The organism is Streptomyces sp. NPDC111516, assembly GCF_055635345.1.
This window is the reverse complement of sequence record NZ_JBVKBV010000013.1, coordinates 1-57671: the sequence shown is the minus strand read 5'-3', so window position 1 is coordinate 57671 and position 57671 is coordinate 1. Positions and strand designations below refer to the sequence as shown.

General features: G+C 69.7%; 45 protein-coding genes, 1 tRNA gene and 2 rRNA genes (1 of these 48 running past the window's edge). 19 read left to right on the top strand and 29 right to left on the bottom strand.

Features of this window, described 5'->3' with window-relative positions:
• Positions 1–279, top strand: the 3' portion of a protein-coding gene (locus tag ACZ7L9_RS23520) for a trypsin-like serine peptidase (RefSeq protein ID WP_471417771.1). Its footprint begins 942 nt before the window's first position; 279 of the gene's 1221 nt are visible here — the last part of the coding sequence; the start codon falls outside the window, past its left edge; the stop codon is at positions 277–279.
• Between the two features lie 307 nt (positions 280–586).
• Here the strand turns inward: ACZ7L9_RS23520 and hflX are convergent, their stop codons facing one another.
• The 6 genes from hflX to miaA form a co-directional block, all read right to left on the bottom strand.
• Positions 587–2107 (bottom strand): GTPase HflX, encoded by a 1521-nt coding sequence (gene hflX, locus ACZ7L9_RS23515; protein WP_471417769.1) that lies wholly within the window; start codon positions 2105–2107, stop codon positions 587–589.
• Positions 2108–2253: 146 nt separating this feature from the next.
• Positions 2254–3705: a M1 family metallopeptidase gene (locus tag ACZ7L9_RS23510; protein ID WP_471417767.1), complete on the bottom strand. Its 1452-nt coding sequence runs from the start codon at positions 3703–3705 to the stop codon at positions 2254–2256.
• Positions 3706–3812: 107 nt separating this feature from the next.
• Positions 3813–5972, bottom strand: a complete 2160-nt coding sequence (locus ACZ7L9_RS23505) for a RelA/SpoT family protein (protein ID WP_471417765.1) — start codon at positions 5970–5972, stop codon at positions 3813–3815.
• Positions 5973–6371: 399 nt separating this feature from the next.
• The gene (gene dapF / locus ACZ7L9_RS23500) at positions 6372–7244 is read right to left on the bottom strand and encodes a diaminopimelate epimerase (RefSeq protein ID WP_471417763.1); all 873 of its coding nucleotides are present in this window, start codon (positions 7242–7244) and stop codon (positions 6372–6374) included.
• A gap of 139 nt (positions 7245–7383) precedes the next feature.
• Complete coding sequence (locus ACZ7L9_RS23495; protein ID WP_471418001.1) at positions 7384–7821, bottom strand: hypothetical protein; 438 nt, start codon at positions 7819–7821, stop codon at positions 7384–7386.
• Between the two features lie 107 nt (positions 7822–7928).
• Positions 7929–8867 carry a tRNA (adenosine(37)-N6)-dimethylallyltransferase MiaA gene (gene miaA / locus ACZ7L9_RS23490; RefSeq protein WP_471417761.1) on the bottom strand — a complete coding sequence of 313 codons (939 nt, stop codon included), beginning with the start codon at positions 8865–8867 and terminating at the stop codon, positions 7929–7931.
• Between the two features lie 271 nt (positions 8868–9138).
• Here miaA and ACZ7L9_RS23485 point away from each other — a divergent pair, with 271 nt between their 5' ends.
• A complete protein-coding gene (locus ACZ7L9_RS23485) occupies positions 9139–9411 on the top strand; it encodes an antitoxin (RefSeq protein ID WP_471417759.1) in 273 nt (90 codons plus the stop codon).
• A gap of 94 nt (positions 9412–9505) precedes the next feature.
• On the opposite strand, the gene ACZ7L9_RS23480 is transcribed toward ACZ7L9_RS23485, so the two are convergent.
• Positions 9506–10219 carry a class III extradiol dioxygenase subunit B-like domain-containing protein gene (locus tag ACZ7L9_RS23480; protein WP_471417757.1) on the bottom strand — a complete coding sequence of 238 codons (714 nt, stop codon included), beginning with the start codon at positions 10217–10219 and terminating at the stop codon, positions 9506–9508.
• Between the two features lie 83 nt (positions 10220–10302).
• Complete coding sequence (gene miaB / locus ACZ7L9_RS23475; protein ID WP_471417999.1) at positions 10303–11796, bottom strand: tRNA (N6-isopentenyl adenosine(37)-C2)-methylthiotransferase MiaB; 1494 nt, start codon at positions 11794–11796, stop codon at positions 10303–10305.
• A 167-nt stretch (positions 11797–11963) separates the two neighbouring features.
• Between miaB and ACZ7L9_RS23470 the strand changes: the two genes are divergently transcribed.
• On the top strand, positions 11964–12962 hold the full coding sequence (locus ACZ7L9_RS23470; RefSeq protein ID WP_471417755.1) for a TAXI family TRAP transporter solute-binding subunit: 999 nt from the start codon (positions 11964–11966) through the stop codon (positions 12960–12962).
• An 86-nt stretch (positions 12963–13048) separates the two neighbouring features.
• On the opposite strand, the gene ACZ7L9_RS23465 is transcribed toward ACZ7L9_RS23470, so the two are convergent.
• Together ACZ7L9_RS23465 and ACZ7L9_RS23460 are read right to left on the bottom strand one after the other, a co-directional pair.
• A complete protein-coding gene (locus tag ACZ7L9_RS23465; protein ID WP_471417753.1) occupies positions 13049–14443 on the bottom strand; it encodes a sensor histidine kinase in 1395 nt (464 codons plus the stop codon).
• Positions 14444–14458: 15 nt separating this feature from the next.
• Positions 14459–15151 (bottom strand): response regulator transcription factor, encoded by a 693-nt coding sequence (locus ACZ7L9_RS23460; RefSeq protein ID WP_471417751.1) that lies wholly within the window; start codon positions 15149–15151, stop codon positions 14459–14461.
• Between the two features lie 319 nt (positions 15152–15470).
• On the opposite strand from ACZ7L9_RS23460, the gene ACZ7L9_RS23455 reads away from it, so the two are divergent.
• From ACZ7L9_RS23455 to ACZ7L9_RS23415, 9 genes are all read left to right on the top strand, one after another.
• Entirely contained in the window at positions 15471–16256 is a 786-nt protein-coding gene (locus tag ACZ7L9_RS23455) for an amino acid ABC transporter ATP-binding protein (protein WP_471417749.1), read from the top strand.
• Between the two features lie 69 nt (positions 16257–16325).
• Positions 16326–17171, top strand: coding sequence for a glutamate ABC transporter substrate-binding protein (locus tag ACZ7L9_RS23450; protein ID WP_471417747.1), 846 nt, complete (start codon positions 16326–16328; stop codon positions 17169–17171).
• Between the two features lie 75 nt (positions 17172–17246).
• Positions 17247–17912: an amino acid ABC transporter permease gene (locus tag ACZ7L9_RS23445; protein ID WP_471417745.1), complete on the top strand. Its 666-nt coding sequence runs from the start codon at positions 17247–17249 to the stop codon at positions 17910–17912.
• Positions 17909–18808, top strand: a complete 900-nt coding sequence (locus ACZ7L9_RS23440; protein WP_471417743.1) for an amino acid ABC transporter permease — start codon at positions 17909–17911, stop codon at positions 18806–18808. The genes ACZ7L9_RS23445 and ACZ7L9_RS23440 overlap by 4 nt, the downstream gene beginning before the upstream one ends.
• A gap of 227 nt (positions 18809–19035) precedes the next feature.
• Positions 19036–20649: an FAD-dependent monooxygenase gene (locus ACZ7L9_RS23435; RefSeq protein WP_471417741.1), complete on the top strand. Its 1614-nt coding sequence runs from the start codon at positions 19036–19038 to the stop codon at positions 20647–20649.
• Between the two features lie 11 nt (positions 20650–20660).
• A complete protein-coding gene (locus tag ACZ7L9_RS23430; RefSeq protein ID WP_353962448.1) occupies positions 20661–20768 on the top strand; it encodes a putative leader peptide in 108 nt (35 codons plus the stop codon).
• Positions 20769–20871: 103 nt separating this feature from the next.
• Positions 20872–21393: a cupin domain-containing protein gene (locus ACZ7L9_RS23425; RefSeq protein WP_471417739.1), complete on the top strand. Its 522-nt coding sequence runs from the start codon at positions 20872–20874 to the stop codon at positions 21391–21393.
• A complete protein-coding gene (locus ACZ7L9_RS23420; protein ID WP_471417737.1) occupies positions 21390–21797 on the top strand; it encodes a rhodanese-like domain-containing protein in 408 nt (135 codons plus the stop codon). The genes ACZ7L9_RS23425 and ACZ7L9_RS23420 overlap by 4 nt, the downstream gene beginning before the upstream one ends.
• Before the next feature lie 168 nt (positions 21798–21965).
• Positions 21966–22604, top strand: coding sequence for a DUF6197 family protein (locus ACZ7L9_RS23415; RefSeq protein ID WP_471417735.1), 639 nt, complete (start codon positions 21966–21968; stop codon positions 22602–22604).
• Between the two features lie 89 nt (positions 22605–22693).
• On the opposite strand, the gene ACZ7L9_RS23410 is transcribed toward ACZ7L9_RS23415, so the two are convergent.
• Positions 22694–23341, bottom strand: coding sequence for a TetR/AcrR family transcriptional regulator (locus ACZ7L9_RS23410; protein ID WP_471417733.1), 648 nt, complete (start codon positions 23339–23341; stop codon positions 22694–22696).
• Positions 23342–23501: 160 nt separating this feature from the next.
• Between ACZ7L9_RS23410 and ACZ7L9_RS23405 the strand changes: the two genes are divergently transcribed.
• Together ACZ7L9_RS23405 and ACZ7L9_RS23400 are read left to right on the top strand one after the other, a co-directional pair.
• Positions 23502–24956 carry an MFS transporter gene (locus tag ACZ7L9_RS23405; RefSeq protein ID WP_471417731.1) on the top strand — a complete coding sequence of 485 codons (1455 nt, stop codon included), beginning with the start codon at positions 23502–23504 and terminating at the stop codon, positions 24954–24956.
• A 175-nt stretch (positions 24957–25131) separates the two neighbouring features.
• Positions 25132–25611, top strand: a complete 480-nt coding sequence (locus tag ACZ7L9_RS23400; protein ID WP_384456560.1) for a MarR family winged helix-turn-helix transcriptional regulator — start codon at positions 25132–25134, stop codon at positions 25609–25611.
• Positions 25612–25810: 199 nt separating this feature from the next.
• Here ACZ7L9_RS23400 and recX read toward each other — a convergent pair whose 3' ends face one another.
• The 4 genes from recX to ACZ7L9_RS23380 form a co-directional block, all read right to left on the bottom strand.
• Positions 25811–26536 (bottom strand): recombination regulator RecX, encoded by a 726-nt coding sequence (recX, locus tag ACZ7L9_RS23395; protein WP_471417728.1) that lies wholly within the window; start codon positions 26534–26536, stop codon positions 25811–25813.
• A 3-nt stretch (positions 26537–26539) separates the two neighbouring features.
• Positions 26540–27667, bottom strand: a complete 1128-nt coding sequence (recA, locus tag ACZ7L9_RS23390; RefSeq protein ID WP_471417725.1) for a recombinase RecA — start codon at positions 27665–27667, stop codon at positions 26540–26542.
• Positions 27668–27967: 300 nt separating this feature from the next.
• Positions 27968–29137, bottom strand: coding sequence for an AI-2E family transporter (locus ACZ7L9_RS23385; protein ID WP_471417997.1), 1170 nt, complete (start codon positions 29135–29137; stop codon positions 27968–27970).
• Positions 29138–29305: 168 nt separating this feature from the next.
• On the bottom strand, positions 29306–29500 hold the full coding sequence (locus ACZ7L9_RS23380) for a DUF3046 domain-containing protein (RefSeq protein WP_266749082.1): 195 nt from the start codon (positions 29498–29500) through the stop codon (positions 29306–29308).
• Positions 29501–29579: 79 nt separating this feature from the next.
• On the opposite strand from ACZ7L9_RS23380, the gene ACZ7L9_RS23375 reads away from it, so the two are divergent.
• Positions 29580–30494, top strand: coding sequence for a hypothetical protein (locus tag ACZ7L9_RS23375; RefSeq protein WP_471417723.1), 915 nt, complete (start codon positions 29580–29582; stop codon positions 30492–30494).
• Between the two features lie 131 nt (positions 30495–30625).
• Here ACZ7L9_RS23375 and ACZ7L9_RS23370 read toward each other — a convergent pair whose 3' ends face one another.
• The 3 genes from ACZ7L9_RS23370 to ACZ7L9_RS23360 all read right to left on the bottom strand — a co-directional run bounded on the left by ACZ7L9_RS23370 (position 30626) and on the right by ACZ7L9_RS23360 (position 32761).
• Positions 30626–30931: an AzlD domain-containing protein gene (locus ACZ7L9_RS23370; RefSeq protein WP_471417721.1), complete on the bottom strand. Its 306-nt coding sequence runs from the start codon at positions 30929–30931 to the stop codon at positions 30626–30628.
• Complete coding sequence (locus ACZ7L9_RS23365; RefSeq protein ID WP_471417995.1) at positions 30928–31779, bottom strand: AzlC family ABC transporter permease; 852 nt, start codon at positions 31777–31779, stop codon at positions 30928–30930. The genes ACZ7L9_RS23370 and ACZ7L9_RS23365 overlap by 4 nt, the downstream gene beginning before the upstream one ends.
• 112 nt (positions 31780–31891) lie before the next feature.
• Positions 31892–32761, bottom strand: coding sequence for an AraC family transcriptional regulator (locus ACZ7L9_RS23360; protein ID WP_471417719.1), 870 nt, complete (start codon positions 32759–32761; stop codon positions 31892–31894).
• An 82-nt stretch (positions 32762–32843) separates the two neighbouring features.
• Between ACZ7L9_RS23360 and ACZ7L9_RS23355 the strand changes: the two genes are divergently transcribed.
• From ACZ7L9_RS23355 to ACZ7L9_RS23345, 3 genes are all read left to right on the top strand, one after another.
• Positions 32844–37526: an Lhr family helicase gene (locus ACZ7L9_RS23355; RefSeq protein WP_471417716.1), complete on the top strand. Its 4683-nt coding sequence runs from the start codon at positions 32844–32846 to the stop codon at positions 37524–37526.
• A 93-nt stretch (positions 37527–37619) separates the two neighbouring features.
• A complete protein-coding gene (locus ACZ7L9_RS23350; protein WP_471417714.1) occupies positions 37620–38420 on the top strand; it encodes a DNA-formamidopyrimidine glycosylase family protein in 801 nt (266 codons plus the stop codon).
• Between the two features lie 36 nt (positions 38421–38456).
• The gene (locus ACZ7L9_RS23345) at positions 38457–39221 is read left to right on the top strand and encodes an SDR family NAD(P)-dependent oxidoreductase (protein WP_471417712.1); all 765 of its coding nucleotides are present in this window, start codon (positions 38457–38459) and stop codon (positions 39219–39221) included.
• Between the two features lie 829 nt (positions 39222–40050).
• Here the strand turns inward: ACZ7L9_RS23345 and ACZ7L9_RS23340 are convergent.
• The 8 genes from ACZ7L9_RS23340 to ACZ7L9_RS23305 all read right to left on the bottom strand — a co-directional run bounded on the left by ACZ7L9_RS23340 (position 40051) and on the right by ACZ7L9_RS23305 (position 53995).
• On the bottom strand, positions 40051–40434 hold the full coding sequence (locus ACZ7L9_RS23340) for a helix-turn-helix domain-containing protein (protein WP_018105285.1): 384 nt from the start codon (positions 40432–40434) through the stop codon (positions 40051–40053).
• 109 nt (positions 40435–40543) lie between these two features.
• Positions 40544–41053: a CinA family protein gene (locus ACZ7L9_RS23335; protein WP_471417710.1), complete on the bottom strand. Its 510-nt coding sequence runs from the start codon at positions 41051–41053 to the stop codon at positions 40544–40546.
• Positions 41050–41880 carry a CDP-diacylglycerol--glycerol-3-phosphate 3-phosphatidyltransferase gene (gene pgsA / locus ACZ7L9_RS23330; protein ID WP_471417708.1) on the bottom strand — a complete coding sequence of 277 codons (831 nt, stop codon included), beginning with the start codon at positions 41878–41880 and terminating at the stop codon, positions 41050–41052. The genes ACZ7L9_RS23335 and pgsA overlap by 4 nt, the downstream gene beginning before the upstream one ends.
• Positions 41877–43361, bottom strand: coding sequence for a 30S ribosomal protein S12 methylthiotransferase RimO (rimO, locus tag ACZ7L9_RS23325; RefSeq protein WP_471417706.1), 1485 nt, complete (start codon positions 43359–43361; stop codon positions 41877–41879). The genes pgsA and rimO overlap by 4 nt, the downstream gene beginning before the upstream one ends.
• Before the next feature lie 156 nt (positions 43362–43517).
• Entirely contained in the window at positions 43518–44318 is an 801-nt protein-coding gene (locus ACZ7L9_RS23320) for a helix-turn-helix domain-containing protein (RefSeq protein ID WP_471417704.1), read from the bottom strand.
• Between the two features lie 203 nt (positions 44319–44521).
• A complete protein-coding gene (locus ACZ7L9_RS23315) occupies positions 44522–47290 on the bottom strand; it encodes a DNA translocase FtsK (protein WP_471417702.1) in 2769 nt (922 codons plus the stop codon).
• Positions 47291–47607: 317 nt separating this feature from the next.
• Positions 47608–48285, bottom strand: coding sequence for a response regulator (locus ACZ7L9_RS23310; RefSeq protein WP_471417700.1), 678 nt, complete (start codon positions 48283–48285; stop codon positions 47608–47610).
• 244 nt (positions 48286–48529) lie between these two features.
• Positions 48530–53995 (bottom strand): HAMP domain-containing protein, encoded by a 5466-nt coding sequence (locus ACZ7L9_RS23305; protein ID WP_471417698.1) that lies wholly within the window; start codon positions 53993–53995, stop codon positions 48530–48532.
• Between the two features lie 413 nt (positions 53996–54408).
• Between ACZ7L9_RS23305 and ACZ7L9_RS23300 the strand changes: the two genes are divergently transcribed.
• On the top strand, positions 54409–57024 hold the full coding sequence (locus ACZ7L9_RS23300) for a SpoIIE family protein phosphatase (RefSeq protein ID WP_471417696.1): 2616 nt from the start codon (positions 54409–54411) through the stop codon (positions 57022–57024).
• A gap of 81 nt (positions 57025–57105) precedes the next feature.
• Here ACZ7L9_RS23300 and ACZ7L9_RS23295 read toward each other — a convergent pair.
• The 3 genes from ACZ7L9_RS23295 to ACZ7L9_RS23285 all read right to left on the bottom strand — a co-directional run.
• Positions 57106–57178: transfer RNA gene (locus tag ACZ7L9_RS23295), tRNA-Thr, on the bottom strand.
• 226 nt (positions 57179–57404) lie between these two features.
• Positions 57405–57521: ribosomal RNA gene (gene rrf / locus ACZ7L9_RS23290) — 5S ribosomal RNA — on the bottom strand.
• Positions 57522–57598: 77 nt separating this feature from the next.
• Positions 57599–57671: ribosomal RNA gene (locus ACZ7L9_RS23285) — 23S ribosomal RNA — on the bottom strand; the annotation flags it as partial.

Sequence of the window (57671 nt, the reverse complement as noted above, 5' to 3'; positions counted from 1 at the left end):
GCTCCACCGTACGACGGTCAGAAGGCGTTCCAGTGCGCGGACAAGCCGGGCCGGCTCTCGCTGACCGCGCAGGACCCCACGATGTACCGCATCGGCTGCACCATGACCGGCGGTGCCTCCGGTGGCGGCTGGGTCGCGGCGGGCCAGGACGGCAAGCCCGCGCTGGTCTCGAACACCTCCATCGGCCCGGTGACGGCCGGCTGGCTGGCCGGGCCGCGGTTCGGCAAGGAAGCCAAGGGCGTCTACGAATCGGTCAGCAAGAAGTACGCAGGACAGTGACGACGGACCGTCACCCGGACCGGTCCGGGTGACGGTGTCGGTCCATCGGGGCCCCTTGCGCGGCAGTTGCCCGCCGGGGGCCCTTCCGGTGCTCCGGATGGGCGGTGTCCGCGTGGCACGGAGCAGGGACCGCACCGTCATAGGTCTGCATCCGCGGCGGCCGTGGTCCGGTCCGTATCTCGCATGACACGTTCATGGCAATTTCGGAGATTTCAGGGGAATCTTTCGTCCGAAGCCCGAACGCCCGATGGCCCGCTCCCGACGAGGGGAACGGGCCATCGGTCCGTACTGAGCCGTACCGCTGCCGTCAGTGCGCCACGGGGACGAACGAGGAGAGCTCGGCCGCCAGTTCCTCATGGACCCGGGCGTTGAGCAGGGTGCCCTCCGACGTGTGTTCCTCGGAGATCACCTCGCCCTCGGCATGCACCCGGGAGACGAGTCCACCCTGGGTGTACGGCACGAGCGCCTCGATCTCGACCGAGGGCCGGGGCAGTTCCGTATCGATGAGGGCGAGCAGCTCGTCGATACCGGCGCCGGTACGCGCCGAGACGGCGATCGCGTGCTTCTCGATGCGCAGCAGCCGCTGCAGCACCAGCGGATCGGCCGCGTCCGCCTTGTTGATCACCACGACCTCGGGCACGTCCACCGCGCCCACCTCACGGATCACCTCGCGCACCGCGGCGAGCTGCTCCTCCGGCACCGGGTGCGAGCCGTCCACCACATGCAGGATCAGGTCGGATTCGCCGACCTCCTCCATGGTGGAGCGGAACGCCTCGACAAGGTGGTGCGGCAGATGCCGTACGAACCCGACGGTGTCGGCCAGGGTGTAGGTCCGGCCGCTCGGCGTCTCGGCACGGCGCACGGTCGGGTCCAGGGTGGCGAACAGGGCGTTCTCCACGAGGACACCCGCACCGGTCAGCCGGTTGAGCAGCGAGGACTTGCCCGCGTTGGTGTAGCCGGCGATGGCGACCGACGGCACCCGGTTGCGCTTGCGCTCCTGGCGCTTGATGTCGCGGCCGGTCTTCATCTCCGCGATCTCCCGGCGCATCTTCGCCATCTTCTCGCGGATCCGACGCCGGTCCGTTTCAATCTTGGTCTCACCGGGACCACGGGTGGCCATACCGCCACCACCGCTGGAACCGCCGCCGCCCATCTGACGGGAGAGCGACTGACCCCAGCCGCGCAGCCGCGGCAGCATGTACTGCATCTGTGCCAGCGAGACCTGAGCCTTGCCCTCCCGGGACTTGGCGTGCTGGGCGAAGATGTCGAGGATCAGGGCGGTCCGATCGACCACCTTGACCTTGACGACGTCTTCAAGGTGGATCAGCTGGCCGGGGCTGAGCTCACCGTCGCACACAACGGTGTCGGCCCCTGATTCGAGGACGATGTCGCGCAGCTCCAGTGCCTTGCCCGAGCCGATGTAGGTGGCCGGGTCGGGCTTGTCGCGACGCTGGAAGACGGCGTCGAGCACCAGAGCGCCTGCCGTCTCCGCCAGTGCGGCCAGCTCCGCGAGTGAATTCTCCGCGTCCTGCGCGGTCCCCGAGGTCCAGACGCCGACCAGCACCACACGCTCCAGGCGCAGCTGCCGGTACTCGACCTCGGTGACGTCCTCGAGCTCGGTGGAGAGTCCTGCCACACGCCGCAGCGCGGCGCGCTCCGAACGGTCGAACTGCTCGCCGTCCCGTTCTCCGTCGATCTCGTGGCTCCAGGCGACGTCCTCTTCCATCAGGGCGTCGGCCCGAAGGCTCTCGGTGAGGCTCTCGGTGACATTCTCCGTGGCGCTCTGCGCTTCCTGCGCATCCTGGGGAAGGGAAGAAGAGGAGGTCATTGGATCCTTACGTCGATTGAAGTCCGTTACATCAGTCACAACGCGTGACCTCTCCGGATGATTCCCGCTGTCGGAAATCCACGGTCGGGCCGCCGCGGCGACCTGACGATAGTGGCATGGTCCGTGGGCCCCGTCACTCGGGTTTATCACTGTCCGGCGGGCTTGGCGCTGTGCCAGTCCGGGTGCCCCGGCATCGGCGGGGTCTTCGCGCCGTACAGCCAGCCGTCGAAGAACGGGGTCAGGTCACGGCCCGCGGTCTGTGACGCCAGCCGGACGAAGTCCGCGGTGGCGGCGTTCGAGTCGCGGTGCTTCGTCACCCACGTCCGCTCCAGGCGGTCGAACGCGCTCTCGCCGATCTCCTGGCGCAGCGCGTAAAGGACCAGTGCGCTGCCGTCGTACACCACCGGCCGGAACAGGCTGAGCTTCTGTCCGGGCGCCGGAATGTCGGGGCGGGCCGGCGGGCCGCCCGCGGCGCGCCAGCCGTCGGACTTGATGTACGCCTCGCGCATGCGGCCTTCCAGTGTCTTGCCGGCGTGGTCCTCGGCGTAGCGGGCCTCGTACCAGGTGGCGTGTCCCTCGTTGAGCCACAGATCGGACCAGGTGCGCGGGGAGACGCTGTCGCCGAACCACTGGTGGGTGAGCTCGTGCACCATGATCGAGTCGACGTACCACTCGGGGTAGGCGGTTTGCGTGAACAGGGACCGCTCGAAGAGCGAGAGCGTCTGGGTCTCCAGCTCGAAGCCCGTGTCGGTGGCGGCGACCAGCAGTCCGTACGTCTCGAAGGGGTAGCGGCCGACCTGCTGTTCCATCCATTCCAACTGAGCGGGTGTCTTGGCCAGCCAGGGTTCCAGCCGCTTGCGGTCGGCGCTCGGCACCACGTCGCGCACCGGCAGTCCGTGCGGCCCGGTGCGTCGCAGGACGGTGGAACGGCCGATGGTGACCTGGGCCAGTTCGGTGGCCATGGGGTGTTCGGTCCGGTAGGTCCAGGTGGTCTCGGCACCGTGCCGGACCGTGCCCGCAGGCAGGCCGTTGGCGACCACAGTGAGGTCCTTGGGCGCGGTGATCCGGAAGGTGAAGAGGGCCTTGTCGGCGGGGTGGTCATTGCTCGGGAAGACCCGGTGTGCGGCGTCGGCCTGATTGGCCATGGCCAGTCCGTCGGCGGTGCGCAGCCAGCCGCCGGTGTCCCGGTCGCCGCGCGGGTCGCTGGTGTGCCGGACGGTGATGTGCAGTGGTGCTCCGGCCGGGAGCCGGCCGGGCGGCTGGATGACCAGGTCCTCGTCCGCCACGGCGAAGTCGGCGCGCTGACCGTTGATTTCGACCGTACGGACCGTGCCCCGGGTGAAGTCGAGGTTGATCCGGTCCAGCGGTTCGGTGGTCCGCGCGTCGATCGTGGTGACGGCGTCCAGCGGCTTGCTGTTGCTGCCGTGGTAGGTCAGTCCGATGTCGTACGAGAGGACGTCGTACCCGGGATTGCCGAGGTGCGGGAAGAGTGGATCGCCGATGCCGAGCGGCACGGGTGAGGGGAGGGCGGCGGCAACGAGGGTGGCCGATGCGATGGCCAGCAGAGCGGCCCGCAGACGGCGGGAGATGAACGGCATGACCTACCGCTACCAGCGACTCCCACCCGGGCAGGTGCGGCGCGCGCCGCACCACTCGAACGAGATCACGGCGGCAGATGGCGCTGCGTGCGGAGCCGGACGGTGAGTCAGACCGTGGCTGTCGGGTGCTGGGCGCGGCTCACGTCGTACACCCCGGGTACCTCACGCATCGCGCGCATCAGCGCCGGCAGTCCGGCGGCGTCGGGGAGCTGCAATGTGTAGGTGTGCCGGACTCGCTGTTCGCTGGGTGGTTCGACGGTGGCGGAGATGATCGCCGCGTCCGCTGTCGCGATCGCCTCGGTGAGGTCGGCGAGCAGCCCGGGCCGTCCGAAGGACTCGGCAATCAGAGTGACCCGACATCCGGCCTCGTCGCCCCAGGTCACCCGGACCGGCACCCGGCCGACGGACTGCATCCGGGAGACCGCGGGGCAATTCAGCCGGTGCACGGTGACGGCGCCGCCGCGCACGACGAAACCGGTGACGGCGTCGGGGGGTACGGGGGTGCAGCAGCCCGCGAGTCGTACGGCGGCATCCGGCCGGTCCACCACGGCGTTCGCCGTGCGGGCCTCGGCCCGGTCGTCGCCGGGATCGGCGGTTGCCTGGGGCTGTGGTCCGGGCGGCCTGGGCGCCGCGGGCCTGCTGCCGTGCGGGTTCGGGGCATCGTCGGGATGGGCGTCGAACCAGCCGGTGATGGCGATGCGGGCGGCGGGGGTGCGGGCGTGGTCGAGCCAGTCGGGCGAGGGGCCGGACCCGACGTCCTCGGTGAGCAGCAGCTGCACGGTGTCGCCGTCGCTCAGGACGGTGCCGAGGGTGGCGAGCCGGCCGTTGACCCGGGCGCCGATGCAGCTGTGTGCCTTGTCCCCGTACTGCGCGTAGGCGGCGTCGACACAGCTGGCTCCGGCGGGTAGGCCGAGCGTGCCGCCGTCGGTGTGGAAGACCGTGATCTCCCGGTCCTGGGCGAGATCGGCGCGGAGCGTGGTCCAGAAAGTGTCGGAGTCCGGGGCGGACTGCTGCCACGAGAGGAGCCTGGAGAGCCAGCCTGGGCGGGTCGGGTCGGCGCGCTCTCCGTCCACGGGTTCGGCGGTCTGGGGCCCGGAGCCGCTGCCCGCGGCGTACGGATTGCCGAGGGCGATGACGCCGGCCTCGGCGACCTTGTGCATCCGGTGCGTACGGATGAGGACTTCGGCGACCGCCCCGTCGGGGCCCACGACCGCGGTGTGCAGTGACTGGTACAGGTTGAATTTGGGGGCGGCGATGAAGTCCTTGAACTCGGAGATCACCGGGGTGAAGCAGGTGTGCAGTTCGCCGAGCACGGCGTAGCAGTCGGCGTCCTCGCCGACGAGGACCAGCAGCCGGCCGAAGTCGGTGCCGCGCAGTTCGCCGCGTTTGATCCTGACCCGGTGCACGGAGACGTAGTGGCGCGGCCTGATGAGGACTTCTGCCGGAATGCCGGCCTCCCGCAGCACCGCCTCGACGTTCTCGGCGACAGCCGCGAGCGGGTCCTGGGCCGCCGCGGCGCCGGAGGCGTCCGGCTGCGCCGACGCGGCGGCGATCAGCGCCCGGGTGTGCGCGTACTCCGCGGGGTGGAGGATCGCGAAGACCAGGTCCTCCAGCTCGGTCTTGAGCGCCTGCACACCGAGCCGTTCGGCCAGCGGGATCAGCACGTCCCTGGTGACCTTGGCGATCCTGACCTGTTTCTCGGGGCGCATCACGCCGAGGGTGCGCATGTTGTGCAGCCGGTCGGCGAGCTTGATCGACATCACCCGGACGTCGTCCCCGGTGGCGACCAGCATCTTGCGGAAGGTCTCGGGTTCGGCCGCTGCTCCGTAGTCGACCTTTTCGAGTTTGGTGACGCCGTCGACGAGGTAGCAGACCTCTTTGCCGAACTCGTTCCTCACCTGATCGAGAGTCACCTCGGTGTCCTCGACGGTGTCGTGGAGCAGCGAGGCGGTGAGTGTCGTGGTCTCGGCGCCGAGCTCGGCGAGGATCAGCGTGACGGCGAGCGGGTGCGTGATGTACGGCTCGCCGCTCTTGCGCATCTGTCCGCGGTGCGAGGACTCCGCGAGTACGTAGGCCCGGTGCAGGACGGACAGGTCGGCATCCGGGTGGTGGGCCCGGTGGGCCTCGGCGACATGGCCGATCGCGTCGGGCAGCCGGTCGCGGGAGACGGGGCCGAGCAGCGCGACGCGGCCGAGCCTGCGGAAATCGATCCGGGGTCGGCCCCGTCTGCGGATGGGAGCACCTGGGTTGGTGGCCTCTGCACTCATGGGGCACCTCCGGCGACGTCGACCGGCGGTGGGAAGGTGCGGTCGCGCCTCCGGGCCGGTGCTTGATGCTACCGAGCCCACCACGTGGCGGAGTCCGGCTCTCGCTCAGCGTGAAACGGATCACCCATTCGAGCGAAGCTCCAGGGCCTTTCGTTTGGATCATGCCGGGCTCGCGTGCCTCGGCGCCACTCCCTGATCCGGCCTGAACCAAACGAAAGGGCCCACGGCCCTGTCCTGGGTCCTGTCCTGTCGATCTTCGTGGATCAGCCCGGGGCGTCCGGTGCGGTGCATCGCAAGGCGGAGGATCGTCCTCGTGCTGGACGTACTCGGGCGACTCCGGCAACGCGGCGAGGTGCCGTGCCAGGCGTTCCGGGCCCGCGAAGATCGGCAGGACAGGGCCTAACCGATCAACGATTCGAGCCAGGCCGGGTCGATCGTGCCTTCGGCGACGATCACGGCGGCGCCGGTCATCTCGATCTCGCCGTCGGGCCGCTCGGTGATCACGAGGGTGCCTCCGAGCAGATCGACCGTGTACGTGACCGGAGTGCCGGTCTTCGCGGGGTCGGCGCCGTCCCTGCGGGCCGCGGCTACGGCCACGGCACAGGCACCCGTACCGCAGGAGCGGGTCTCGCCCGAGCCGCGCTCATGGACCCGCATGGCGACGTGGCGTGGTCCGCGGTCCACGACGAATTCGATGTTGACGCCTTCGGGGTAGACGGCCGCGGGGCCGAACGGCGGCACGGAGAGCAGATCGCCGGCGTGCGCCAGATCGTCGACGAAGGCGACCGCGTGCGGATTGCCCATGTTCACATTGCGGGCTTCCCAGCTGCGGCCGTCCAGGCTGACGGTGACACCGTCCTCGGGGAGAAGCGCGCGCCCCATGGCGACCGTCACGTCGCCGCCCTTGGCAATGTGCACCTTCTTCACGCCGCCCCGGGTCGCGACGGCGAGGTCGCCCTGCTCGACGTGTCCAGCATGCTGCAGATAGCGGGCGAAGACCCGCACGCCGTTGCCGCACATCTCGGCGATCGAACCGTCGGCGTTGCGATAGTCCATGAACCACTCGGCCTCGCCCGCCATGGCCCGCGCCTCCGGGTGCGCGGCGGACCGCACGACGTGCAGGATCCCGTCACCACCGATACCGGCCCGGCGGTCGCACAGGCGGGCGACGACGGAGGCGGGCAGGTCGACGGCGTTGTCCGGGTCGGGGACGATCACGAAGTCGTTCTCGGTGCCGTGGCCCTTGAGGAAGGCGATCTGCGAGGTGCTCACAGGGCAACTGTACGAGGCAGCACCAACAGCCGACGAAACCGGGCCGTGCGACGGGGCAAGGAAAAGGCCGGGCAACGGAACGCCGAACAGCGGCCGGGCGTCACACCGCCAGCGTCGGTCGGCGGAGCCGCAGCGTCCGTCAGCGAAGCCGGGCCACGCGCCAGATGGCCAGTGCGACCAGAACGGCGCACACAGCGACGTACAGGGCGATCACGCGCCAGTCGGCTCTCTCGCCCGAACCCCGCTGCGGCAGCCCGGGCCAGGTGTATCCCACGCGGCGGGCGGCCATCATGCCCCAGCCCGCGGCGCAGCAGCTGATCAGCAGGCCCAGCATGGCGACGACTGCGCCGCCGTCGCCGAACTCGAACGCCAGCGGGAACGCGAACATCAGCGATCCCACGGCGGCGAGCATGACGATCGGCGCGAGCTGCCAGATACGCAGACGCCGCGCGGGCCGCAGCTCGACCTCGACCTCGGGGGTCGTTTCGAGCTCGTCGGGCCCGTCGGGGCTCAAGCTTCCTGCGTCGTGCAACTTGTCCGGTGCGTCTTGTTCTGTGTCGCGAGGGCCGGCCTCCATCGCCACGCGCCCTCCCAACTCGGACTCCACTGGTCGATCGATGCTCGATGATGGCACGCTCCCGGTCGCCGAAATGACGGGCAGGGCTTCCCGATGCCATCACGTGATCAGGCTGTAACCGCTCGTTCGACCAACGCCAGCGCCCGGTGCGTGAGTTCCCCGCGGTGCTCCGCGGCGCCATTGAGCCAGTGGACCCGCGGGTCGCGGCGAAACCACGAGTCCTGACGGCGCGCGAATCGCTTGGTGGCGCGAATGGTCTCGGCACGCGCCTCGTCCTCGGTGCACTCCTGGGCCAGCGCGGCCAGCACCTGCTGGTAACCGAGCGCCCTGGACGCGGTTCGTCCCTCGCGCAGGCCGTGCGCCTCCAGGGCCCGCACCTCGTCCACGAGCCCGGCCGCCCACATCCGATCGACCCTCAGGGCGATGCGTTCGTCGAGTTCGGGGCGGGCCACGTCGACGCCGATCTGGACGGTGTCGTACACCGCATCGTCACCGGGGAGGTTGGCGGTGAAGGGCTTGCCGGTGATCTCGATGACTTCGAGGGCCCTGACGATGCGGCGACCGTTGCTCGGCAGGATGGCCCGGCCCGCCTCGGGGTCGGCGGCGGCGAGCCGGGCGTGCAGGGCTCCGGAGCCGCGCTCGACCAGTTCCTCCTCCAGCCTGGCCCTGACACCGGGGTCCGTGCCGGGGAACTCCAGGGCGTCGATGGTGCCCTTCACATAGAGCCCGGAACCGCCGACCAGGACAGGAGTGCGGCCCGCGGCGAGCAGCCGGTCGATCTCCGCTCGGGCCAGCCGCTGGTACTCGGCGACGCTGGCCGTCTCGGTGACGTCCCAGATGTCCAGCAGTTGATGCGGCACGTTTCCGCGCTCGGAGGGCGTCAGCTTCGCGGTGCCGATATCCATCCCCCGGTAGAGCTGCATCGAGTCGGCGTTGACCACTTCGCCGTCGAGCTGCTGAGCAAGAAACACCCCCAGATCGGACTTTCCGGCTGCAGTGGGACCGACGACGGTGATGACCCGCGGTGCGGGAGCTGAACTTCTCACCGCCCCAGTCTCGCAAACCTCCGGCCCTCTTCCCGAATGAGTGACCTGACCGGCTGCGAACGGGGGTGTCCGGCCTTCCCGCTTCTGCTCCGCCGCTGCCCCGCCTCCGCTCCGAACGGCGCGGATCTTCGGCGGTGCCAGTAGAATTCATAAGTGAATACGGGCGTTTTTTTACGGTTTGCCGTTCGCCCCCAGGGCTGCCCCGCGAGGCGGTCGGCAGCGAGGCCGCAGGAGGACGCCCGACCGAGTCCCCCAGCAGGGAAGGTGCCCGATGGGCTTCCTGGACAATTTGAAGGCCAAGCTGAGCCCCGCCAAGGAAAAGGTCGGCGACCTCGCGCATCAGCACGGGGGCAAGATCGACCACGGGCTCGACAAGGCCGCACGGACGGTCGACCAAAAGACCAAGGGCAAGTACAGCGACAAGATCGAGTCCGGCACGAAGAAGGCCAAGGACGTGGTCGAGCGCCTGTCCCACAAGCACGACGAGGGTGGTGTCAAGCACGACGAAGGCGGTACGCCGCCTGGTACGCCGCCCACCTCGTGAACACCAACCGAATCGAGTCGGACGCACGGCCGTGGAGCGGCGACGCTGCACGGCCGTCGTCCGTATCCGCCCGGGTGCCAGTCCGAGCGTGCGGTCAGGACCAGGTGGCGACCAGGTAGCCCACGCCGTACGGAGCGTCCTCGTACAGCATCTGTCCGCGCAGGCCCGCCCCTTCGCCCGCGCCCGCGAGCACCTGCCAGGGTGCCCGGCCCGCCGCTTTCAGCTCGTACGCCAGCGACTCGTCCAGCGCGATCAGCGCGCCGGGGTCGGCGGAACCCAGCGCGTGGGCGGCCGCCGCGTCGAACGCCCCGGCGCGGTCGTCCAGATAGCCGGGGGCCTTGACCGTGCGGCAGGCACTGCCGTCGCCCATCACCAGCAGCGCCACCCGTTCCGCTCTGGCTGCCAGGTCTTGCCCCGTACTCGTACAGCGGTCGGTTTCGAGCGGCTCCCCCACACCGAGCCCTTCGACCGGTGCCTCGGCCCACTGCGCACGGGCGAGCAGCCAGGCGCCGACGGCCAGGGACGGCGGGAGGGGGCGGTCCGCCACGGTTCCGCGATCGCACCCGAGCCGTACGTCGAGATCGACTCCGAAGCTCTTGAATGAGCCGGTGGCCCCCTCGGGGTGCGGTCCTCGGCCCGCGAGGTCCGCGGGCCCGATCACGAGCAGCAGGTCGGGCCGGGCCGCGGCAAGCACACCGAGGGCGTCGGCGCAGGCGTCCCGCAGCGTGTCGAGCTCGGGCGCGGCACCGGCGGCGACCTCGGGTACCAGCAGGGGCGGACAGGGGCAGACAGCGGCGGCGACAAGCATGGTGGGCAGCGTACTGGTTGAGCGCGACGCGCCCATCTCCCGCCGTCGCCCGTCCCCGCCGCGGCCCGGTCCCCTCGCCGGTGTCAGTCGCAGCCGCAGCCGGGCGCCGCCGCGGCGGGCAGGGGCGCCGGGGCGCCGATACCGGGCAGCCCCAGCATCACTCCAGCCGGCTTGGCGGCCTCGGTTGCGGTGCGCTTCTCCCAGGCGTCCCCGGCCCGGGTCCGCCGTACGCCCAGCGGGGTGCCCTCGGCGAGCAGGTGGTGCGGGGCGGCGTAGCTGATCTCGACGGTGACCACATCGCCGGGACGCACGTCCTCGTCCGGCTTGGTGAAGTGGACCAGGCGGTTGTCGGGGGCGCGGCCCGAGAGGCGGTGGGTGGCGCCGTCCTTGCGGCCCTCGCCCTCCGCGACCATGATCTCCAGCGTCCGGCCGACCTGCTTCTTGTTCTCCTCCCAGGAGATCTCCTCCTGGAGGACGGACAGGCGCATGTACCGCTCCTGGACGACCTCCTTGGGGATCTGCCCCGCCATCTCGGCGGCCGGGGTTCCGGGTCGCTTGGAGTACTGGAAGGTGAAGGCGTTGGCGAAGCGCGCCTCGCGGACCGCGTGCATCGTCTGCTCGAAGTCCTCCTCGGTCTCGCCGGGGAAGCCCACGATGATGTCGGTGGAGATGGCGGCGTCCGGCATCGCGGCGCGGACCTTCTCGATGATGCCGAGGAAGCGCTCCTGCCGGTACGAACGCCGCATCGCCTTGAGGATGGTGTCCGAGCCGGACTGCATCGGCATGTGCAGCTGAGGCATCACATTGGGCGTCTCGGCCATGGCCGCGATCACGTCGTCCGTGAAGTCGCGGGGGTGCGGCGACGTGAAGCGGACCCGCTCCAGGCCCTCGATCTTCCCGCAGGCGCGCAGCAGCTTGGAGAAAGCCTCACGGTCGCCGATGTCGGCCCCGTACGCGTTCACGTTCTGACCGAGCAGGGTGATCTCCGAGACGCCCTCGGCGACCAGCGCCTCGATCTCGGCGAGGATGTCGCCGGTGCGGCGGTCCTTCTCCTTGCCGCGGAGCGCCGGGACGATGCAGAAGGTGCAGGTGTTGTTGCAGCCGACGGAGATGGAGACCCACGCCGCGTAGGCGGACTCGCGACGGGTGGGGAGCGTGGAGGGGAATGCCTCCAGGGATTCGGCGATCTCGATCTGCGCCTCTTCCTGGATGCGGGCGCGCTCCAGCAGCACGGGCAGCTTGCCGATGTTGTGCGTACCGAAGACGACATCCACCCAGGGGGCCCGCTGGACGATGGTGTCGCGGTCCTTCTGTGCCAGGCAGCCGCCGACGGCGATCTGCATGCCGGGCCGCTTGGTCTTCATCGGGGCGAGCCGGCCGAGGTTGCCGTAGAGCTTGTTGTCGGCATTCTCCCGGACCGCGCAGGTGTTGAAGACGACGACGTCGGCGTCGCCGTCGGAGCCCTCCGCGGCACGTACGTAACCCGCGTCCTCCAGCAGCCCGGACAACCGCTCCGAGTCGTGGACGTTCATCTGGCACCCGTAGGTGCGCACCTCGTACGTTTTCAAACCGTCCACTACTCCACCAGCCACGTCGTTGCCGCTCACCCGTCCAGGGTAAGGGCTCCGGTCGGACGGCAATGATGAATACATCTCCGGCCGGGCTCACGGCCCCGGCGCCCGGGGTGCGGGCCGCAAAAGCCCTGCCCTGGTCATCACCGGGACGGCCTGGCAGGATCGCCGCCATGCTCCAGGCACTGTCCCGCATCGGCCGGCGACGCACCCTTCAGGCGTGCGCCGCCCTCGTCGTCGTGCTCGGGCTGCTGCTGTGGTGGCTGCTTCCGCTCGGGGAAGTGGCGCCGAGCGGCTCGCTGACCTTCAGCACCGGTGTGCGCAGCGGGGTCTACCAGCGCTACGGCGAGCGGCTCAAGGGGGACCTGGCCAAGGACCTGCCCCGGGTGTCCATACAGCTGCAGACCAGTGAGGGCTCGCAGCAGAACATCGAGCGGGTGGCGACCGGGAAGGCCGACTTCACCATCGCCACCACCGACGCACTGGCCACCTATCTGCTCGGCGCCAAGCCGGGAGCCGACCGGCTACGGGGCTGTGTGCGGCTGTACGACGACTACATACAGCTGGTCGTGCCCCGGGACTCGAAGGTGCGGAAGGTCTCGGACCTGATCGGCAAGCGCGTCGGGGTGGGGCAGCCGGGTTCGGGGGTGCGTCTGGTCGCCGACCGGGTGATGACGGCCGCCGGTCTCGATCCTTCGAACGATGTGACACCGGTTCCCGTCGGTATCGACACCATGCCGCAGCAGTTGGAGAACGGCCTGCTCGACGCCTTCTTCTGGTCCGGCGGACTGCCCACCTCCGCCGTGCAGGAGTTGTCGGACCGGTTCGCGATCCGGCTGGTGCCGCTGGAGGCCGCGCTGATCAAGGAGCTTCAGGCCGTGGGCGGGCCCGCCCGCTATTACCGGTCGGCCATGATGCCCGCCGACGCGTACCACGGGGCACAGCAGGGACAGGCGGTTCCGACGGTGGCGGTCGCCAATGTGCTGGTGACCACGGACCGTACGGATCCGGCGATGACCGAGGCGTTCACCCGGACCGTGATCGACAGCCGGGACCGGATCGGGCGCGAGGTGCATGCGGCCCAGCTGGTGGATCTGCGCACGGCGATCTACACCGACCCGTTGCCGCTGCACGAGGGGGCCAAGCGCTACTACCGCTCGGTCAAGCCCTGATCCCCGCGCCGCCGGCCGCTTTCGCGCCCGTTCAGAGCCTGTCGGGCGACCTTCGTCCGCACGATAGGAGGTCACCCGACAGGCTCTCAGCCCTGTGGGCCCTGGCGCGGCACCGACACCGTCACCCGCAGCCCGTGCGGCTCGTGTGCGGCATAGCCGATGGAGCCACCGCCCGCGGCCAGGAGGGCCTGGGAGATGGAGAGCCCGAGGCCGGAACCCTGCACGTTCTGGTGCTGGGCGCTGCGCCAGAACCGGTCGCCGACGCGCTCCATCTCCTGCGCGGTGAGGCCCGGTCCCCGGTCGGCGACGACGACCGTGACGTCATCACGACCGGCGGCGACCGTGACGAGGACCTCTTCGCCGGCCGGGGTGAATTTCAGGGCGTTGTCGATGATGGCGTCGAGGGCGCTCGACAGCGCGATGGGGTCCGCCCAGGCCGTCACGGCTGACGAGCCGTCCGCCCTGAGCCGTACCCCTTTCTCCTCGGCGACCGGCCGCCAGGACGCGATGCGTTCCGCAGTGAGCGCGCCTATGTCCGTGAGCTGCAGGTCGGCCGCGGCGTGTTCGGCCAGCGCCAGGTCGAGCAGGTCGTCCAGGACCTGACCGAGGCGCTTGCCCTCCGTACGCACGGAGGCGATCTCCTCGTTGCCCTCGGGAAGTTCGAGCGCGAGGAGTTCGATCCGCAGCAGCAGCGCGGCAAGGGGGTTGCGCAGCTGATGCGAGGCGTCGGCGACGAAGGCGCGCTGCTGCTCCAGCACATCCTCGACGTTGTCGGCCATCTCGTTGAACGAACGGGCCAGGCGCCTGAGTTCCGGCGGTCCCCCGGAAGCCACCACTCGGGATCTCATCCGGCCACTGGCTATGTCATGGGTGGCCGCGTCGAGGGTCCGTACGGGCAGCAGCACCCAGCCGGTGAGCCGGATCGCCGCGCCGAGCGCCACCAGCATCGCGACCACCTCGCCGACCGCGATGAGCAACCAGCCGCGCAGCGTGCGCGCGCGCATCTCGGTGGTGGGCGAGTCGATGACCACGACGGCGACCACATCGCCGTCCCGTACGACGGGCGAGGCGACGACGACCCTGCCCCGCTGCCAGGGCCAGACCTGCGGCGGATCGTGACTGCGACGCCCGAGGAGCGCCTCCTTGAAGGCCTCCCTCCCCTCCCCCTCGATCGGCAACTGCCAGGTGACCGGGGCCTTCGCCATGGCGCTGTCGTCCCGGTAGAAGACACCGGCGCGGATGCCGTACACCGAGGCGTAGGTGTCCAGTTCGCTCCGCAGGGTGCGGCGGCGCTCGTCGTAACCGGGGGTCCGTTCGGCGATGAACTGGGCGAGCGCGGCGAAGCGTGCCGTGTCGTCGATGCGGTCGATGACGACGCGCTGCTGCTGGGCACCGGCCACGCTGACGGCCAGCGGGAAGCCGAGGGCGAGCAGCACGCTCGCCATGAGAATGATGAGCAGGGGAAGCAGCCGGGTGCGCACCTTGGACGTACGCCTCTACGCGGAAGGGGCGACGAGACGGTAGCCGACCCCGCGCACCGTCTCGATCAGTGCGGGCAGCCGCAGTTTGGAACGCAGGGACGCGACGTGCACTTCGAGCGTGCGCCCCGTCCCCTCCCAGCTCGTGCGCCACACCTCGCTGATGATCTGCTCCCGGCGGAAGACCACACCGGGACGCTGGGCGAGCAGCGCGAGCAGGTCGAACTCCTTGCGGGTGAGCTGGACTTCCGACCCGTCGACGCTGACCCGGCGGGTGGGCAGCTCGATGTGGACGTACCCGAGGCGCAGAGCGGCGGCGGGCGTGGGCACGGTGTCCTCGCCGGCCGACTTGCGGCGGCTGACGGCATGGATCCGGGCGAGGAGCTCGCCGGTGTCGTACGGCTTGACCACGTAGTCGTCGGCCCCGAGGTTGAGGCCGTGGATCCGCGAGCGGACATCGGCGCGCGCGGTCACCATGATCACCGGGGTCGAGGTGCGCTTGCGGATCTTCCCGCACACCTCGTAGCCGTCCTGGTCGGGCAGCCCGAGGTCGAGGAGCACGACACCGAAGGGCTCCGTGTCCGCGGGCAGCAGGGCCTGCAGCGCTTCCTCGCCGCTGCGCGCGTGCACCACCTGGAAGCCGTGCCGGGCGAGGATCGCGGACAGGGCGGCCGCGACGTGGTTGTCGTCCTCGACGAGCAGCAGTCTCATGACCCCCCTTTCCGAAGGTGCGATGTCGGTGCGGTTTCTCGTATGCCCTTCGTCACTTCCCCGTTCCGAGGTGTTTCACGTCGTGGCGTACCAGGGCATCCACTCCGATGACGGGTACGTCAGTCAAGGGCCCGTGCATTGCATCGGGCCATCTGTTATCCACCCGGTACGCCCCGGGTATCGCACCCGCCGCCCCGTTCACGCGGAGTGTCCGGTTGCCGCCGGATCGTTATCCTCAATTTCCGCTCAGATGTAATGACGCTGGTCGCACCGCGTCACTAGGGTCCTTCCCAACCGAGGAGGACGGAGCATGAAGCCGATGAGCGGAGTTTCAGTGACCAAGGGCGCCGAGGACGCCGCACCCGCGGCGAACGACCTTGTCGTACTGAGCAACGTCAACAAGCACTTCGGCGCGCTGCATGTGCTCCAGGACATCGACCTGACGATCGCCAGTGGCGAGGTCGTGGTCGTCATCGGGCCCTCCGGGTCCGGGAAGTCCACGCTGTGCCGCACGATCAACCGCTTGGAGACGATCGACTCGGGCGCCATATCGATCGACGGCAAGCCGCTGCCCCAGGAGGGCAGGGAGCTGGCCAGGCTGCGTGCCGATGTCGGCATGGTCTTCCAGTCGTTCAATCTCTTCGCGCACAAGACGGTGCTCGAAAACGTGATGCTGGGCCAGCTCAAGGTCCGCAAGACGGACAAGAAGGCCGCGGAGGACAAGGCCCGTTCGCTGCTGGACCGGGTGGGCGTGGCGACGCAGGCCGACAAGTACCCCGCCCAGCTCTCCGGTGGTCAGCAGCAACGCGTGGCCATCGCCCGCGCGTTGGCGATGGACCCCAAGGTGATCCTCTTCGACGAGCCGACCTCCGCGCTCGACCCGGAGATGATCAACGAGGTGCTGGAGGTCATGCAGCAGCTCGCCCGGGACGGCATGACGATGGTCGTCGTCACCCATGAGATGGGCTTCGCGCGCTCGGCGGCGAACCGCGTCGTCTTCATGGCGGACGGAAAGATCGTCGAAGAGGCCACGCCCGACCAGTTCTTCAGCAACCCGCGCAGTGACCGGGCCAAGGACTTCCTGTCGAAGATCCTTCACCACTGACTGATCCTTCACCGCCGGTTCCCGGACCGGTCGATCACTCACATCGCGTCAATTCTAGGGAATTTCACCATGCAGCTTCGTAAGGTCACCGCCGCCTCGGCCGCCGTGCTCGCCCTCGCCCTGACCGCCACCGCCTGTGGTTCCGACAAGAAGGACGGCGACTCGGCCGGTTCGGGCGGCGGCAAGAAGATCACGATCGGCATCAAGATCGACCAGCCCGGTCTCGGCCTGAAGACGCCCGACGGCAAGTACACCGGTTTCGACGTCGACGTCGCCACGTACGTCGCCAAGGAGCTCGGCTACGACGCCAAGGACATCGTCTTCAAGGAGACCAAGAGCGCCGACCGCGAGACGGCGATCGAGCGCGGTGACGTGAAGTTCATCGCCGCCACCTACTCGATCAACGACGAGCGGCTGCAGAAGGTCGACTTCGCGGGCCCGTACCTGTTGGCGCACCAGGACATCCTCGTCCGTGCCGACGACGACTCGATCAAGTCCCCGGCGGACCTGAACAAGAAGAAGCTGTGTTCGGTCACCGGCTCGACCTCGGCGAAGAACGTCAAGGACAAGCTGGCCCCGAAGGCCGACCTCCAGGAGTTCGGCGGGTACTCGGAGTGCCTGACCGGTCTGGAGAACAAGGTCGTCGACGCGCTGACCACCGACGACAGCATCCTGGCCGGTTTTGCCTCGCAGCAGAGCTTCCAGGGCAAGTTCAAGCTGGCCGGCTTCAAGATGACCAACGAGAACTACGGCATCGGCCTGAAGAAGGGCGACGCCGATCTGAAGAAGAAGATCGACGACGCACTCGCCAAGATGGTCTCGGACGGTTCCTGGGACAAGGCCGTGAAGGACAACTTCGGCCCGGCGAACTACAAGAACGAGCCCGCCCCGAAGATCGGCAACATCGTCAAGTGAAGCAGGGCTGACCGGGCGCGCCGTCCGTGAACGGCGGCGCGCCGTGCCCTCCGACACGCGGAAGCGCGGGAGATCGTGTTCGACTTTCTTGAAGGTTACGACCTGCTGGGGGCCTTCTGGGTGACGGTGCAACTCACCGTCTACTCCGCCCTTGGCGCCCTCATATGGGGAACACTGCTGGCCGGCATGAAGGTCAGCCCGGTCCCCCTGATGCGCGGCTTCGCCACCGTCTATGTGAACGTGGTGCGGAACATTCCGCTGACCGTAATCATGGTGTTCTCGTCGCTGGGTCTCTACCAGACCCTGACGATCACCCTCGGCGCCAGCGATTCCAAGGGCATCGGCTTCCGGCTGGCGGTGCTCGCCCTGATCGCCTACACCGCCGCCTTCGTGTGCGAGGCGTTGCGCTCCGGCATCAACACGGTCCCGGTCGGCCAGGCCGAGGCAGCACGTGCCCTCGGGCTGAGCTTCACCCAGGTACTGCGGCTGATCGTCCTCCCGCAGGCGTTCCGCGCGGTCGTCAACCCGCTGTCCAATGTGCTGATCGCGCTGACGAAGAACACCACGGTCGCCTCCGCGATCGGGGTCGCCGAAGCCTCGTACCTGATGAAGGGCATGATCGAGGCCGAGGCCCAGCTGATCCTGATCGCCGCGGTCTTCGCATTGGGCTTCATCGTTCTGACCCTCCCGACCGGCCTGATCCTCGGCTGGGTGAGCAAGAAGGTGGCGGTGAAGCGATGACTTCCGTCCTCTACGACGCCCAGGGACCGCGCGCCAAGCAGCGCAACATCCTGTACACGGTGCTGTTCGTCCTGTGCGCCGCAGCGGTCGTGTGGTGGGTGTACGCCGGCCTCGCCGAGAAGCACCAGCTCGACTGGATCAAGTGGAAGCCCTTCTTCACCAGCTCCCAGCCCTGGGAGACGTACATCTGGCCGGGCCTCCAGAACACGCTCAAGGCGGCGTTCTTCGCCCTGATCATCGCGCTGCCGCTCGGAGCGCTGTTCGGCATCGGGCGGCTCTCCGACCACCGGTGGGTACGGGTGCCGGCCGGCGTGGTGGTGGAGTTCTTCCGCGCCATCCCCGTGCTGATCCTGATGATCATCGCGAACGCGGTGTACTCCGACTACACGAACATCAGCGCCGAATCGCGGCCGCTGTACGCCGTGATCACGGGCCTGGTCCTCTACAACGCCTCGGTGCTCGCCGAGATCGTGCGGGCCGGCATCCACTCCCTTCCGCAGGGCCAGACGGACGCGGCCAAGGCGATTGGCATGCGCAAGGGCCAGACCATGGTGTTCGTGCTGCTGCCGCAGGCGGTAACGGCCATGCTGCCGGCAATCGTCAGCCAGCTGGTCGTCATCGTGAAGGACACCGCACTCGGTGGGGCCATGATGACCTTCCCCGAGCTGCTGGCCTCGATCCGCCCGATGAGCGCGAACTACGGCGCGAACACCATCGCGTGCTTCACCATCGTCGCCCTGATCTACATGGCCGTGAACTTCGCACTCACGTCGTTCGCGAGCTGGCTGGAGCGGCGGCTCCGGCGCAACAAGAAGAACAAGGGCACCGCGCCCGGGGGCGCACCGGAGACCATCGGTACGCCGGCGCTCGTCATCGATGACGGACGCGCCGTCTGACGGCTCGTCGATCTGCGTCCCCGAGGGGCGGTGGCACATCCGCCACCGCCCCTCTTCGGCTTCCGGTGTCGCTTGACGCAAGCACCGGCAGTAGGTTGCATACGTTCTGTGATCGCGCCCCCAGCCCCCGCCGCCACACTTCCTCCGCCGCCTACCCCCCTTTCGAGCCGTGCGCTCCTTTCGTCCGCGTCCTCGGCGTCGTTCGCACGGATTCGAGGAGCCGCCCCGTGGACCCGGTGATCGTCGTCGGCGCCGGGCCCGTCGGCCTGACGCTGCCGCTCGCCCTCGCCGCACAGGGTGTTCCCTCCGTCCTTCTCGACGAGGACCCGGCCAGGGACGAGACACGTCCGGCCCGCACGGTGGTGCTGCGCGAGGACACCGCGGCCCTGGTGGAGCGGCTCGGCTGCAAGGCGCTCCACCACGAGGGCATCCGGTGGTCCGGCTGGCGGTCCATGCGACGCAGGCAACTGGTCCGTGAACTGGCACTCGGCGTGGACTCCCCCGACGGCGATCCGTTGCCGGCCCCGATTCACCTGCCGCAGCACGTCCTGACACGCGGGCTGCGGGACGCGGTGGCCGCTCAGGAGCTGGTGCAGGTAGCCCCGCCCAGCCGGATCGACACACTGGAGCAGGATCCGGCCGGGGTCACGGTGCACACCAGGGAGCCGAACCCGACCTGGTGGCGCGGGAGTTACCTGGTGGGCTGCGACGGCGCCAGGTCCACCGTACGCAAGCTCCTCGACATTCGTTTCCCCGGGCGTACGGCAGTGGAGCGCCATGCCGTCGCGGCGCTGCGCACCGAGCTCCCCTGGCCGGGGCAGGCCGTGCTGCACCGGCTGCCGCCGTGGCGGACCGGTGGCGCCGAGGTGACCGCACGGCCGCTGCCGGACGGCGCCTGGCGACTGGACTGGCTGTTGCCGCCGCGCGGGGAGCTCGTCACGCCGGACGCCCTGATCGCCCGGATCCGGGACACCCTGGCGGGCTGGTGCGGCGAGACACCGCCGTACGAACTGCTGGACACGGGTGTGTACACGCTGCACCACCGGCTCGCCCTGCGCTGGCGGGCCGACCGGGCCTTCCTGGCCGGGGACGCCGCCCATCTGCTGGGCGCGCTCGGCACCCAGGGACTCGACGAGGGGCTGCGGGACGCCGAGAACCTGGCCTGGAAGCTCGCCCAGGCATGGCACCACGGCGCCTCCGACGTACTGCTCGACAGCTACCAGGCGGAGCGCCGGGCCGCGGTCGCCGCACGGCTGCGCGCCGCGGACCAGTCGCTGCCGATACTGCGTGGCGGCGGAGGTCTGCGGACCCTGGTCCCGGGGAGCGCACGGGGGCACGACTCGCTGCTCACCGACGGACATCTGGGCTGTGGCCCCCTCGGCGCGCCCCCCTCGTACTCGCACTCGCCCCTTGCGCCCCCACGCGCCGAGGCGCACACCTCCGTGGGTACGCCCCCCGGCGCACCGGTCACCGATGTGCGGGTGACGGCTCCGGACGGCACGACCGTGCGGCTGCGCGAGCGGCTGGGGCAGGGGCATCTGCTGGTGGTCCTGGTGGCGCCCGGTACGGGGGTGTGGGACCGGCGTCACTGGATGAGCGCCGGCGTCATGCCGCGGCTGGTCGCGGCTGTCGACGCGTTGCCGGTGAAGGGCGAGTTGCTGGTGACCGAGAGCTATCCGGGGGCGTCTGCCCATACCGTGCTGCTGATCAGGCCGGACGGTCATCTCGTGGCGTCCTTCGGCGGGGTACGGCCCCGGGAGCTCTTCGCGGCGGCGGACGCGGTGCGTGGCGGGGAGGCGCGCGCCTCCGTACGCTCCGACCGGACTGCGGGCATCAATTGACCGATGCGGGCGTGCATGGTGTACTCCGGAACGTGATCGACACCGATGTACGCCTGTGGCGGAGGGTCCATATGGACCTCGTCCGCTATGCGGGCTGCGTGTGTCGCCCGTCCTGCTGAATCGCCTCTTACCGCCACGCCGTGCGCTCTGCCGCACGGTCGTGCGTCCGCGCGAACCCTCAGGACGGTCTCTGTGTCTGCCCCCTCGTCACCCTCTGTACGCATGTCCTCCTCTGCCGCCGTTGGTGCTTCCGGTCCGACGGCCGTGGAGCTGCTCGATTTCGTCCGCCGTGTCGCCGGGGACGCCGAGATCATCGCCTCGCTCCCTCTCGATCCCGAAGGCCGCACCTGGGTCCAGCTCGAAGGGCCGGGCGGCAGCGAGGCCTGGCTGATCGGCTGGCCGCCGGGTACCGGCACCGGCTGGCACGACCACGCCGACTCCATCGGCGCCTTCACCACCGCGGCCGGCACCCTCAAGGAGCTGTCGCTCGCCGCCCGGCTGCCCACCGACGGCTGGAAGACGCTCGAACTCACCGAAGGCATCGACCGTTCCCGGCAGTTGGCCACCGGCCAGGGCAGGGCGTTCGGCCGCCACCACGTCCACGAGGTGCTGAACGAATCGGGCACCGAACACGCCGTCTCCGTCCATGCGTACTACCCGCCGCTGCCGCAGATCCGGCGCTACAGCCGCACCGGTGCGCTTCTCCGTCTCGAACAGGTCGAACGGCCGGAGCACTGGCAGTGAGCGACGGCCCTCGGCGTGGTACGGCACCGGTCGGGATCGACGAACTGCTGGAACGGGTCCGCACCGGGTTCGTGCGGGTCGGCCCGCGGGAGGCGCTCGCCGCCACGGCGGACGGGGCGCTTCTCGTCGACATCCGCTATGCGGAGCTGCGGGAACGGGACGGACTGATTCCGGGGGCGCTGGTCGTCGAACGCAATGAGCTGGAGTGGCGGCTCGACCCGCGGGGCAGCCACCGGGCCCCGGAGGCGGTGAGCCACGACCTCCAGGTCGTGGTGGTCTGCAACGAGGGCTACGCGTCGAGCCTCGCCGTCGCGTCCCTGCGGCAGCTGGGGCTGCACCGGGCGACCGATGTGATCGGCGGGTTCCAGGCGTGGCGTGCGGCGGGGCTTCCGGTGGAGGCCTGACGGACGGGGCCGACGGCGGGGCTGCTGGGGCGGGGCCCCGCAGCCCGCTCGCCGGTGCCCCGAATCAGCCCCGACACACCCGAACGCCACGCTCCGGTGGAGCAATCTCCGTACCCGACGGACATTCGGTTCAACGCCGAGGACCGACGTGACGGAGACTTCGCACCCATGCCGACGCCCACCTTCACCCCTGACCAGCTCGATGCCCAGGCGGCTCGCCTCCACGACACCGAGGCCTGGCAGCAGATCGTCACCGGCTGGGACCTCACCGCCGCCGAACCCGTACCCCCTTCCTCTGCCGGCGCCGCGGATAGGCCGACGGGCCGTCAGCCGGCCGACTGGCGCGACCTGCTGTCCGTACCGGTCGATCAGCTCATCGCCGAGTCCGTGCGCGCCCAGCCGGCCACCGCGCCGCGCGAGCGGCCCCTCCCCGGGCGGCTCGGCGCGATCCTGCCCGACCGGCTCCACTCCTGGCGGCGCATCGGGCAGCCCGAGGTACGGCCCTCCACCCATCTCGCCTACGCACGGCAGATCCTGAGCGAGTGGGGCTGGCAGAACACCCCGTACCGGCTCCGCAACGCCCGCGGCGCCCGGTGCGTCTGCGGTGCTCTGCTCACCGCCCACCGCCTGGGCTACGGCTCCCTCGACACCGTGGACCGGGCGGGCGCCTGGCTCGTCGCCGAACTCCGGTCCCGGGGCTGGGCCGGTCTGATCGGACCGTGGAACCGCTGCCCCGACCGCACCGCCGAGGATGCGCTCGCGCTGCTCGACGCCACCATCGCCCGCGCCGCCCGCGCCGGGCAGTGAGGCAAACCGGCGAAGGCCCCGGGCGTGGCATGCGACGAGGGTGTGAGGGGGCGGCGGTCCGGCCCGTGGCCGGACCGCGGCGCCGCGCCTCAGTGACGGGTGAGCAACGCGTCGACCAGATTGCGCAGTGGCCCCGTGAGGTCCTGCGACGTGGCGGACGCGAGCGGCTCCAGACCGGGAGAGGCGCGCAGCACCGTGATGCCGAAGGCCACGGACAGAACGAGTTGGGCCCGCAGGAGGAGCCCGTCACCGTCGGGGTCCTCGGGCCGCCAGCCGGCCGCCGAGGCGAGCCGCTCGCTGAACGTGCGCAGCAGGCCGGTGCGCATCTGCTCGGTGCGCTCGTCGCCGGAGGAACGCAGCAGCAGCAGGAGGGCGTCCCTGGGGCCGTCCGTGGCGAGCACGCCCGCGGTGTGACTGACGATGATCTCCGGAATCTGTTCCAGGTCGGCCACCGTGCCCGCCGCGTGGACGAGTTCGTCGATGACCGCCTTCAGGCAGGCTTCGAAGAGGCCTTCCTTGGACTGGAAGTAACGGTTGATGAGCGCGACGTTCACACCGGCGTCATCGGCGATGTCGCGGACGGTCGTGGCCGCGTATCCGTCGTACGCGAAGCGTCGGCGGGCCGAGTCGAGCAGGAGCCCACGGGTCCTGGCGCCGGCACCTCGCCGGGAGGGCGGCGGGCTGTTGTCCGTCGGCGCCAGGGGCGCGGGAACTGCCTGGGAACTGATGGCTTTCATGGCTGTCCTCTCTCTGCTCGAACGGTACCGCCAGCGCCGCCGTGTAAACAGATGTTGACCTCACTCCCCCGACTGCCCTAGCGTCCATGTAAGCAGATGTTTACTTTTGGCTCCGGGCGAACGAACGATGCCCGGCAGCCCCTCACTTATGGAGTCCCGAATGGACGCCCCCCAGCCCACGGCCCGCACCGGTGGTGTGGTCGCCACGCTGGCCCTCGCCGGCATCACCGCCGCGATCATGCAGACACTGGTCACGCCGCTCATCGCGGAACTGCCCCAGATCCTGCACACCTCGCCGTCGAACGCGGCATGGGTGATCACCGTCACCCTGTTGGCGGGGGCGATCTGCGTACCGATCTCCGGGCGCCTCGGCGACCTGATCGGCAAGCGCCGCATGCTCCTGGCATGCTCCGTGCCGCTCGTGGCCGGCTCACTGGTCTGTGCCCTCGCCTCCTCCGTCGTCCCGATGATCATCGGGCGTGGACTGCAGGGCATGGGCATGGGCATGGTGCCGCTGGGCATCGCCCTGCTGCGCGACGTGGTCCCGGCGGAGAAGCTCAGCTCCTCCATCGCGCTGGTGAGCGCCTCCATGGGCATCGGCGGCGGGCTCGGCCTGCCGATCGCCGCGGCAGTCGCCCAGTACGCCAACTGGCGGGTGCTGTTCTGGGGCTCCACCGTTCTGGCCGTGGTGATCGCCGTCGCGATCTGGTTCGTCATCCCCGATGTCCCGGCCGGCGCCAAGGGTCAGCGCTTCGACGCCCTCGGCGCGGTCGGACTCGGCGCCGGACTGGTCTGCCTGCTGCTCGCCGTGTCGAAGGGTGCCAACTGGGGCTGGGCCTCGGCGACGACCCTCGGGCTGTTCGCCGCCGCCGTCGTGATCCTGCTGGCCTGGGGTGCCTGGGAACTGCGCACGCGGGAGCCGCTGATCGACCTGCGCACCACAGCCCGCCCCCGGGTGCTGCTCACCAACGTCGCCTCGATCTTCGTCGGCTTCGGCATGTACGCGAGCATGCTGGTCGTACCGCAGTTGCTCCAGTTCCCGGAGGCCACCGGCTACGGCCTGGGCCAGTCGATGCTCGCCGCCGGTCTGTGGATGGCGCCCGGCGGCATCATGATGATGATCGTCTCGCCGTTCGGCGGAAAGCTCACCGACGCCCGCGGACCGAAGTTCACCCTGATCTGCGGTGTCCTGGTGCTGGCCGCCGGGTACGGCCTGTCGCTCGTCCTCATGGGCTCCGCGTGGGGTCTCATGCTGGCCCTCATGGTCATCAACAGCGGTGTGGGACTCGCCTACGGATCGATGCCCGCGCTGATCATGAGCTCGGTACCGCTCTCCGAGACCGCCGCCGCCAACGGGTTCAACACCCTCATGCGTTCACTGGGCACCTCGGTCGGCGCCGCCGTGATGGGTGTGGTCCTCTCCCAGATGACGGTCACCATGGGCGGACACAGCTTCTCCTCCGAGAGCGGCTTCCGGACCGGCCTGATGATCGGCTGCGGCATCGCACTGGTCGCCGCGGTCATCGCGAGCGTCATCCCGGCCGCACGCGCCTCCTCGAACGTCGACGGCAGGAGCAAGGCCGCCACGCCCGAGCAGGCCGCGGCCGAGGTCTGATCCGGCGGCCGGCCCGTTCGGCGGCCGGCCCGTTCGGGGGCCGACGCCGCCGGGGCGGCGTCGGCCGCTGAGCACCTCACCCGCCACACCGGGGACAGGAATCCGTTCGTCGCCACACGGGGCCTGCAGAAACATCCTTTGACATACCTATGTTTTCAGATCTACCATTCCGGCCATGTCCGATTCCCGCGCGTCCGCCCAGGACCTCGACCGTGTGGCCGCTGCGCTCACGGCGTGCCTGCCCGCGCTGAACCGGGCTCTCGACCGGCGGGTCGCCCAGGACTTCGCGCGGCCCAAGCCGCCCGAGGGGCAGCTCGCACTGCTGCGCTTCGTATCGCAGCAGGAGGGCGCCACCGTGCGCCAGGCCGCCGACGCCCTGTTGATGCGGCCGAACAACGTCAGCGCCCTCGTCTCCCAGCTCACCGAGCAGGGACTGCTGGAGCGTCGGCAGGACGCCGGGGACAAGCGGATCGCGCATCTGTATCCGACCTCAAGGGCACGGCGGGAGCTTGCCGAGGTCCGGCGCCTCGAGGGCGCCCACATGTCCCAGGCTCTCCAGTCCCTCACCGACGGTGAGATGGACGCACTCGGTTCCGCCCTCGGCGCGCTGACGTCGCTCACGCGTCATCTGCGCCCCGTGCCCGCCGCCGAGTAACCCCGCGAACCTCCCTGACAAGGGACGTGACCGAGCGCGCGCACGGCTGTCTCCGCGCCCGTCGGGATCTCCCGTGCCCGGAGACGGACCCGCTCCCTCCGTCCCGGCGGGCCGGGCGTGGCGTGTTTCGCCCTTCCCTGTTTCCCGTAGCCCTCCGGGTTTCCCGTAGCACTCCGGTTACCACCGCACTCCCGACAGACTAGGACTCGTCCAGGCCTTCCGCGTCCTCGCCCTCCTCTTCCAGCGCCTGCCGCACCACGCGCAGGGCCATTCCCTCCCCGTACCCCTTGCGGGCGAGCATGCCCGCAAGGCGGCGCAGCCGCTTGTCGCGGTCCAGGCCGCGAGTGGACCGCAGCTTGCGCGCGACCAGCTCACGGGCGGTCGTCTCCTCCTGATCGGAGTCGAGCTGCCCGACGGCCTCGTCGATCACTGCGGAGTCCACCCCCTTGGTGCGCAGCTCACGGACGAGAGCGCGGCGGGCCAGCCCTCGGCCGTGATGCCGGGACTCCACCCAGGCGTCCGCGAAAGCGGCGTCGTCGATCAGCCCGACGTCCTCGAAGCGCGACAGCACTTCTTCGGCCGCCTCATCCGGGATCTCCCGCTTGCGCAGGGCGTCCGCAAGCTGCTTTCTGGTGCGCGGGGTCCCGGTGAGCAACCGCAGACAGATGTTGCGCGCCTGCTCGACCGGGTCTCGCGGCTCCCCCTTCTCGGCCCTCGACGAGGAAGGGGAGCCGCTGCTCCTGGAGCGGGAGCGGCCACGACGACCCGCCCCCTCGCCGAGTCCGGCGCCCGAGCCGCCGTGACCGGGACCGGCCTCCGGCTCGTACGCACCCTCGGACCCGGCCGTGTGTCCGGCGGCGAATTCGGGACCGAAACGAGCGCCTTGATCGTCGGCGCTGACCGGCCACTCCGTACGACGCGTCACGGTCTAGCTCTTGGCCGCCGCGGCCTTGGCCGGCTTGCTCTTGCCGGCCGGAGCGGGCACCGACTTCGCGCTGTCGGCCGGAGCCGTGGCGCCGCCCGCCGCGTCCGCACCGGGCTCGGCGGCATCGGCATCCGGCCTGACTCCGACGCCCAGCTTCTCAAGGATCTTCTTCTCGATCTCATTGGCGAGATCGGGGTTGTCCTTGAGGAAGTTGCGGGCGTTCTCCTTGCCCTGGCCGAGCTGGTCGCCCTCGTACGTGTACCAGGCGCCCGCCTTGCGGACGAAGCCGTGCTCCACGCCCATGTCGATCAGACCGCCCTCGCGGCTGATGCCCTGGCCGTAGAGGATGTCGAACTCGGCCTGCTTGAAGGGCGGCGCGACCTTGTTCTTCACGACCTTGACGCGGGTGCGGTTTCCGACGGCGTCGGTGCCGTCCTTCAGCGTCTCGATCCGGCGGATGTCGAGGCGCACCGAGGCGTAGAACTTGAGCGCCCGGCCACCGGTCGTGGTCTCCGGCGAGCCGAACATCACACCGATCTTCTCGCGGAGCTGGTTGATGAAGATCGCGGTGGTCTTGGACTGGTTGAGCGCGCTGGTGATCTTGCGGAGCGCCTGGCTCATCAGGCGGGCCTGCAGACCCACGTGCGAGTCACCCATCTCGCCCTCGATCTCCGCGCGCGGCACGAGCGCCGCGACGGAGTCGATGACGATCAGGTCGAGGGCGCCGGAGCGGACCAGCATGTCCACGATTTCGAGCGCCTGCTCACCGTTGTCCGGCTGGGACAGGATGAGGCTGTCGATGTCGACGCCGAGCTTCTTCGCGTACTCGGGATCGAGGGCGTGCTCCGCGTCGATGAAGGCCACCGAGCCGCCGAGCTTCTGCGCGTTCGCCACGGCGTGCAGCGTCAGCGTCGTCTTACCGGAGGACTCCGGTCCGTAGACCTCCACCACACGGCCGCGCGGCAGACCGCCGACGCCGAGGGCCACGTCGAGGGCAGTCGACCCGGTGGGGATCACCTCAATGGGCTCGTTCGGCCGCTCACCGAGGCGCATCACCGCGCCTTTGCCGAATTGCCGTTCAATCTGTGCGAGTGCGGCGTCCAACGCCTTCTCGCGGTCGGTTCCTGCCATGGGTTCCACCCGATTTGCTTGAGTCGATCGCTTCACGTCAAAGACGCTAACCCCTGCCACTGACAATGGGCCTCGACGTCCTCCCGGCCTGTGGACAACTCCACGGTCGGGCCCGGGAAAACCCGGCCAGATTCCCATCAGAATGGATGTTCGATTTTGCTGTCAAGCGCACCGCACCGGGCCGGTCAGCCATGAAGGATTCCGAATCAGCAGACCCCTGAGAGGGGCCAGGGCCGTCCGCAGATCCAGGGCCGGCCGGCGTGACGGGCCGTCCCCGAAGCGGCCCCACCCGTGAGCCGGTCAGACGCGTTCCGGATTCTCCGGCTCCGGAGTGCCCTGTCCGCCGCGGGTCTCACTGCTCTCGGCGCTCCGCCAGGACCGGCGCAGCCGAGTGAGCGCCGACTCACCACGCTGCTGGTGGCGACCGTGCACCCGCGGGTCGTCCGTCACGTCGTACCGCTTCACGTAGGCGCCGAGGAACGCCTGGAGCGTGGCAACGGCCGGGATCGCGATCAGCGCACCCACGGCGCCCATCAAAGCCGTACCCGCGATGACCGATCCGAAGGCGACCGCCGGATGGATGTCGACGGTCTTGGCGGTGAGCTTGGGCTGCAGCGCATAGTTCTCGAACTGCTGGTAGACCACGACGAAGCCGAGCACCCACAGCGCGTACCAGGGGTCTACGGTGAACGCGATCAGCATCGGCAGGGCGCCCGCCAGATACGTACCGATCGTGGGAATGAACTGGGAGACCAAGCCGACCCAGATGGCGAGCGCGGGCGCGTACGGCACGCCGAGGATCACCAGCAGGACGTAGTGCGCGATGCCGGAGATGAGTGCCATCAGGGTGCGCGAGTAGAGGTAGCCACCGGTCTTGTCGACCGCGATCTCCCAGGCCCGCAGCACCTCGGCCTGCCTGGCGGGCGGCAGTACGGAGCACAGGGCCCGCCGCAGCCGGGGGCCGTCGGCGGCGAAGTAGAACGAGAACAGCGAGATCGTCAGAAGACGGAACAGCCCGCCGAGCACAGTGGTGGAGATGTCGAGCACTCCGGTCGCACTGTTCTGGACGTACTTCTGCAGCCAGTCGGAGTGCAGCACACTGTCCTGGACCTCGAGCCGGGAGAGTTCGGTGTGGAAGCTCTGGTTGACCCAGTTGATCACCGAGTCCAGATACTTCGGGAACCCCTCGACCATGTCGACGATCTGGCCCGCGAGCATCGAGCCGAGCAGCACGACGAAACCGGCTGCGGCTATCAGCACCACGAGGAAGACCAGGAAGGTGGCGAGGCCGCGGCGCATGCCCCGCGCCGACATCCGGCTCACCGCGGGCTCGATGGCAAGCGCCATGAAGAACGCGATCAGCACATTGATCAGCAGCCCGATGAGCTGGTCGAAGGCCCAGCTGCCGAGCCTGAAACAGGCATAGAGAGCCAGCGCGAGCACCATCGCGCGCGGCAGCCACGCCGGCATGCGGGCAGGCCCGGTGCCGGCGGGCGCGGCCGGGGTGGGCTGGGTGAGAGGCGTCTGGGTCTGGGCTGTCTCGTCTGTCGGTGACACCGCTCCAGTCTCGCCTACGGCTGTGCCAAGCAGCCGCCCGCCCCGGACAACAGCCCAGGTCCGGCCGCTGACGAGCCGGGGTCAGCGCTTGTCTGCGGGGATGTCGACTGCCGTGCAGACTGCTCGCCAGACGTCCTTGGCGTCCCAGCCGGTGGCCAGCGCCTGGTGCACCGTCTGCCCGCCGAGCTCGGCCATCACATGATCGCGCGCAAAGGAATCGGCGTACCCCGCGCCGAAGTGGTCCGCCATCCGTTCCCAGAAAATCGTCAACCGCATGACCTCAGTATCCCGCTCCTGAGAGTGCAGCCGGGCCGCTATGTCCTGCCGAGAGCGCTCGCCGCCCTACGGTCGGTCCATGGCTGGAACTGGAGCAAGTCCCCTCAACCGTGCCGAGCAGTTCATCTGGCTCACGGCCCGTGTCCTGGAACAGCGGCGGTTCGCGCATCACTTCCTGAAAGGAAGTGCGGACGCCGTGGAGACCGCACTCGCCGCCTATCTGAACGAGGACGGCGGATACGGGCACGCTCTAGAACCCGATCTGCGTGGCCCCGTCAGTCAGCCACTGCACACCGCTCACGCTCTCAATGTCCTCGACTCCATCGGCCGCTGCGGCGGGCCGCGGGTGGAGCGGATCTGTCGCTTCCTGACCGAGGTGTCCACGAAGGAGGGGGCGCTGCCCGCTCTCCTGCCGTCACAGCGCGGTTATCCGGCCGCACCGTTCATCCCGGTCGTCGACGACCCGCCTGCGGAGCTGTTGGCCACCGGACCCGTCGTCGGGCTCCTGCACCGCAACGCAGTGTGGCATGCCTGGCTGTTCCGGGCGACCGACTTCTGCTGGGCGGCGGTCGACGCCCTGGACCGGTCGCACCCGTACGAGATCGAGGCGGCGCTCGCCTTCCTGGACGGCGCCCCCGACCGGGCCCGTGCGGAGGCGGCGGCCGACCGGCTCGGGCGGCTGGTGCGGGAGCAGCGGCTCGCCGTACTCGATCCGGAGCGGCGCGCGGAGTACCCGGTGGCTGCCGGATACGCACCGGGCGAGCAGCATTTCCCGTACGACTACGCCCGCACACCCGATTCGCTCGCCCGCAGCTGGTTCACCGACGAGGAGCTGGCCCGCTCGCTCGACCATCTCGCGGCCGAGCAACAGGCGGACGGCGGTTGGCCGGTGAACTGGCGGCAGTGGGCGCCGGGGACGGCTCTGGAAGGGCGGCCCATCGTGACGCTCAAGGCGCTCCTGACACTGCGGGCCCATGGACGCGGCCTGGACTGAGAACGTGTGCCCTCTCAGACGGCCGTCGCCCGGATCGCACCGTTTTCGCGTGGGTAAGGGGCTCGGCCCTCATAGGACCGAGCCCCTTACCCACGTGCGTCAGACGTGCCTCAGATGTGCTTCAGCGGTGTCTAACCGAGGGCGCGTACCCCTGCTGTGACGACCACGGCGGCCCCTACGACCACGAGGAAGGGCGCGCGCAGGACCAGTGCGAGCGCCGCCGCTGCCAGCCCCGCGCCCCTGGCGTCCAGCGTCAGGTGCTGCCCGTCGCCGAACGTCTGCTGGGCGGTGAGAGCGGCCAGCAGCGCCACGGGCAGGAGCGCCGCGAGACGCTGCGCGAGCGGGCGTTCCAGCACACCGGCCGGCACCAGCAGGCCGAGCAGTTTGGCGAGGTAACAGCCGATGGCGGTCAGCCCGATAGCGATCCAGATGTTCATCGGTTCTCCTCCGTCGCGGCCGGGCACCGGCTCGTTCCCGTCCCGGCCCCGCCCTGGCTCGTTTCCGTACCGGTACCGCCTTGGCCCGTTCCCGTCGTGGACTCGCCCCGGCCCGTTCCCGCGAGGTCTGCGTCCCGGTGCGTTCCCTTCCGGCGTCCGCTCAGAAACAGAACAGCGGGGGCAGCGAGCGCGGACAGCAGGACGGGGACGCCGGCGGGCAGTACGGGCAGCAGTCCGAGCGCGAGCAGCACCGCGACTCCGGCGGTGATGCGCTCCGTGGTGCTCTTCAGCATCGGCGCGAGCAGGGCGAGGAAGACCGCGGGCGACGCCGCGTCCAGTCCCCAGGCATCGGTGTCGCCGAGCGCCTCGGCGCCGAGGGCCCCCAGCAGCGTGGTCAGATTCCACAGCACGTAGAGGGTGATCCCGGTGACCGCGAAACCGATCCGCGCGGCCCGCCGGGTGGGCTGCGGCAGCGTCACAGCGGTGGTCTCGTCGATGACCCACTGGGCGGCGAACGGACGGAGCGCGCGCGGAAGCGCGAGGAGCTGTGAGAGCCGCAGGCCGTAGAACGAGTTGCGTACGCCGAGGAAGAAGGCCCCGGCAGCCGCGGTGTACGGATTGCCGCCCGCGGCGAGAGCGCCCACGAGGGCGAACTGCGAGGCTCCGGTGAAGACGGCGAGGCTGAGCACGCACGTCTGCAACAGGCTCAGTCCGGAGCCGGCCGAGGTCACGCCGAAGGCGAAGCCGGAGAGCCCGACGGCTATACCGACACCGAGCGCGTCGCGCACGACGGCCGCGTCCGACTTCGCCGCGGCCTCGTCCGATGTCGCCCCGGCAGCCTCCGACATTGTCTCTGCCGCTTCCTGCCGCAGTGCGGGAACGGTCGCGCCGCCGTGGGGTGCGCCGGCCGCTTCGCCGGCGCCCTCTGGGAGTGTTGTCTGTTCTGCCACGACCGGAACGCTACGTGGGCAGATCCCGACCGGTCTTGTACGTTCTTGCACGCTCGCGCCGGTACGCGCCCGGCGGCACCCCCACGATCCGGGTGAAGTGGCGATTGAGATGCGGCTGATCGGTGAAGCCGACCTCGGCGGCCGCCTCCGCAGGCGCCGTCCCCGCGTCGAGCATCCGGCGCGCGGCCCGCACCCGGGCATCGGTGAGCCAGGCGTGCGGCGGCATTCCGTACTCCTTCTTGAAGGCCCTCAGCAGCGCGAACGGGCTGGTGCCGAGTTCCGCGGCCAACGCGTCCAGCGTGGGCGGCCGCGCCAGCCGGCCCTCCAGTACCGCGCGGGCCCGCGCCGCGTCCCGTGCACCCGCCGAGCGGGGCTCGCGGAGGGCCGGCACACTGCCGTGCCGGCTGAGCAGCCGCCCGACCATGACCCGCAGCACGGTGTCGGCGGCGAGTGCGTTGCCCTCCTCGGCGGCCCGGTGGACCTCGCCGATCAGCCGGGCCGCGTACGGGTCCACGACACTGGTCTCGGTGAAGGCGACCGTGCCACGCAGACTCGTCGTATCCGCCGCGATGTCGTTGATCACCCGCGCGGACGGGTACAGCGTGGCGTACACCCAGCCCTCGGGAACCCCCGCGCGGGCGGTGTGCGGCACCTCCGGATTGATCATGACGACGTCGCCGGGGCCCGCGTGGACGGTGCCTCCCGGCAGCCCGACGTCCTCCACCCCGCGGGTGATGGTGCCGAAGACATAGCCCTCGTGGCTGTGGCGCGGAAAGGTGTGGCGCACGTACCGGGCACGCAGCAGATCGAGGTCGGGCAGCTCGGCGTACTGCCAGTGCCTCGCCCACTCCCCCGATCCCGACTGCGGTATGGCCACCATGGGGCAAATTCTCGCAGCTCCGGAACGTGGTCGCCGATGGTCGTCACGGCCGTTGTCAGTGGCGGGGTGCACGATGGGGGACATGGCCGGCACTGCGCTCGACTCGTTCTCCCCTGCGACCCGCAGCTGGTTCGCGGGCGCCTTCAGCGCGCCCACGGCCGCGCAGGAAGGCGCCTGGCGCGCCATCGGCGAGGGTTCGGACGTGCTGGTCGTCGCGCCGACCGGCTCCGGCAAGACCCTGGCCGCGTTCCTCGCCGCGCTGGACGGGCTGGCGTCCGTCCCGCCACCCGCCGAGGCGAAGAAGCGCTGCCGTGTGCTCTACGTCTCTCCCCTCAAGGCCCTCGCGGTCGACGTCGAGCGCAACCTCCGCTCACCACTGACCGGCATCCGCCAGGAGTCGGTGCGTCTGGGATTGCCCGAGCCCGAGGTCCGGGTGGGAATCCGCTCCGGCGACACCCCGCCCGCCGAGCGCCGCTCGATGGCGACCCGGCCACCGGACATCCTGATCACCACGCCCGAATCACTGTTCCTGATGCTGACCTCATCGGCCAGGGATGCGCTGTCCGGCATCGAGACGGTGATTCTCGACGAAGTGCATGCCGTGGCGGGTACGAAGCGGGGCGCCCACCTCGCCGTATCGCTGGAGCGTCTCGACGAACTGCTGCCCCGGCCCGCACGACGGATCGGCCTGTCGGCGACGGTCCGGCCGGTCGACGAGGTGGCGCGCTTCCTCTCGCCGCAGCGGAAGGTGGAGATCGTCCAGCCGCCGTCCACCAAGCAGTTCGACCTGTCGGTGGTCGTGCCGGTCGAGGATCTGGGCGAGCTCGGCGGCTCCCCCGCCACCGACCCCGACCAGGCTGGCCAGGCGGACAAGCCGTCGATCTGGCCCCATGTCGAGGAACGCATCGTCGATCTCATCCAGGAACATCGCTCCACCATCGTCTTCGCGAACTCCCGCCGCCTCGCGGAGCGGCTGTGCAACCGGCTCAACGAGATCGCGTACGAGCGGGCCACCGGCACCGTGCTCGACGAGCACACCTCCGACCCGTCGTTGCCGGAGGCACACTCCCCGGCCGAGGTCATGGCCCAGTCGGGCGCGGCGAAGGGCGCCCCCGCGCTGCTCGCCCGCGCCCACCACGGTTCGGTCTCCAAGGAGCAGCGCGCCCAGGTCGAGGAGGATCTCAAGGCGGGGCGACTTCCTGCCGTGGTCGCCACCTCCAGTCTGGAGCTGGGCATCGACATGGGGGCGGTCGACCTGGTGGTCCAGGTCGAGTCGCCGCCGTCGGTCGCCTCCGGACTGCAACGGGTCGGCCGGGCCGGGCACCAGGTCGGTGCGGTCTCCACCGGAGTGGTGTTTCCGAAGTACCGGGGCGATCTGGTGCAGGCGGCCGTGGTCACCGAGCGGATGCGCGAGGGCTCCATCGAGGCGCTCCGGATCCCGTCCAACCCTCTCGATGTGCTGGCCCAGCAGCTCGTCGCCATGGTCGCCCTGGACAGTTGGCAGGTGGACGATCTGCTGGCCGTGACCCGCCGCGCGGCCCCCTTCGCCTCCCTGCCCGAATCGGCGTTCACCGCCGTGCTGGACACGCTCGCCGGCCGCTATCCGTCCGACGCGTTCGCCGAGCTGCGCCCGCGTGTGGTCTGGGACCGCGTGGCCGGTACGGTCACGGGCCGCCCGGGCGCCCAGCGGCTCGCCGTCACCTCCGGGGGCACCATCCCCGACCGTGGGCTCTTCGGAGTCTTCCTCGCCGGCGCCGACCCCAAGAAGGGCGGCGGCCGGGTCGGTGAGCTGGACGAGGAGATGGTGTACGAGTCCCGGGTCGGTGACGTCTTCACGCTGGGCACCACGTCCTGGCGGATCGAGGACATCACCCGCGATCGTGTCCTGGTGTCGCCCGCGCCCGGGGTTCCCGGCCGGCTGCCGTTCTGGAAGGGCGACCAACTGGGCCGCCCACTGGAGCTGGGGCGTGCGCTGGGTGCGTTCCTCCGCGAGATCGGCGGGTTGTCACCAAAGGACGCGCGACAGCGTCTGCTCGCCGCGGGGCTCGACGCCTGGGCCGCCGACAACACCCTGTCGTACATCGACGAACAGCGCCGCGCCTGCGGTCACGTGCCGGACGACCGGACCATCCTCGTCGAACGTTTCCGTGACGAGCTGGGTGACTGGCGCGTCGTCGTCCACTCCCCGTTCGGCGCGCAGGTGCACGCCCCGTGGGCTCTGGCGCTGAACGCCCGCCTCGCCGAGCGGTACGGCATGGACGCCCAGGTGATGCATGCGGACGACGGCATAGTGCTGCGGCTGCCCGACGCCGATCTGATGGGCCTGGACCTCCTGGACTTCGATCCGGCGCAGGACCCCGCCCAGGATCCGACACCGCTGCCGGGCCCCTCGTACGACAGCGAGCAACCACCCGTCGGCGCCGCGGATGTGACGTTCGACCAGGGCGAGATCGGTCAGATCGTCACCGACCAGGTGGGCGGTTCGGCCCTGTTCGCGTCCCGGTTCCGCGAGTGCGCGGCGCGCGCACTGCTGCTGCCCCGGCGCAGCCCCGGAAAACGCACCCCCCTCTGGCAGCAACGCCAGCGCGCCGCGCAACTGCTTCAGGTCGCCTCCGAGTTCGGCTCGTTCCCGATCGTCCTGGAAGCGGTCCGCGAGTGCCTCCAGGACGTCTTCGACGTCCCCGGGCTGACGGAACTCATGGGCGACCTCGAAGCACGCCGCGTCCGGCTGGTCGAGGTGACCACACCGGAACCCTCGCCCTTCGCCCGCTCCCTCCTGTTCGGCTATGTCGCACAGTTCCTGTACGAGGGCGACTCGCCCCTCGCCGAGCGGCGGGCCGCCGCCCTCTCCCTCGACTCCCACCTGCTGGCCGAGCTCCTCGGCCAGGCAGAACTGCGCGAGTTGCTCGACGCCGACGTCCTGACCGAGCTGGAACAGGAACTCCAGTGGCTGACCGAGGACCGCCGGATCAAGGACGTCGAAGGGGTCGCGGACCTTCTCCGGGTTCTCGGACCGCTCACCGACCGGGAGTTGGCCGCGCGCGGAGCCCGGCCACCATGGGCTCCGGAGCTCTCCGCCGCCCGTCGGGCCATCCGGGTCCGGATCGGCGGAGCGGACCACTGGGCCGCGATCGAGGACGCGGGAAGGCTGCGCGACGCGCTGGGCACCGCCCTCCCGGTCGGCGTCCCCGAGGCGTTCACCGAACCGGTGAACGACCCCCTCGGCGACCTCCTCGCGCGATACGCCCGTACGCGCGGCCCGTTCACCTCCACCGAGGCGGCCGGCCGATTCGGCCTGGGCACCGCGGTCACGGACGGCGCACTGCAACGGCTCGCCGCGACCGGCCGGCTCGTCCAGGGCGAGTTCCACCCCGCCGGCATCGGCCAGGAGTGGTGCGACGCCACCGTGCTGCGCCGACTGCGCCGCCGTTCCCTCGCCGCGCTCCGCCATGAGCTGGAGCCGGTTCCGCCCGCCGCCCTCGCCGGTTTCCTTCCCCAATGGCAGCACATGGGCAACAACAGCCTGCGCGGAATCGACGGACTGGCCCGCGCCATCGAACAGTTGCAGGGTGCGCCCGTGCCGGCGTCGGCCCTGGAGAAACTGATCCTGCCCGGCCGGGTCACGGGCTACACCCCCGCATTGCTGGACGAGCTGACGACCACCGGCGAGGTCGTCTGGGCCGGCGCGGGTGCCCTGCCCGGCAAGGACGGCTGGCTGTCCCTCTACCTCGCCGACAGCGCGCCCCTGCTCCTCCCGCCCCCGCACCCGCTCGAACTCAGCGCGTTGCACGAATCCGTCCTGACAGCCCTGAGCGGAGGGTACGGACTGTTCTTCCGGCAGATCGCCGACCAGGTCCGCGCCACCACCCACCCCGACTGCACCGATCCGCACCTGGCCGATGCCGTCTGGGACCTGGCCTGGGCCGGCCGGCTCACCAATGACACGCTCGCCCCGCTGCGTTCGCTCCTCGGATCCGGGCGTACGGCGGGGTCGACCGCGCACCGGGCCAAGCGGAGCATTCCGCGCGGGCGTTACGGCTCGCTCACCGCCGCCGTCCGGCCCGCGTCCCGCACCGGCCCGCCCACCGTCTCGGGCCGCTGGTCCCTGCTGCCCGCCACCGAACCCGACCCCACGCACCGTGCGCACGCCCTGGCGCGCACGCTCCTCGACCGCCACGGGGTGGTGACCCGCGGCGCGGTCCAGGCCGAGGGCGTCGCGGGCGGCTTCTCCGCCACATACCGCGTCCTCTCCGCCTTCGAGGACAACGGCCAGGCCCGGCGCGGCTATGTCGTCGAGGGCCTGGGAGCGGCCCAGTTCGCGATGGACGGCGCAGTCGACCGGCTGCGTGCCACGTCCACCGCCCGCGACCGTACGGAACCGGGCGCCGCACCCCATGCCCTGGTCCTCGCGGCTGCGGACCCGGCCAATGCCTATGGCGCGGCGCTCCCCTGGCCCGAGCCGCCGGACGGCGCCGGGCACAAGCCCGGCCGCAAGGCGGGCGCCCTGGTGGTGCTGGTCGACGGCGAACTGGCGATGTACATGGAGCGCGGCGGCAAGACGCTGCTGTCCTGGCCCACCGACCCGGAAGACCCGGCACTCCTCGCGGCAGCCGGGGCCCTGGCGACAGCCGCCCGCGCGGGAGCACTCGGTACGGTCACGGTGGAGCGCACCAACGGCGCCTCGTCCCTGACCTCCCCGCTCGGCCGCACGCTGGAAGCGGCCGGCTTCCTGGCCACCCCGAGGGGACTCCGCCTACGCGCCTGAACCACCAGCGCGCCCTGCCCCCGTACACCACACCGAACGCTCGCACCACGCCGTACCACCCACGCTCCCCACCCGACCCCGCATCATGGAGGCATGCCCGAAGGAGACACCGTCCTGCAGACCGCCAATCGGCTGCACTGCGCACTCGCCGGCCGGGTCCTCACCCGCTCCGACCTGCGCGTCCCCCGGTTCGCCACCGCGGACCTCACCGGCCGGGCGGTTCTGGACGTCATCTCGCGCGGCAAGCACCTCCTGACCCGTATCGAGGGAGGTCTGACTCTCCACAGCCACCTGCAGATGGACGGCGCCTGGCGCGTGTACGCCCCGGGGGAGCCCTGGCGCGGCGGCCCCACACACCAGATCCGCGCCGTCCTCGCCAACGCGGAGCACACGGCCGTCGGCTACCGGCTCCCGGTCCTCGAACTCCTCCGCACCCGGGACGAGGAGCAGGCGGTCGGCCATCTCGGCCCCGATCTGCTGGGCCCCGACTGGAACGCCGACACCGCTCTGCACAATCTGCTCAACGACCCCGCCCGCCCCCTCGGCGAAGCCCTCCTGGACCAGCGCAATCTGGCCGGAATCGGCAACATCTACAAGGCCGAGCTCTGCTTCCTCGCCCGCGCCACCCCCTGGCTCCCCGTCGGCGACCTGGCCTCCCCCTCCGCCGCGCGCCTCGTCGCCACGGCCAAGCAGCTCCTCGAAGCCAACCGCGACCGCCCGATACGCACGACCACCGGCGCCGCGCCCCGCAGGTACGGTCCGAGCGAACGGCTCTGGGTCTATGGCAGGACCAATCGCCCCTGCCTGCGCTGCGGCACACCCATCCGCGCAGCGGACCAGGACGCCCGCCCGGCCTACTGGTGTCCGCGCTGCCAATCGGGCCCCACACACTAGTTGACTGGTCGTCAGATTCGGTCGTACCGTCCGGTCATGTCCCTCACCGCGTACGACCTCACGGGCCGCTCCGCGTTCATCACCGGCGCCGCGGGCGGCATCGGCCGCGCGAGCGCCGTCCTGCTCGCGGCTGCGGGCGCGACCGTTCACTGCGCGGACCGCGACGAGAAGGGCCTGCTGGAGACCGGAGACCTGATCGCCGAAGCGGGTGGAACGTCCCACGTCCACACCCTCGATGTCACCGACCGCGATCAGGTCAGGGCCGCAGTGGCCGCCGCGGGCGACCTCGACATCCTGGCCGCCGTCGCCGGAATCATGCATACGAGCAGCGTCCTCGAGACCACGGACGACGATCTCGATCGCGTGCTCTCCGTCAATTTCAAGGGCGTTCTGTACGCCTGTCAGGAAGTGGTCCGCACCATGCTCGCGCGCGGCGCACCAGGGTCACTGATCACCATGGCCTCGGGAGCGGTCGACGCCGCGAGCCCGGGGCTGCTCTGCTACAGCACGGCCAAAGCGGCGGTCGTCCAGCTGACGAAGACCCTCGCGGCCGAGTTGGGACCTCATTCCATCCGCGTCAACACCATCGCCCCGGGCTGGATCCGTACGCCCATGACCGCTCGCCACGAAGCGGACCGGCAACACCGGGCAGAGGCCACGATGGCGCGGATGTCCCCGCTCGGCCGGGTCGGCGAGCCCGAGGACGTCGCCCACACCGTGCTCCATCTCGCTTCCGACGCCTCGGCCTTCATGACCGGCCAGATCCTCCGCCCGAACGGCGGCGTAGCCATGCCCTGGTAGTACGCCGAACCCGGCCCACGTACGGCATCAGGACAGCGGACCACCTGCTCAAGCACGGCATCCCAAGAGCGAACCACCGCCCCAGCCGCCGCATCCCGGCCCTGGACCACCAGTACGCACACCGCAACCCCGGACCGGACCACCGCAACGCCGTAGCGGACCACCGTCCCACACCCGCATCCCCATCCGCCCCGCTCGCCCCCCTCGGCCCAGCGGTCGCGGCGACATGCACGGGCAGGAGACTCAGCCCCCATCCGCCCGCCGCCACCGCGCCCTCGACAAGCCCCGCGTGGGCCGGTTCCAGCACCAGCCGCAGCACGGCCCACCACCACACTCCGCCGAGAACAAGCGCCGGCACCCATCGCCGTATCATGGCTGCCTCCTCCGGCCGAACCTAGTCCGGCGTGCTCGCCCGGCGGGAGGGCGCACCGGTGCACCACCAGCGCGCAATGCGCAGCCGCAGACCGTTGTGCGCTCTCCACCCGGCAGGTCCGGGCTTGCTCCGTATCACGGCTCCACCTGAGCCGAGGCACTCAGGCACCCGGTACAGGCCGGTGCGGCCCGCATCAGGCCGCTTCGAGACACTTCAGGTGAGTCACGGCCGACTGTTGTCGGACCACCTCGGACCGTGCGAAGCCACCTCGGAACCGTTTCGGTCCGCCCATGGTCCTCCTGATCCAGGCCTCTTATTCGCAGTCTCGCCCAGACACCCCCGGGCCGCATCCAGAACGGACCGCCCCCCTCCAGAGCGCGCCCCAGGGCACGCAAAAGCCCCAGCCACCCGCCGAGGGGCTGACCGGGGCTTCCGCCTCACACCGGACCACGAGGGTCAGGCGGCGACCACATCCACCGCTTCCGCGGGCGCCTTGATGGTCACCCGTCCCGTCGGCACACCTGCCACCGACGTCACGGAGACGGAATTGAGCATGGGGCGTACCGGCACTGGCACCGGATCGCTGGCTGCTGCCGACTCGGCCAGTTCGGCCAGCGACAGCTCATCGCTCACTTCACGCATGAGCTCGGACATCCGTACGTCAAGCGCGTCGCAAATAGCGGAGAGCAGTTCGGAGGATGCCTCCTTCTGCCCCCGCTCCACCTCGGAGAGATAGCCGAGCGAGACTCGGGCGGACGAGGAGACTTCGCGCAGAGTACGGCCTTGGCGCTGGCGCTGCCGACGCAGCACGTCACCAAGCAGGCGACGGAGCAGAATCATCGGTGGCTCCCTCCTCGGACCGCGTAGCCGCATCCTTCACGCCCCACCGTACCGCCTTGCGCCGCGGCCGTGCGGGGAGCGATGTCGTGTTCACTCAGGGCTGCAAACATCAATTCCCCCCGTTCTGTTCCGTATCCTGTGCCCTTGCATTCTTGCCGAGTTCGGCAGAGAGCAGGGCGAGTACGCTCCGTACACTCTCATTACGGATGTCCGCGCGCCCGCCGTTCAACCGCAACGCGGTCACATTCTCCCGGCCGTCCGGCCCGGCCACCGCAACATAGACCGTGCCCACGGGCCTGCCGTCCTGCGGCTCGGGGCCGGCGACCCCCGTGGTGGCCAATCCCCAGTCTGCCCCGAGAACGCGGCGCACACCTGTCGCCATCTGCCGCGCCACGTCGGGATCGACCGCGCCGCGCGCCGCCAGCAGGGCGCCGTCCACGCCCAGCAATTCGCGCTTCAAGGGCGTTGCGTACGCCGTCACGGACCCGCGGAAGGAGTGCGAAGCACCTGGTACGGACGTCAGCTCCGCCGCGACCAGACCGCCGGTCAGCGACTCGGCAACGGCAAGAGTCTCACCGCGCTCCACGAGCAGCTCCAGCACCCGGGCCGCGGCGGTCACCGCTCGACCTCCGTCGGGCCATGAACACCCGAGGCCCCGGAGACCGGCCGCGCGCCCTCGACAACCCCGGACGCTTCGGACCCGTCAGCCCCCTCGGACCCGTCAGAGCCCTCAGACGCATCCCCCTCCGCAGCCTCAGACGCCCCAGCAGCCTCCGCCTCCGCAGCCTCCGCCGCAGCGGCCCTCTCCGCCGCGAGCCCCTTGCGCCGCAGTACGACGGCCTGGCGCACATAGTCGAGCCCGGTGACGACCGTCAGCACGACAGCCACCGCCATCACCCAGAAGCGCAGGGTGGCAAGTGGACCCGTCAGCGCCAGGACGTACATCCCGACGGCCGTCCCCTGCGCCAGAGTCTTCATCTTCCCGCCGCGACTGGCCGGAATCACCGCATGCCGTATCACCCAGAACCGCATCAGCGTGATGCCGATCTCGCGGAAGAGGATCACGCCCGTGACCCACCAGGGCAGATCACCGAGATACGACAGGCAGACCAGTGCCGCACCCATGATCGCCTTGTCCGCGATCGGGTCGGCGATCTTCCCGAAGTCGGTGACCAGGTTGTATGTGCGTGCGAGATGACCGTCGAACAGATCGGTGATCATGGCGATGGCGAACGCCGCCCAGGCGAATGATCGCCAGGCCGGGTCGTAGCCGCCGTTGTGCAGCAGCAACAGCACGAAGCCGGGCACCAGCACCAGTCGCAGCATGGTGAGCAGATTGGCGATGTTCCACAGACTGGCCTGGTTGACGGCCGCAGTGCCCAGCTTGCCGCCGCGGACCGGCTTCGCGCCGGAGCCGCCTGCCGCGGATGCCGGGACTCCCGTCATCTGGCCGCCTCCACGAGTTCGGAACACTCGGCCACCAGGTCCACTCCTTCGGTGCCCACCACCTTTGCCTCGACCATACGGCCGGGCACGAGACCCTCGCGTGCGGTGAAGAGCACCTGGCCGTCCGTTTCCGGGGCCTGGTGCGCCGCGCGCCCCACCGCCCGCGGCTCGTCGTCGGTGGAGTCGACGGACTCGACCAGCACCTGAAGGGTCTCCCCGAGGCGCTCCTCCGCACGCTGCGAGGTCAGCTCCTCGGCCAGCTGGGAGATGTGCGCGAGCCGCTCCGCGATGACGTCGGCGTCCAGCTTGTTCTCGTAGCCGACCGCCTCGGTGCCCTCCTCGTCGGAGTAGCCGAAGACGCCGATGGCGTCGAGCCGGGCACCGGTGAGGAAGCGTTCCAGCTCCGCCAGGTCGGCCTCGGTCTCTCCGGGGAAGCCCACGATGAAGTTGGAGCGTGCACCGGCCTGCGGGGCCTTGCCACGGATGGTGTCCAGCAGCTCCAGGAAACGGTCGGTGTCTCCGAAGCGGCGCATCGCCCGCAGCACGCCGGGGGCCGAGTGCTGGAAGGACAGGTCGAAGTACGGCGCGACCTTCGGGGTCGAAGTCAGTACATCGATGAGGCCCGGCCGCATCTCGGCGGGCTGCAGATAGCTGACCCGGATCCGCTCGATCCCCTCGACGTCGGCGAGTTCCGGCAGCAGCGTCTCCAGCAGCCTGATGTCGCCGAGGTCCTTGCCGTACGAGGTGTTGTTCTCGGAGACCAGCATGACTTCCTTCACGCCCTGCTCGGCCAGCCAGCGGGTCTCCCCCAGCACGTCCGAGGGGCGCCGCGAGATGAAGGACCCGCGGAAGGAGGGGATGGCGCAGAAGGAGCAGCGGCGGTCGCAGCCGGAGGCGAGCTTCACCGAGGCGACGGGGCTGGTGCCCAGCCGCCGCCGCAGGGGCGCCCGCGGCCCGGAGACCGGAGCGACTCCCTCGGGGAGGTCCTCAGGCGCGGGGGCGGGCCCTGCCTCCTGTGCGTGTCCCGGCAGCGCCACGGCGGCGTCCTGGCGCTCGGCCGGGCTGATCGGCAGTAGCTTTCGGCGGTCGCGCGGGGTGTGCGAGGCGTGGATGCCGCCGTTGAGGATGGTCTGGAGACGGTCTGAGATATCGGCGTAGTCGTCGAATCCGAGGACGCCGTCCGCCTCGGGCAGGGCCTCGGCGAGGTCCTTGCCGTAGCGCTCGGCCATGCAGCCGACGGCGACCACGGCCTGTGTTCTGCCGTGGTCCTTCAGATCATTGGCTTCGAGCAGAGCGTCGACGGAGTCCTTCTTGGCGGCCTCGACGAATCCACAGGTGTTGACGACGGCGACATCCGCGTCGGAGGCGTCCTCGACGAGCTCCCAGCCGTCCGCTGCCAAGCGGCCTGCGAGCTCCTCCGAGTCCACCTCGTTACGGGCGCAGCCAAGAGTGACAAGGGCGACGGTACGGCGTTCGGGCATGGGCTCAAGACTACTTTGTCCCGGCACCCGCCCTGGCGTGCAGGGTTCCACCGTTACACCGAGTAGCAAAGGCGGCGGGCGCCCGGCAGGATTGCCGGGCGCCCGCCGTGTTGCTGATACCGCTGCCGGTACCGCTGGGGAACGTGCCTGTGCGGGTCAGCCGACCGCCGGGTCGCCCTTCGTGTACGAGAGCCGCTCGACCTGACCGGGCTGGAACTTCTCCTCGACCTTCTTGCCGTTCACGAAGAGCTCGATGGCCCCGGCGTTACCGAGGACGAGGTCGACCCGCTCCTGGTCCTGGAAGGTCTTGGACTGGCCCTGGAGCAGCAGGCCGTCGAACAGCAGCCGCCCGTTGTGGTCCTTGGCAGAGATCCAGCTCTGGCCCTGACCGGCGCTGAGCTTCACCGTCACCTTGTCCCTGGGTGCCGCGGCGATGGCACCGTCGGAAGGCACCGGCTTGGGATCGACGGGCTTGCTGGTCTTCTGCTCTGGGCTCTTCGTATTGGGCGTCGAGCCCTCCGCGACCTGCGTGGTCGAGGGGCCGTCGTCGCCGCCCTTGAAGAAGGTGAAGCCGACGAAACCGACGACGGCGACGATCGCCACGACCATGGCCGCCGTCCAGTTGGGCCGGCGGGGTTCGGAACGGATTCTCTCGGCCTCGAACAGCGGCGCCGCGGGCGTGGGTGCGGGACGGCCGCCGTGCTCGCCGTCGTACTGTGAAACCAGCGGTTCCGGATCGATCCCGACGGCACGCGCCAAGGTACGGATATGGCCGCGCGCGTACACGTCGCCGCCACAGCGGGAGAAGTCGTCCTCTTCGATCGCGTGCACGATGGGGATGCGCACCCGGGTGGACGAACTGATCTCTTCGACCGTGAGACCTGCGGCGATACGAGCCTGCTGAAGCACTCGACCGATCGAAGGCCGGTCGTCTTCGGGGGAGTTGCCGATGGACACGGGGGCGCCTTTCGAGCGTGAGCCACCTGCTGGGTGTTCAGTCTAGGGGGGGTACGAAAGGGTGAGGCAACCGGGAGGAAGGACTTTGTACGCCATCGGACTCGAACGCTGTCCGATGCTCCGGGCCGCCTCTGGAAGGACCATCCTGCCGTCCCTCCCTCCAACTTGACGTACGACCCGACGAAACGGTTGCCCGACTTCACCTACGAAGCGGTTTCCCCGCGGATCAGTGCCAACACCCCGTCCAGCTCGTCCGGTTTCACCATGACGTCGCGCGCCTTGGATCCCTCGCTCGGCCCGACGATGTTCCGCGACTCCATCAGGTCCATGAGGCGGCCGGCCTTGGCGAAGCCGACCCGCAACTTGCGCTGGAGCATCGAGGTGGATCCGAACTGGGTGGAGACGACCAGTTCGGCGGCCTGGCAGAGCAGATCCAGGTCGTCGCCGATGTCCTCGTCGATCTCCTTCTTCTTGGCGGTGCCGACCACCACGTCGTCGCGGAAGACCGGCGACATCTGATCCTTGCAGTGCTGGACGATGGCCGCGACCTCGTCCTCGGTGACGAAGGCGCCCTGCATACGGGTGGGCTTGTTGGCACCCATCGGCAGGAACAGACCGTCACCCTTTCCGATGAGCTTCTCGGCGCCGGGCTGGTCGAGGATGACCCGGCTGTCGGCCAGCGAGGACGTGGCGAAGGCGAGCCGGGAGGGCACGTTCGCCTTGATCAGGCCGGTGACGACGTCGACCGAGGGACGCTGGGTCGCGAGCACCAGGTGGATGCCGGCGGCGCGGGCCAGTTGGGTGATGCGGACAATGGCGTCCTCCACGTCGCGCGGAGCGACCATCATCAGATCGGCGAGCTCGTCGACGATCACCAGCAGATACGGGTACGGCGAGAGCTCGCGCTCGCTGCCCTCCGGCGTCTTGACCTTGCCGTTGCGGACGGCCTGGTTGAAGTCGTCGATGTGCCGGTACCCGAACGCGGCCAGGTCGTCGTACCGCAGATCCATCTCCCGTACGACCCACTGGAGCGCCTCGGCGGCACGCTTCGGGTTGGTGATGATCGGCGTGATCAGGTGCGGGATGCCCTCGTACGCGGTCAGCTCGACCCGCTTGGGGTCGACCAGCACCATCCGGACATCGTCCGGCGTCGCCCGCACCATGACCGAGGTGATCAGGCAGTTGATGCAGGACGACTTGCCGGAACCGGTCGCGCCGGCCACCAGCACGTGCGGCATCTTCGCCAGGTTGGCCATCACATAACCGCCCTCGACGTCCTTGCCGAGCGCGACCAGCATCGGGTGGTCGTCCTCGGCGGCGTCCGCGAGGCGCAGCACATCGCCGAGGTTGACCATCTCCCGGTCGGTGTTGGGGATCTCGATGCCGACCGCCGACTTGCCCGGGATCGGGGAGATGATCCGGACGTCGGGACTGGCGACGGCGTACGCGATGTTCTTGGCGAGCGCGGTGATCCGCTCGACCTTCACCGCGGGGCCGAGCTCGACCTCGTACCGGGTGACCGTCGGTCCGCGGGTGAACCCGGTGACGGCGGCGTCGACCTTGAACTCGGTGAAGACGTTCGTCAGGGCCGCGACGATCGCGTCGTTGGCGGCGCTGCGGGTCTTGCCCGGCCCACCGCGTTCCAGCAGGTCGAGGGAGGGCAACGCGTAGGTGATGTCGCCGGAGAGCTGCAGCTGTTCGGCACGGGCCGGCAGCGGCTGGGACTGCGAGCGGTCGGGCGCGGGCTTCGTCAGATCGGGTACGCCGCCCGAGGGCGCCGCCCCCTTCTCCGGCTTCCCTCCCCCGGTGGCGGGCTCGCCCTCCCGGGCAAGGGGCACCGGCGAGCCCGGGCGTCCGCGCTCGACGGAGACGCCCTGGGTGAGGTCGGCGACGATCGGCGAGGGCGGCATGCCGTTGAGCACGGCTCCGTCGAGCGCGGCGGCCGCGGCCGCCGCGACGTCCACCGCGTCCATCGTGCGGTTCATCGCGGGCTGCACGGAGGGCCTGCGCGGGCGACGGCGCTTGGAGAGCGCGTCGGCCTCCGCCTGGTCGGGCTCGTACTCCGCGGGCGCTTCGGAGCGGCGTGCGGAGGAGCGGCGGGAGCGCGCGGGCAGCGCCTCGCGCCACTGCTCCTCGTAGCGCTCGTCGTCGCTCTCCTCGTCCGCCTCGGGGTCGTACACCGGGTCGAGGATGCCCAGCCTGGTGCCGAGCAGCCGGAGCCGTTGCGGAATGGCGTTCACCGGGGTTGCCGTGACGACGAGCAGCCCGAAGACGGTGAGCAGCAGCAGCAGCGGTACGGCGAGGACCTCGCCCATGGTGTAGATCAGCGGTTTGGAGGCCGCCCAGCCGATGAGCCCGCCCGCGTCCTGCATCGCCGTGGTGCCGTCGTCCCGGCCGGGCGATCCGCACGCGATGTGGACCTGTCCGAGCACCCCGATGACGAGGGCGGAGAGTCCGATGACGATGCGTCCGTTGGCCTCGGGCTTCTCCGGGTAGCGGATCAGCCGTACGGCGATGGCGCCGAGCAGTATCGGCACGAGCAGATCGAGCCGGCCGAAGGCTCCGGTGACGAGCATCTCGACGAGATCGCCGACGGGCCCGCGCAGATTCGACCAGGTGCCCGCGGCGACGACCAGCGCGAGGCCGAGCAGCAGCAGCGCGACTCCGTCCTTGCGGTGTGCGGGATCGAGTCCCTTGGCGCCGCGTCCTATGCCGCGGAACATCGCGCCGACGGCGTGGGCCGCACCGAGCCAGACGGCGCGCGCCAGGCGGTACACACCACCGGTGGGCGATGGCGCCGGTTTGGCCGCGGCCGCCTTCTTGGCGGGGGCGGTCTTCTTCGCGGCGGTCTTCTTGGCAGGCGCGCTCTTCTTGGCGGGCGCGGCTTTCTTGGCCGGCCCCGCGGTACGGCCGACGCGCTTCGCGGTGCCCGCCGTGCCCTGGGAACCCTTGCCGGACGTACGTGAGGCCATGGTGCCGAGGTTACCGGTGTCGGCGGCCGTGAACACGTGTGCCTGCCGCTTCACCCGACCGTGTCGCTGGACAGAGGCCGGAAACTGACGCGCTCTCACGCCTCCACGCCACCGGACACCCTGACCGACCCACCGATCCACCGATCCACCGATCCACCGATCCACCAAAACACTGCCCCATCGAACTGGCGAACCGTCAAACCGCCGAACGGCCGGGACAGCGGGGCAGTTGGGCCGAGGGTTCGGGCAACCGCCCGTTCCCGGCCGGAGGTCGGACCCGCCGGACCGCTCCCGTGGTGGTCGCGCGCGGTACGACGTTACGAGGGGAGCACGGGCGCGCCGCTTCCGGTGCCGGGCTCCAGCGCGTCGAGTGCCCGGCGCAGGCCGGTCAGCTTGCGTTCCAAGTGGGCGGCGGTGGCCACGGCCGCGGCGTCCGCCGACTCGTCGTCGAGCTGTTTGGAGAGCGCTTCGGCCTGCTCCTCGACGGCCGCGAGCCGCGCCGAGAGCTCGGCCAGCAGCCCTGCGGGCTCCCTCTCGTGGCCCGCCCCGCCGTTGTTGTCGCCCTCCAGCTGCAGCCGCAGCAGCGCCGCCTGCTCGCGCAGCTTGCAGTTCTTCATGTACAGCTCGACGAAGACCGAGACCTTGGCCCGCAGCACCCACGGATCGAACGGCTTCGAGATGTAGTCCACCGCACCCGCCGCGTAACCCCTGAAGGTGTGATGCGGACCGTGATTGATCGCGGTGAGAAAGATGATTGGGATGTCCCGGGTCCGTTCCCGCCGCTTGATGTGCGCGGCCGTTTCGAAACCGTCCATGCCCGGCATCTGGACGTCCAGCAGAATGACCGCAAAGTCGTCCGTGAGCAGCGCTTTGAGCGCTTCCTCCCCTGACGATGCCCGTACCAGTGTCTGATCGAGCGCAGAGAGGATGGCCTCCAGCGCCAGCAGATTCTCCGGCCGGTCATCGACCAGGAGGATCTTGGCCTTCTGCACCATGGCCCGCCCTCCTCGCCCCGGAATTGCACCGGGCGCCGCCCCAGGGGACGACTCCCTTACGCCGTCCGTCCTTGTGCCGGTCATGGTAGCCGCACCCCGCCCGTCACCACACCCTGTCACCACCATGTCACTGTGCACACAGCAGAAACGCGGTGGGGGACGAGAAGGTTCCCCGTACAGCGCGTTCTCACACCCCTGCGAGCACAGTCAGTCAACAACTCATGGCGATTCCTGCAACTAATGATCACTCTCCGCGCATCCACTGCTCCATTACGGAAAGGAGATGATCAGGATCGACAGGCTTGGTCACGTAATCGGAAGCGCCGGATTCGATCGCCTTCTCCCGGTCGCCCTTCATGGCCTTCGCGGTCAGCGCGACGATCGGCAGGCCGGCGAACTGCGGCATCCGGCGGATCGCCGCCGTCGTGGCATAGCCGTCCATCTCCGGCATCATGATGTCCATCAGTACGACTGTCACATCATCGTGCTGTTCCAGGACTTCGATGCCCACGCGTCCGTTCTCGGCGTACAGCACCGAAAGACCGTGCTGCTCCAGCACGCTGGTGAGCGCGAAGACGTTACGGATGTCGTCGTCGACGATCAGCACCTTCTCGCCGTGGAACCGGAACGCCCTTCGGACCTCCGGTTCGTCCTGCCCGCCGAGCGCCCACGGCTCCTGCGGATCTGCTGTACGGGGCGGCAGCACGGGTCGTCGCTCCGCGCCCCCCAGGGTCATGCGACGACGCCGCATCAGCCCTGCGGCACCAGCGGCACCGGCGCCACCAACGGCATCGGAGCCACCCGGCACACCGGCCGAATCCCGCGCGGCAGCCGTCGGGTCAGCGCTCGGTCCGGCCTCCGCGGGCAGACCTTGCTCGGCCGCGGAATCATGTGCCTCACCCGGCCCCGGGCCGATCTGCGGATACCCCTGGGGCGGCAACTCGCTCGGGTGCAGCGGCAGATACAGCGTGAAGGTCGAGCCACGGCCCGGCTCGCTCGCCGCGTGGATCTCGCCGCCCAGCAGCCGGGCGATCTCCCGGCTGATGGACAGGCCGAGTCCCGTACCGCCGTACTTGCGACTGGTCGTACCGTCCGCCTGCTTGAACGCCTCGAAGATCACCAGCATCTTGCTGGACGCGATCCCGATACCGGTGTCGGTGACCGAGAAGGCGATCAGATCGGCGTCGGCGTCACGCAGCGAGCCGGCCTCCAGGAGCTGCTCGCGGATGGCGTTCGGTACGTCCTCACCGGCCGGCCTGATCACCAGCTCGACCGCTCCGCTGTCGGTGAACTTCACCGCGTTGGAAAGGAGATTGCGCAGCACCTGGAGCAGCCGCTGCTCGTCCGTGTGCAGGGTCGCGGGAAGCTCCGGCGAGACCCGCACGGAGAAATCGAGCCCCTTCTCCGCGGTGAGCGGCCGGAAGGTCGCCTCCACATAATCGACGAGCTGGACCAGCGCGATCCGGGTCGGGCTGACGTCCATCTTGCCCGCCTCGACCTTCGTCAGATCGAGGATGTCATTGATCAGCTGAAGCAGATCGGACCCGGCCCCGTGGATCGTCTCGGCGAACTCCACCTGCTTCGGCGAGAGATTCCCCTCGGCGTTGTCCGCGAGCAGCTTGGCAAGAATGAGCAGCGAGTTGAGCGGCGTACGCAACTCGTGCGACATGTTCGCCAGGAACTCGGACTTGTACCGCATCGAGACCGCGAGCTGCTCGGCGCGCTCCTCCAGAACCTGTCGGGCATCCTCGATCTCGGTGTTCTTGACCTCGATGTCGCGGTTCTGCTGGGCCAGCAGCTCGGCCTTCTCCTCCAGTTCGGCGTTGGACGCCTGGAGCGCCTTCTGCCGGTTCTCCAACTCCTGTGATCGGTCCCGCAATTGCGCGGCCAGCTCCTGCGACTGCTCAAGGAGCTTCTCGGTCTTCGTATTGACGCTGATGGTGTTGACGCTCGTCGCGATCATCTCGGCGAGCTGGTTGAGGAAGTCCCGCTGAATATGCGTGAACGGCTGGAACGACGCCAGCTCGATCACACCGAGAACCTTCCCCTCGAAGAGCACCGGCAGCACGATCACGTGCGCGGGCGGCGCCTCGCCGAGCCCTGAGGAAATCTTCAGATACCCGGGCGGAACGTTGTCCACCTGGATGGTCCGCTTCTCCTCCGCCGCCGTGCCGATGAGGGTCTCACCGGGCCGGAAGGATGTCGGCATCGATCCCGCCGAATATCCGTAGCTGCCCCTCATACAGAGTTCGTACGAGCTGTCCTTGTCGCTGTCCGATCCCACCGCGTCGGTGTCACCGGTCGGCATGGCCAGGAAGAACGCACCGTGCTGGGCGGAGACGACCGGGGTCAGCTCGCTCATGATCAGCGAAGCCACGTCGTCGAGATCGCGCCGCCCCTGCATCAGGCCGGAGATCCGGGCGAGATTGCCCTTCAGCCAGTCCTGCTCCTTGTTGGTGGCCGTGGTGTCGCGCAGGTTGGCGATCATCGTATTGATGTTGTCCTGCAGGGCCTGGATCTCGCCGGCCGCGTCCACATCGATCTTGAGGTTGAGGTCGCCGCGGGTCACCGCGGTGGCGACGGCCGCGATCGCCCGCACCTGACGGGTGAGGTTCCCGGCCATCTCGTTCACCGACTCGGTGAGGTCGCGCCAGGTGCCGTCGACGTCCCGGACCCGGGCCTGGCCGCCCAACTGGCCTTCCGTACCCACCTCGCGGGCCACCCGGGTCACCTGCTCGGCGAACGAGGACAGCTGGTCGACCATCGTGTTGATGGTGTTCTTCAGCTCCTGGATCTCGCCGCGCGCGTCAATGTCGATCTTCTTGGTGAGGTCGCCCTTGGCGATGGCCGTGGTGACCGTGGCGATCTGCCGCACCTGACCGGTCAGATTGGACGCCATCGAGTTCACGGACTCGGTGAGGTCCTTCCACGTACCGGAGACCCCCGGAACACGTGCCTGGCCGCCCAGCTCACCTTCCGTGCCCACCTCGCGGGCGACCCGCGTCACCTCGTCGGCGAACGACGACAGCGTCGTCACCATCGTGTTGACGGTGTCCGCGAGCTCGGCGACCTCGCCGCGCGCCTCGACGGTGACCTTCTTCGTCAGATCGCCGTTGGCGACCGCGGACGAGACCCGGGAGATGTTCCGCACCTGACTGGTCAGGTTGTTGGCCATCAGGTTGACGTTGTCGCTGAGGTCCTTCCAGATACCGGTCGCACCGCGCACCCTGGCCTGGCCGCCGAGGATGCCCTCGGTACCCACCTCGCGGGCGACCCGCGTCACCTCGTCGGCGAAGTTCAGCAGCTGGTCGACCATCGTGTTGACGGTCGTGACCAGTTCGAGGATCTCACCCTTGGCATCGACCGTGATCTTCTTGGAGAGATCGCCGTTGGCGACCGCGGTGGTGACCTCTGCGATGTTACGGACCTGCAGGGTCAGGTTGTTCGCCATGCCGTTGACGGACTGGGTGAGGTCCTTCCACGTACCGGACACACCCTGCACCTCGGCCTGGCCGCCGAGGATGCCTTCCGTACCCACCTCGCGGGCGACCCGCGTCACCTGTTCGGCGAAGTTCGAGAGCTGGTCGACCATCGTGTTGAGGGTGTTCTTCAGCTCCAGGATCTCGCCGCGCGCATCCACATCGATCTTCTGCGACAGGTCACCCCGCGCCACCGCCGTGGCAACCTGCGCGATGTTACGGACCTGCGCGGTGAGGTTCCCCGCCATGCCGTTGACCGAATCGGTCAGATCACGCCACACACCGGCCACACCGGGCACCTGCGCCTGGCCGCCGAGCCGCCCGTCGGTACCCACCTCACGGGCGACCCGGGTCACTTGGTCGGCGAAGGCGGAGAGCTGGTCGACCATCGTGTTGATGGTGTTCTTCAGCTCCAGGATCTCGCCGCGCGCATCCACATCGATCTTCTGCGACAGGTCACCCCGCGCCACCGCCGTGGTCACCTGCGCGATCTGGCGCACCTGGGAGGTCAGGTTTCCCGCCATGAAGTTGACGGAGTCGGTGAGCTCCTTCCACGTACCGGAGACGCCGTCGACCCGCGCCTGGCCGCCGAGGCGGCCCTCCGTGCCCACGTCACGCGCCATCCGCGTCACCTGATCGGCGAACGACGACAGCTGCGCCACCATGGTGTTGACGGTGTTCTTCAGCTCCAGCATCTCGCCGGCCACATCGACGGTGACCTTCTGCGAGAGATCACCGTTGGCGACCGCCGTCGTCACCTGTGCGATGTCGCGCACCTGCCCCGTCAGATTCCGGAACGCCGTGTTCACCGAGTCCGTGAGGTCCTTCCAGGTCCCCGCAGCCCCCGGCACCTCCGCCTGACCGCCCAACCGGCCCTCGACGCCGACCTCCCGGGCCACTCGGGTCACTTCCGAACCGAAGGACTGGAGCTGGTCCACCATCGTGTTGACAGTGTTCTTCAGCTCCAGCATCTCGCCGGCCACATCGACGGTGACCTTCTGCGTCATGTCGCCGCTGGCCACCGCCGTGGTCACCTGCGCGATGTCGCGCACCTGAGTCGTCAGGTTCCGGAAGACCGTGTTCACCGAGTCGGTGAGGTCCTTCCAGGTACCGGCGGCCCCCGGCACCTGCGCCTGGCCGCCGAGCAGCCCCTCGCCGCCGACCTCGCTGGCCACCCGGGTCACTTCGTCCGCGAAGGTGCGCAGCGTCTCGGTCATCTGGTTGATGGTCTCGGCCAGCTGCGCGACCTCGCCCCGGGCACTCACCGTCACCTTCTGTGACAGGTCGCCGTTGGCGACCGCCGTGGTCACCTCGGCGATCCCGCGCACCTGGGAGGTCAGGTTGCCGGCCATCGTGTTGACGGAGTCGGTGAGGTCCTTCCACACCCCGGCCACACCGGGCACGGTCGCCTGCCCGCCCAGCTCGCCCTCCGTGCCCACCTCTCGGGCGACCCGGGTCACCTCGGAGGAGAACGACGACAGCTGGTCGACCATCGTGTTGACGGTGTTCTTCAGCTGCAGCATCTCGCCGGCCACATGGACGGTGACCTTCCGCGACAGGTCCCCCTTGGCGACCGCCGTCGTCACCAGGGCGATGTCCCGCACCTGCGCCGTGAGCCGGTACGCCATGGTGTTCACGGAGTCCGTGAGGTCCTTCCACGACCCGGACATCCCGCGCACCTGGGCCTGCCCGCCCAGCTTGCCCTCGGTACCCACCTCGACGGCGACCCGCGTCACCTGCTCGGTGAACGCCGACAGCTGGTCGACCAGGTTGTTGACCGTGCGGGCGACCTTCAGGAACTCGCCGCGCAGCGGCCGTACCGTCTCGTCGGCCGTGTGCGACCGCAGCTCCATGCGCTGTTCGAGATCACCGTCGGCGACCGCCGACAGCACCCGCCCGACCTCCGAGACCGGCCGGGCCAGATCGTCGACCAGGTCGTTGGAGGCGTCGATGGCGGCCGCCCAGGAGCCCTCGCAGGCGCCCGTCTCCAGCCGCTCGGTGAGCTTCCCCTCACGTCCGACCACCCGCCGCACCCGGGCCAGCTCGCCGGTGAGATGGAGGTTACGGTCGGCCACTTCGTTGAAGACTGCCGCGATCTCCGCCATCACGCCGTCGCCCGAGACGGTCAGGCGCCTGCGGAAGTTCCCGTCGCGCATCGCGACCAGGCCCGCCAGGAGTCTGTTGAGCGCCGCCGCGTCGACGTCAATGGTTCCATTGCGCTGTTTCTTCACGGGCTGTCCGCCTTTTGTGCGCGTGCCTGTTCCCCGCGCCGCCACGCCAGACTCCACCGTGATCCCTCCCGCAGGGGTTGACCGTATCGTTCGGGCCTCGTCTGGGACCCTGCCCAGTTCCTCGTTGACTACCGCAACTGCCCACCGTCGACGGGTGACCATGCGAACGTCAAATCGTTGAAACGTACCAGGCCCGACCCGATCGGGGTGCAGCCTCCAACGGTTGCTCCACATACCCCTGTTGGGAAGCCCACACTTGTACGGTCCCGTGACTGCTACTGCTCGTTGCTGCCCGAAGTCGGCCCTCGTGTACCCGGTACCGAGACCGAGCGTCTAGCCTGGCAAGCGAATCGAAGCGGCGAGAAACGGGCACAGGACTCGGGGAAGCGACGAGACACCATATGGGGAGTGCTGTGATCACCGCGCGCGCGGCTGCCACCTTCGACCCGGTCGGTCGCTCCGTCGCGACCGCCCGCGCCTTTGTCCGTGACACCCTCCAGGGCTGGGGATACACGGATGTCGTCGACGACGCCGTCGTCCTCACCAGCGAGCTCGTGACCAACGCCGTGGTGCACGCGGGCACGGCAGCGGACGTGCTCTGCCTGCGTACGGAGGACGGCGTACGGGTCGAGGTCTCCGACCACTATCCGGAACGCGAGATCCCGCTCCAGAGCACAGGTCTGGACTTCGGCAGCCCGGACCGCGAGAACGGCCGCGGGCTGCTGCTCTGCGCGGCGCTCGCCTCCCGGTGGGGCGTCGAGTATTCGCCCACCCACAAGCACGTCTGGTTCCAGCTCGATCTTCCCGAACGCCCGGTGGGCATCCGCTCCGCCGGCCCCATGCTCCCCGTCGGGCTGCTCCCGGTCGCGGACGAGCGCGTCCGGGTGGCCGTCGTCCAGACCGACAGCACCGGTTCCATCGCCGCCTGGAACGAGGACGCCGCGTTCCTCTTCGGATACGCCGCCGACCAGGTCACCGGAAAACAACTCACCGACTTCACCGCCTGGCCGCAGACGCCCGGCACCAACACCGGAATCGCCGAGGCACTGCGGCTCTCGCGCTGGGAGGGCAGTTACGGAATCCGGGGCGCCGACGGCCGCACCATCCCCGTCTACGCCTCACACCTCCGGGTCCGCGACACCCGCGGCGAACCGTCCACGGTCTGTCTGCTCGTCCGCGACTACGAACGCGCCGTGCTCCAGTCCCCGGTCCGCGCACCGGTGTCCGAGGCCAACGCCGACGGCCACAAGACGGATCCGTTCGAGATCTTCATCGGCTCCCCGGCCCCCGACGACCTCGACGGCCTGCTCCAGCGCACCGTCGAGCGGGCCCGCGACATGCTCGATGCCGATTCGGCCTTCCTGCTGCTGGCGACGGACGACGAAACCGAACTGGAGGTACGGGCCACGACCGGACTGCCCTCCGCCCGCCAGCGTTTCGCCCGGGTCCCGGTGGAGGCAGGCACGGGACGTTACGGCTCCGCCCGGATGCCCGCCGTCCACGAGGACCTCGACAACGTTCCGGGCGCCGTCCCCCTGCTCGGCGGGACCGGGATGCGCTCCGTCGTCACCGTCCCGCTGAAGGTCGAAGGACGTCTCACGGGCTCGCTGGGAGTCGCCGCGGAAGCGGCCGGACGCTACTCCAACGAGGAGGCCCTGCGCCTCCAGTTTGCCGCGGACCGCATCGCGCTGGCTGTCGAATCGGCCCGCCTGGGCGAGCTTGAGCGTCTGCGACGTGGTTCCCTCTCCTTCCTCGTCGAGGCCTCCGACCTGCTCGCGGGCACCCTCGACCGGGACCAGACCCTGGCCCTGATGGCCCAGATGACGGTCCCCACCCTGGCCACCTGGTGCGCCGTCTACACGATCGCCGACCAGTCCTCGGAGCCGTACCTCTCCTACGTGCTGCACGAGGACGAGGAGCGCATCGACGGCCTCAAGGCCCTGCTCTCCAAGATCGCTCCTCCGGACCCGGTGCCGACCCCGGGAGCCCGTGTCTGGGCGGCCCCGTCCGAGGCCGCCCACCAGGCTGCTCTGCGTACCTCGATGCGTACGCTCGGCCTCGGCGAACCCGGCGGGCTCGGCGTCGGCATCCATACGACGCTCGCCACCGCCGCGGCGGTGGGCGGAGAGACCGTGGTCCTGCCCCTCGTCGCCCGAAACCGCGTCATCGGCATGCTCACGCTCGGAAAGCCATCCGATGACCATTTCCGGCAGGAGATCCTGGAATTGGCCGAGGACCTCTCCCGACGCGCCGCCCTCGCACTCGACAACGCCCGCCTGTATTCGGAACGCATGGCGATCAGTCAGTCCCTCCAGCGCAGCCTGTTGCCGCCGGGGCTACCCAATGTCCCCAATGTCGAGATCGAGGTCATCTACCGCGCGGCAGGCGAGGGCAACGAGGTCGGCGGGGACTTCTACGACGTCTTCCCGATCCGCGACGGCGCCTACGGATTCGCCATCGGTGACGTCTGTGGTACGGGTCCGGAGGCCGCGGCCGTCACGGGTCTCGCCCGCCACGCCCTACGCCTCCTCGCCCGCGAGGGCTTCGGCGGCCCGGCCGTCCTGGAGCGCCTCAACGCCGCCATTCTGGACGAAGGCGCCCGCAGCCGCTTCCTGACCCTCCTGTACGGGGAGCTGTGGCCGCAGGAGGACGGCAGCGCTCGGCTCAAGGTGGTCTGCGCGGGGCACCCCCTGCCGCTGCGCCTGCGCCAGGACGGCTCGGTCGAGGCAGCCGCCGAACCTCAGCCGCTGCTGGGCGTCATCGAGGACCTCGAACTGTACGAGCAGACGGTCACCCTCGCCCCGGGCGATGTCCTGCTGTGCGTGACCGACGGCGTCACGGAACGCCGTGAGGGCACCCGCATGCTCGGCGACGACGGCCTGGCGGACGTGCTGGCCACCTGTACGGGACTCACGGCAGGCGCGGTGGCAGCACGCATCCTGCGCGCGGTAGAACGCTTCGCCGCCGAGCCGGCCTCCGACGACATGGCCATCCTCGCCATGCGCGTCCCCGAACCACCCACCACCTGACCGCACTTCATCGGTGGGCACGAAAGCATCGAGACACGCGAAAGGCCCTCACCGGATGGTGAGGGCCTTTCATCTTGCCTGAGCCCCAATGCGGAATCGAACCGCAGACCTTCTCCTTACCATGGAGACGCTCTACCGACTGAGCTATTGGGGCCTGCTGCGCTGTGGCAACGAGGTAAAGCATACCCTGAGATCAGGGGTGCTCAGAACCACTGCCCACACTTGATTCTGACGGAGTCTCACTGGTCCGGCGCCGCTCTCCCTCTACGGCACAGGCCGGCCAGCCATGCCTTGCTCGAGCCGGGCGCGACGGTACGGATCGGGCCGTGAACGCAGAAAAGCCCCGTGCCACAAGGGCACGGGGCTTTCCCGTAAAAGGAGTTCGGCGGCGTCCTACTCTCCCACAGGGTCCCCCCTGCAGTACCATCGGCGCTGAAAGGCTTAGCTTCCGGGTTCGGAATGTAACCGGGCGTTTCCCTAACGCAATGACCACCGAAACACTATGAAATTAACCAACACCGGAACAACACGGCCGTTCGTTATTTCAGAACAAACACAGTGGACGCGAGCAACTGAGGACAAGCCCTCGGCCTATTAGTACCAGTCAGCTCCACCCGTTACCGGGCTTCCACATCTGGCCTATCAAC

Excerpts from the sequence above, each read along its gene's own strand:
- hflX (WP_471417769.1), bottom strand. The coding sequence starts at position 2,107 with ATGACCTCCTCTTCTTCCCTTCCCCAGGATGCGCAGGAAGCGCAGAGC.
- ACZ7L9_RS23510 (WP_471417767.1), bottom strand. The coding sequence starts at position 3,705 with ATGCCGTTCATCTCCCGCCGTCTGCGGGCCGCTCTGCTGGCCATCGCA.
- ACZ7L9_RS23505 (WP_471417765.1), bottom strand. The coding sequence starts at position 5,972 with ATGAGTGCAGAGGCCACCAACCCAGGTGCTCCCATCCGCAGACGGGGC.
- ACZ7L9_RS23495 (WP_471418001.1), bottom strand. The coding sequence starts at position 7,821 with ATGGAGGCCGGCCCTCGCGACACAGAACAAGACGCACCGGACAAGTTG.
- ACZ7L9_RS23485 (WP_471417759.1), top strand. The coding sequence starts at position 9,139 with ATGGGCTTCCTGGACAATTTGAAGGCCAAGCTGAGCCCCGCCAAGGAA.
- ACZ7L9_RS23480 (WP_471417757.1), bottom strand. The coding sequence starts at position 10,219 with ATGCTTGTCGCCGCCGCTGTCTGCCCCTGTCCGCCCCTGCTGGTACCC.
- ACZ7L9_RS23470 (WP_471417755.1), top strand. The coding sequence starts at position 11,964 with ATGCTCCAGGCACTGTCCCGCATCGGCCGGCGACGCACCCTTCAGGCG.
- ACZ7L9_RS23460 (WP_471417751.1), bottom strand. The coding sequence starts at position 15,151 with ATGAGACTGCTGCTCGTCGAGGACGACAACCACGTCGCGGCCGCCCTG.
- ACZ7L9_RS23455 (WP_471417749.1), top strand. The coding sequence starts at position 15,471 with ATGAGCGGAGTTTCAGTGACCAAGGGCGCCGAGGACGCCGCACCCGCG.
- ACZ7L9_RS23450 (WP_471417747.1), top strand. The coding sequence starts at position 16,326 with ATGCAGCTTCGTAAGGTCACCGCCGCCTCGGCCGCCGTGCTCGCCCTC.
- ACZ7L9_RS23440 (WP_471417743.1), top strand. The coding sequence starts at position 17,909 with ATGACTTCCGTCCTCTACGACGCCCAGGGACCGCGCGCCAAGCAGCGC.
- ACZ7L9_RS23425 (WP_471417739.1), top strand. The coding sequence starts at position 20,872 with ATGTCCTCCTCTGCCGCCGTTGGTGCTTCCGGTCCGACGGCCGTGGAG.
- ACZ7L9_RS23415 (WP_471417735.1), top strand. The coding sequence starts at position 21,966 with ATGCCGACGCCCACCTTCACCCCTGACCAGCTCGATGCCCAGGCGGCT.
- ACZ7L9_RS23410 (WP_471417733.1), bottom strand. The coding sequence starts at position 23,341 with ATGAAAGCCATCAGTTCCCAGGCAGTTCCCGCGCCCCTGGCGCCGACG.
- ACZ7L9_RS23405 (WP_471417731.1), top strand. The coding sequence starts at position 23,502 with ATGGACGCCCCCCAGCCCACGGCCCGCACCGGTGGTGTGGTCGCCACG.
- ACZ7L9_RS23400 (WP_384456560.1), top strand. The coding sequence starts at position 25,132 with ATGTCCGATTCCCGCGCGTCCGCCCAGGACCTCGACCGTGTGGCCGCT.
- recA (WP_471417725.1), bottom strand. The coding sequence starts at position 27,667 with ATGGCAGGAACCGACCGCGAGAAGGCGTTGGACGCCGCACTCGCACAG.
- ACZ7L9_RS23385 (WP_471417997.1), bottom strand. The coding sequence starts at position 29,137 with ATGCCGGCGTGGCTGCCGCGCGCGATGGTGCTCGCGCTGGCTCTCTAT.
- ACZ7L9_RS23380 (WP_266749082.1), bottom strand. The coding sequence starts at position 29,500 with ATGCGGTTGACGATTTTCTGGGAACGGATGGCGGACCACTTCGGCGCG.
- ACZ7L9_RS23375 (WP_471417723.1), top strand. The coding sequence starts at position 29,580 with ATGGCTGGAACTGGAGCAAGTCCCCTCAACCGTGCCGAGCAGTTCATC.
- ACZ7L9_RS23370 (WP_471417721.1), bottom strand. The coding sequence starts at position 30,931 with ATGAACATCTGGATCGCTATCGGGCTGACCGCCATCGGCTGTTACCTC.
- ACZ7L9_RS23365 (WP_471417995.1), bottom strand. The coding sequence starts at position 31,779 with ATGTCGGAGGCTGCCGGGGCGACATCGGACGAGGCCGCGGCGAAGTCG.
- ACZ7L9_RS23360 (WP_471417719.1), bottom strand. The coding sequence starts at position 32,761 with ATGGTGGCCATACCGCAGTCGGGATCGGGGGAGTGGGCGAGGCACTGG.
- ACZ7L9_RS23355 (WP_471417716.1), top strand. The coding sequence starts at position 32,844 with ATGGCCGGCACTGCGCTCGACTCGTTCTCCCCTGCGACCCGCAGCTGG.
- ACZ7L9_RS23350 (WP_471417714.1), top strand. The coding sequence starts at position 37,620 with ATGCCCGAAGGAGACACCGTCCTGCAGACCGCCAATCGGCTGCACTGC.
- ACZ7L9_RS23345 (WP_471417712.1), top strand. The coding sequence starts at position 38,457 with ATGTCCCTCACCGCGTACGACCTCACGGGCCGCTCCGCGTTCATCACC.
- ACZ7L9_RS23340 (WP_018105285.1), bottom strand. The coding sequence starts at position 40,434 with ATGATTCTGCTCCGTCGCCTGCTTGGTGACGTGCTGCGTCGGCAGCGC.
- pgsA (WP_471417708.1), bottom strand. The coding sequence starts at position 41,880 with ATGACGGGAGTCCCGGCATCCGCGGCAGGCGGCTCCGGCGCGAAGCCG.
- rimO (WP_471417706.1), bottom strand. The coding sequence starts at position 43,361 with ATGCCCGAACGCCGTACCGTCGCCCTTGTCACTCTTGGCTGCGCCCGT.
- ACZ7L9_RS23315 (WP_471417702.1), bottom strand. The coding sequence starts at position 47,290 with ATGGCCTCACGTACGTCCGGCAAGGGTTCCCAGGGCACGGCGGGCACC.
- ACZ7L9_RS23310 (WP_471417700.1), bottom strand. The coding sequence starts at position 48,285 with ATGGTGCAGAAGGCCAAGATCCTCCTGGTCGATGACCGGCCGGAGAAT.